This is a genomic window from Streptococcus infantis (assembly GCF_047463635.1).
GTDB lineage: Bacteria > Bacillota > Bacilli > Lactobacillales > Streptococcaceae > Streptococcus > Streptococcus infantis_W.
The window spans coordinates 1-57,671 of the sequence record NZ_JASHDL010000004.1 but is presented as its reverse complement, the minus strand read 5'-3'; the positions used below and the strand labels follow the sequence as shown (position 1 = coordinate 57,671).

At 39.8% G+C, this 57,671-nt stretch carries 48 protein-coding genes and 5 pseudogenes (1 of these 53 running past the window's edge); 10 read left to right on the top strand and 43 right to left on the bottom strand.

Translation table 11 applies throughout. From position 1 onward, the window contains the following. The 11 genes and pseudogenes from QM867_RS03795 to QM867_RS03745 all read right to left on the bottom strand — a co-directional run. Positions 1-28 carry the 5' portion of a hypothetical protein gene (locus QM867_RS03795; RefSeq protein WP_180364490.1) on the bottom strand. Its footprint begins 122 nt before the window's first position, so only the first 28 of its 150 coding nucleotides appear in the window; it begins with the start codon at positions 26-28; the stop codon falls past the left edge of the window. 14 nt (positions 29-42) lie between these two features. Beyond that, the gene (locus QM867_RS03790; protein ID WP_075228939.1) at positions 43-321 is read right to left on the bottom strand and encodes a hypothetical protein; all 279 of its coding nucleotides are present in this window, start codon (positions 319-321) and stop codon (positions 43-45) included. Position 322: 1 nt separating this feature from the next. After that, the gene (locus tag QM867_RS03785; protein ID WP_414315203.1) at positions 323-814 is read right to left on the bottom strand and encodes a MazG-like family protein; all 492 of its coding nucleotides are present in this window, start codon (positions 812-814) and stop codon (positions 323-325) included. 215 nt (positions 815-1,029) lie between these two features. Then, positions 1,030-1,804: pseudogene (locus QM867_RS03780) on the bottom strand (DNA methyltransferase). Positions 1,805-1,815: 11 nt separating this feature from the next. Then, positions 1,816-2,637 (bottom strand): ATP-binding protein, encoded by an 822-nt coding sequence (locus QM867_RS03775; protein WP_075228942.1) that lies wholly within the window; start codon positions 2,635-2,637, stop codon positions 1,816-1,818. Then, a complete protein-coding gene (locus QM867_RS03770; RefSeq protein WP_075228943.1) occupies positions 2,638-3,402 on the bottom strand; it encodes a conserved phage C-terminal domain-containing protein in 765 nt (254 codons plus the stop codon). It lies immediately after the preceding gene. Positions 3,403-3,404: 2 nt separating this feature from the next. Next, on the bottom strand, positions 3,405-4,739 hold the full coding sequence (gene dnaB / locus QM867_RS03765; protein WP_414315202.1) for a replicative DNA helicase: 1,335 nt from the start codon (positions 4,737-4,739) through the stop codon (positions 3,405-3,407). Further along, positions 4,736-5,074 (bottom strand): hypothetical protein, encoded by a 339-nt coding sequence (locus tag QM867_RS03760; RefSeq protein WP_075228945.1) that lies wholly within the window; start codon positions 5,072-5,074, stop codon positions 4,736-4,738. The genes dnaB and QM867_RS03760 overlap by 4 nt, the downstream gene beginning before the upstream one ends. Beyond that, positions 5,071-5,499, bottom strand: a complete 429-nt coding sequence (locus QM867_RS03755) for a hypothetical protein (RefSeq protein WP_414315201.1) — start codon at positions 5,497-5,499, stop codon at positions 5,071-5,073. The genes QM867_RS03760 and QM867_RS03755 overlap by 4 nt, the downstream gene beginning before the upstream one ends. 10 nt (positions 5,500-5,509) lie before the next feature. Then, entirely contained in the window at positions 5,510-5,800 is a 291-nt protein-coding gene (locus QM867_RS03750; RefSeq protein WP_023937079.1) for a hypothetical protein, read from the bottom strand. A 108-nt stretch (positions 5,801-5,908) separates the two neighbouring features. Further along, a complete protein-coding gene (locus tag QM867_RS03745) occupies positions 5,909-6,115 on the bottom strand; it encodes a helix-turn-helix transcriptional regulator (protein ID WP_045763047.1) in 207 nt (68 codons plus the stop codon). 72 nt (positions 6,116-6,187) lie between these two features. Between QM867_RS03745 and QM867_RS03740 the strand changes: the two genes are divergently transcribed. Beyond that, positions 6,188-6,718 carry a hypothetical protein gene (locus tag QM867_RS03740; protein ID WP_414315200.1) on the top strand — a complete coding sequence of 177 codons (531 nt, stop codon included), beginning with the start codon at positions 6,188-6,190 and terminating at the stop codon, positions 6,716-6,718. A 25-nt stretch (positions 6,719-6,743) separates the two neighbouring features. Here the strand turns inward: QM867_RS03740 and QM867_RS03735 are convergent, their stop codons facing one another. The 3 genes from QM867_RS03735 to QM867_RS03725 all read right to left on the bottom strand — a co-directional run bounded on the left by QM867_RS03735 (position 6,744) and on the right by QM867_RS03725 (position 7,572). Continuing rightward, positions 6,744-6,884, bottom strand: a complete 141-nt coding sequence (locus QM867_RS03735) for a hypothetical protein (protein WP_180364491.1) — start codon at positions 6,882-6,884, stop codon at positions 6,744-6,746. A gap of 75 nt (positions 6,885-6,959) precedes the next feature. After that, positions 6,960-7,235 (bottom strand): hypothetical protein, encoded by a 276-nt coding sequence (locus QM867_RS03730; protein ID WP_414315199.1) that lies wholly within the window; start codon positions 7,233-7,235, stop codon positions 6,960-6,962. A gap of 61 nt (positions 7,236-7,296) precedes the next feature. Continuing rightward, on the bottom strand, positions 7,297-7,572 hold the full coding sequence (locus tag QM867_RS03725) for a hypothetical protein (protein WP_414315198.1): 276 nt from the start codon (positions 7,570-7,572) through the stop codon (positions 7,297-7,299). A 169-nt stretch (positions 7,573-7,741) separates the two neighbouring features. On the opposite strand from QM867_RS03725, the pseudogene QM867_RS03720 reads away from it, so the two are divergent. The 4 genes and pseudogenes from QM867_RS03720 to QM867_RS03705 all read left to right on the top strand — a co-directional run. Further along, positions 7,742-7,927 (top strand): annotated as a pseudogene (locus QM867_RS03720) (helix-turn-helix domain-containing protein); the annotation flags it as partial. Positions 7,928-7,969: 42 nt separating this feature from the next. After that, entirely contained in the window at positions 7,970-8,719 is a 750-nt protein-coding gene (locus QM867_RS03715) for a S24 family peptidase (RefSeq protein WP_414315226.1), read from the top strand. A gap of 425 nt (positions 8,720-9,144) precedes the next feature. Continuing rightward, the gene (locus QM867_RS03710) at positions 9,145-10,290 is read left to right on the top strand and encodes a tyrosine-type recombinase/integrase (protein ID WP_414285408.1); all 1,146 of its coding nucleotides are present in this window, start codon (positions 9,145-9,147) and stop codon (positions 10,288-10,290) included. A 106-nt stretch (positions 10,291-10,396) separates the two neighbouring features. Continuing rightward, positions 10,397-11,254, top strand: coding sequence for a DUF975 family protein (locus QM867_RS03705; protein WP_371608299.1), 858 nt, complete (start codon positions 10,397-10,399; stop codon positions 11,252-11,254). Between the two features lie 47 nt (positions 11,255-11,301). Here QM867_RS03705 and QM867_RS03700 read toward each other — a convergent pair whose 3' ends face one another. From QM867_RS03700 to QM867_RS03670, 7 genes are all read right to left on the bottom strand, one after another. Further along, a complete protein-coding gene (locus tag QM867_RS03700; protein WP_371608300.1) occupies positions 11,302-11,664 on the bottom strand; it encodes a DUF1304 domain-containing protein in 363 nt (120 codons plus the stop codon). A 10-nt stretch (positions 11,665-11,674) separates the two neighbouring features. Then, positions 11,675-12,100, bottom strand: a complete 426-nt coding sequence (locus tag QM867_RS03695) for a MarR family winged helix-turn-helix transcriptional regulator (RefSeq protein WP_371608321.1) — start codon at positions 12,098-12,100, stop codon at positions 11,675-11,677. 224 nt (positions 12,101-12,324) lie between these two features. Next, on the bottom strand, positions 12,325-13,449 hold the full coding sequence (locus QM867_RS03690; RefSeq protein WP_371608301.1) for a LysM peptidoglycan-binding domain-containing protein: 1,125 nt from the start codon (positions 13,447-13,449) through the stop codon (positions 12,325-12,327). 176 nt (positions 13,450-13,625) lie between these two features. Continuing rightward, a complete protein-coding gene (locus QM867_RS03685) occupies positions 13,626-14,240 on the bottom strand; it encodes an HAD-IA family hydrolase (protein WP_371608302.1) in 615 nt (204 codons plus the stop codon). A 3-nt stretch (positions 14,241-14,243) separates the two neighbouring features. Then, the gene (locus tag QM867_RS03680; protein ID WP_414273727.1) at positions 14,244-15,524 is read right to left on the bottom strand and encodes an MATE family efflux transporter; all 1,281 of its coding nucleotides are present in this window, start codon (positions 15,522-15,524) and stop codon (positions 14,244-14,246) included. A 60-nt stretch (positions 15,525-15,584) separates the two neighbouring features. Beyond that, positions 15,585-17,069, bottom strand: coding sequence for a threonine synthase (gene thrC, locus QM867_RS03675; protein WP_414315197.1), 1,485 nt, complete (start codon positions 17,067-17,069; stop codon positions 15,585-15,587). Positions 17,070-17,143: 74 nt separating this feature from the next. Beyond that, positions 17,144-18,421, bottom strand: coding sequence for a gamma-glutamylcysteine synthetase (locus tag QM867_RS03670; RefSeq protein ID WP_414285414.1), 1,278 nt, complete (start codon positions 18,419-18,421; stop codon positions 17,144-17,146). A 372-nt stretch (positions 18,422-18,793) separates the two neighbouring features. Here QM867_RS03670 and adhP point away from each other — a divergent pair, with 372 nt between their 5' ends. The 4 genes from adhP (at position 18,794) to QM867_RS03650 (ending at position 22,922) form a co-directional block, all read left to right on the top strand. Further along, positions 18,794-19,813 carry an alcohol dehydrogenase AdhP gene (gene adhP, locus QM867_RS03665; RefSeq protein ID WP_414315196.1) on the top strand — a complete coding sequence of 340 codons (1,020 nt, stop codon included), beginning with the start codon at positions 18,794-18,796 and terminating at the stop codon, positions 19,811-19,813. Between the two features lie 351 nt (positions 19,814-20,164). Further along, entirely contained in the window at positions 20,165-21,154 is a 990-nt protein-coding gene (locus QM867_RS03660) for a PTS sugar transporter subunit IIB (protein WP_070458794.1), read from the top strand. Positions 21,155-21,183: 29 nt separating this feature from the next. Beyond that, on the top strand, positions 21,184-21,996 hold the full coding sequence (locus tag QM867_RS03655) for a PTS mannose/fructose/sorbose transporter subunit IIC (protein WP_153225636.1): 813 nt from the start codon (positions 21,184-21,186) through the stop codon (positions 21,994-21,996). A 14-nt stretch (positions 21,997-22,010) separates the two neighbouring features. Then, positions 22,011-22,922, top strand: a complete 912-nt coding sequence (locus QM867_RS03650; protein ID WP_414269875.1) for a PTS system mannose/fructose/sorbose family transporter subunit IID — start codon at positions 22,011-22,013, stop codon at positions 22,920-22,922. A 234-nt stretch (positions 22,923-23,156) separates the two neighbouring features. Here the strand turns inward: QM867_RS03650 and QM867_RS03645 are convergent, their stop codons facing one another. The 20 genes and pseudogenes from QM867_RS03645 to QM867_RS03550 form a co-directional block, all read right to left on the bottom strand. Further along, complete coding sequence (locus QM867_RS03645) at positions 23,157-23,552, bottom strand: leucine-rich repeat domain-containing protein (RefSeq protein WP_075230488.1); 396 nt, start codon at positions 23,550-23,552, stop codon at positions 23,157-23,159. 362 nt (positions 23,553-23,914) lie between these two features. Beyond that, complete coding sequence (locus tag QM867_RS03640) at positions 23,915-24,160, bottom strand: hypothetical protein (protein WP_004238875.1); 246 nt, start codon at positions 24,158-24,160, stop codon at positions 23,915-23,917. A 166-nt stretch (positions 24,161-24,326) separates the two neighbouring features. Further along, positions 24,327-24,905, bottom strand: a complete 579-nt coding sequence (locus QM867_RS03635) for a DUF4230 domain-containing protein (protein ID WP_000493216.1) — start codon at positions 24,903-24,905, stop codon at positions 24,327-24,329. A gap of 261 nt (positions 24,906-25,166) precedes the next feature. Further along, positions 25,167-26,483, bottom strand: coding sequence for an ISL3 family transposase (locus QM867_RS03630; protein WP_004247107.1), 1,317 nt, complete (start codon positions 26,481-26,483; stop codon positions 25,167-25,169). Between the two features lie 138 nt (positions 26,484-26,621). Continuing rightward, complete coding sequence (pepC, locus tag QM867_RS03625) at positions 26,622-27,956, bottom strand: aminopeptidase C (RefSeq protein ID WP_371608308.1); 1,335 nt, start codon at positions 27,954-27,956, stop codon at positions 26,622-26,624. A 111-nt stretch (positions 27,957-28,067) separates the two neighbouring features. Next, positions 28,068-28,790, bottom strand: coding sequence for a pseudouridine synthase (locus QM867_RS03620; protein ID WP_414315195.1), 723 nt, complete (start codon positions 28,788-28,790; stop codon positions 28,068-28,070). Positions 28,791-29,033: 243 nt separating this feature from the next. Beyond that, positions 29,034-29,258, bottom strand: coding sequence for an accessory Sec system protein Asp5 (asp5, locus tag QM867_RS03615; protein WP_414315194.1), 225 nt, complete (start codon positions 29,256-29,258; stop codon positions 29,034-29,036). A 4-nt stretch (positions 29,259-29,262) separates the two neighbouring features. Then, positions 29,263-29,442, bottom strand: coding sequence for an accessory Sec system protein Asp4 (asp4, locus tag QM867_RS03610; RefSeq protein ID WP_049503148.1), 180 nt, complete (start codon positions 29,440-29,442; stop codon positions 29,263-29,265). Further along, complete coding sequence (gtfB, locus tag QM867_RS03605; RefSeq protein WP_414315193.1) at positions 29,435-30,781, bottom strand: accessory Sec system glycosylation chaperone GtfB; 1,347 nt, start codon at positions 30,779-30,781, stop codon at positions 29,435-29,437. Before gtfB ends, asp4 begins: the two co-directional genes overlap by 8 nt. After that, the gene (gene gtfA, locus QM867_RS03600; RefSeq protein ID WP_414315192.1) at positions 30,765-32,285 is read right to left on the bottom strand and encodes an accessory Sec system glycosyltransferase GtfA; all 1,521 of its coding nucleotides are present in this window, start codon (positions 32,283-32,285) and stop codon (positions 30,765-30,767) included. Before gtfA ends, gtfB begins: the two co-directional genes overlap by 17 nt. Positions 32,286-32,297: 12 nt before the next feature. Next, on the bottom strand, positions 32,298-34,676 hold the full coding sequence (secA2, locus tag QM867_RS03595) for an accessory Sec system translocase SecA2 (RefSeq protein WP_414315191.1): 2,379 nt from the start codon (positions 34,674-34,676) through the stop codon (positions 32,298-32,300). Next, complete coding sequence (gene asp3, locus QM867_RS03590) at positions 34,660-35,145, bottom strand: accessory Sec system protein Asp3 (protein ID WP_248035018.1); 486 nt, start codon at positions 35,143-35,145, stop codon at positions 34,660-34,662. The genes secA2 and asp3 overlap by 17 nt, the downstream gene beginning before the upstream one ends. Continuing rightward, positions 35,145-36,677: an accessory Sec system protein Asp2 gene (gene asp2, locus QM867_RS03585; RefSeq protein WP_281335722.1), complete on the bottom strand. Its 1,533-nt coding sequence runs from the start codon at positions 36,675-36,677 to the stop codon at positions 35,145-35,147. The genes asp3 and asp2 overlap by 1 nt, the downstream gene beginning before the upstream one ends. Next, a complete protein-coding gene (gene asp1, locus QM867_RS03580; RefSeq protein ID WP_414294630.1) occupies positions 36,667-38,241 on the bottom strand; it encodes an accessory Sec system protein Asp1 in 1,575 nt (524 codons plus the stop codon). Before asp1 ends, asp2 begins: the two co-directional genes overlap by 11 nt. Positions 38,242-38,256: 15 nt before the next feature. Next, positions 38,257-39,486, bottom strand: coding sequence for an accessory Sec system protein translocase subunit SecY2 (secY2, locus tag QM867_RS03575; RefSeq protein WP_414294631.1), 1,230 nt, complete (start codon positions 39,484-39,486; stop codon positions 38,257-38,259). Between the two features lie 280 nt (positions 39,487-39,766). Next, entirely contained in the window at positions 39,767-40,774 is a 1,008-nt protein-coding gene (locus QM867_RS03570; protein ID WP_371608316.1) for a sugar transferase, read from the bottom strand. A 46-nt stretch (positions 40,775-40,820) separates the two neighbouring features. Further along, on the bottom strand, positions 40,821-41,999 hold the full coding sequence (locus tag QM867_RS03565) for a glycosyltransferase family 8 protein (RefSeq protein WP_248035009.1): 1,179 nt from the start codon (positions 41,997-41,999) through the stop codon (positions 40,821-40,823). 14 nt (positions 42,000-42,013) lie between these two features. Beyond that, positions 42,014-45,256, bottom strand: a complete 3,243-nt coding sequence (locus tag QM867_RS03560) for an SP_1767 family glycosyltransferase (RefSeq protein WP_414315190.1) — start codon at positions 45,254-45,256, stop codon at positions 42,014-42,016. 3 nt (positions 45,257-45,259) lie between these two features. Beyond that, on the bottom strand, positions 45,260-46,138 hold the full coding sequence (locus QM867_RS03555; protein WP_414315189.1) for a DapH/DapD/GlmU-related protein: 879 nt from the start codon (positions 46,136-46,138) through the stop codon (positions 45,260-45,262). Further along, positions 46,128-48,224 (bottom strand): annotated as a pseudogene (locus QM867_RS03550) (glycosyltransferase). Before QM867_RS03550 ends, QM867_RS03555 begins: the two are co-directional and overlap by 11 nt. A 748-nt stretch (positions 48,225-48,972) precedes the next feature. Here QM867_RS03550 and QM867_RS03545 point away from each other — a divergent pair. Next, positions 48,973-49,347 (top strand): annotated as a pseudogene (locus QM867_RS03545) (transposase); the annotation flags it as partial. A gap of 249 nt (positions 49,348-49,596) precedes the next feature. Here QM867_RS03545 and QM867_RS03540 read toward each other — a convergent pair. Then, the gene (locus tag QM867_RS03540; protein WP_414315225.1) at positions 49,597-56,841 is read right to left on the bottom strand and encodes an LPXTG cell wall anchor domain-containing protein; all 7,245 of its coding nucleotides are present in this window, start codon (positions 56,839-56,841) and stop codon (positions 49,597-49,599) included. Beyond that, positions 56,838-57,671 (bottom strand): annotated as a pseudogene (locus QM867_RS03535) (hypothetical protein); the annotation flags it as partial. The gene QM867_RS03540 and the pseudogene QM867_RS03535, both read right to left, overlap by 4 nt.

Below are 57,671 nucleotides of genomic sequence, written 5' to 3'. Positions count from 1 at the left end.
CGTAGTTTTTACCATTTATTTCAATCATCTGGCAGAACCTCCTTAGATGAACAAACTAGCTAACCATATCAAAAATGCACATGTAATAATTTTTGATATACTGCTTTTTACAGCATATGAATAATCCTCTTCAGATATTTTTTTGCTAGACGACACAGGAAAAATGAAAGATAGTAGCATATCCATACCGAACGCTTGCCAGACTGTAATTTTACCAACTGGAATGATTGTTGTGATAATTTCATTCCATCCATACTGAACCACGAACGGTGATGCAACGATTACAAATACAAACCCTAAAATAATTCCTAGTCTTTTCATTTTATAAATCCTCCTCTTTCACAAACACCCCATCAATCATCTTACCTTTGCGGTCCTTGATGACTTCATAAGCTTCTTCTAAGCAACTTTCAGCTGTAGTGCCATTGCAAAATGAAACCGTACTAACAACACTATCAAGAAACATCAAGTCTGACTTGATCAGTGGAGTCTGTGTCTCATTATGACAAACATGAGAGTATAGTTTCTGAGCAATGTTACCAAGACTGGAAACCATCAATAACAATTCAAGTTCCTGTTGGTTAGCGGAGATCTGAGCTCCATTCTTGATTTGTTGTTCAAGTCCAATCATTACTACCTGGATATCACCAAGTGCATCATAGATCAGTTCAGATTTGTCCTTTGCAATTCCTTCGAACAATTCTCCTGACTCTTCCATAAGCTTCAAGAACTGCTTGACAGGATTCGCTTCATGTAGATTTCTATCAACAAACCACTGTTGAACCTTTTCTTCCAAATTCATTTTTGTATTCATCTTATTTTTCCTCTCTTTTCTTCGTAATCAAGTAGTAGCAATCAGCTGCTCCGTAATCAATCCTGATATTTTCATCACTCATGCTTTTCCGAAATCGTGGATTACTGATTGCTGAGTAACTAGCTTGATGTTTCTTTAATTCATTAATTGCGCTATGTATATGGCTAAAACTCCCAATGAGTATCTTGCGGTGACCGTTATAAATGAAGTTGAGCTCAATCATCTTTGCAAAACTCCTTGTAGATTTTTTCGAAAATTTCTGACACCAATTTTTCAGGTATATTAGATCTCTCGTTGTATGATTTTGAGAAGTTCTTCCACTCTATGTCCTGCTTGATAATTTTATTCTTAAGATTAAGTTCAATATTGCTTCCAAAAATCGTCCGTTTTTGTAAAGGATAATCATAATTATTGTATCTAGCTAGGTTTTTGTATGGAATTCTGAATCCAATAATATCCTCAATGTAGGGCCACAGTCTGTCAGCTGCTGGATTCTCAATAACCCAAAACTGTGGTCTATATCTTTTTATGATTTCTATTGTGTTGAAAGCTGTTAGCTCGCCATTGACCCTTTTTAAAAATTGCCTGTCGTACTGATAATTTATATAGGCTGACTCGTAATCCTGATTTGCCCTGATCGTGAACGGTGAAGGTCTTACTTGTGGAGCAAACAAGCTATCAGACACATCATTGCGTTTCCAACACGCATTCCCATTTTCCATTGCAGAAGCATTTGACCATGATTCACATGGCGGACTAGCTATTATAAGGTCAGGTTTTGGTAATTTGTCTAACACGTCAAAGAGTGTGTTATCTCCAAATAAACGTTTGTAATCAGCAAGGTCTAGATTTATGAAATGATTGTTCTTGTTTTCTATATCCATTCCGATTGAATAGATTTCAATATTCGTCCCCCCCCGAACTATTCAGAGAGTTAGCGCCATTGAAGTAAGAACCATTTCCACTATCAAAAAGCGCCCAGACTACCATTTTTTTGATAATCAATACCTCCTATCCTTCATCCCAGACGGATACACAAAGCATCTGCCAGTTGCTCCCTCGAAGATACGACTTGATAAAGCACCATTCCCAAAATCATCCGAGTAAAGCTCTTTAATCTCTTCACTAGAAAGATTCGTGTTGATAATCGTATTCGTCCGATTATCCAGGATCTTGAACAATATCTGATGTGCCCATTCGTTTCGCTTTGTATCAGCTTTTCGACTCTCTTTCCCAAGGTCATCCAAGAAAAGGAAATCAACCTCAGACAATAGCTTGACCATCTTAGCTTCTGAATACCCATTGTCAAACTCAAAGCTTTCACGAATCTTATCAAATAAAGTCACGACTGACACAAAGAGCACGCTTTTAGGTTCATCATAAGACTTAAATTGCTCATTGAGAAACCGAGCTAATCCATAGGTCAGATGACTCTTACCAACACCAGAAGGTCCTGTGATGATGGCATTTCCAACCGTACCTTTGGCATACTCACGTTCCAATCGCTTCACAAAATTCATAGCCTTTTCATCAATATCAACCTGAATCTCATAGTCATGTAGTGACTTGCTGGCCAGTTTGCTTGAAACGATACTATCGCGAGCAAAGACCTCGTAAGTATCCGATAGCTTACTCTTTACCTCGGATTCCATATTCAACTGCTTTTCAAAGAGACGAATGTTCTCTTTCTCGCATTCAGGACATTGACTGATTTCCTCAACCTTGCCCTTGATAGGAATCTTAACAGACCAAAGATGGCATCCATGGATTTCACAGACATCATCAAGAACTGTTCTAGTTCTAAATTGTTTAAACTGTTTCATTTAAAATCCTAGCCTTTCGTCAACCGTACTGGTCAAGATTGTAGAACGTTTTGGCATAGGTTGATTCAGATAGTTGTCCATCTTGTTTCCGAAAAGCGTTTGTGGTTGAAGATACTGCTCATACTCTGTACCTTTCCACTTAACGACCATGATGTCCACAACCTTTTTAAAATCTTCAAGGACATAACCCTCTTTTAGCCTTGCCTTGATAAATTTTTGATGACTAGCAGTGTCAACTTTAAAATTTTTCTTAGCTTTCAAATTGAGATAAGAAATGACTTCTTTACAAATCAATAATTTATTATTGTTATTCTCAGTCTTAGTATTCTCAGTCTTGATTGTGTGCACTTTCTGCACTTCCTGAAATGCATTTTTTGCACTTCCAAGGTGCACTTTTTGCACTTCCTGAAATGCACTTTCTACACTTCCGTTAAGAGCATCAAGATAAATACGGTTTGGTAAATTCATCCCTTGTCTGACTTCCGTCATTAGACCAGCATCTTTCAACTCCTTTTTGATTTTGATAATCGTATTGTTGCTATTGCAATTTAAGTCAATCATCAACTGTTCGTTTGTGTAATACTGGAAAACATTCCCCTCTTTATCATGCCATCCATTTTTTAAAGATAGTTCTAACCTATCAAACAGAAGCATATAGAGCATTTTAGCGTTATTGCTCAATGTCTTATATTTCTCATCATAGATGAATGGCTTTGGAAATTTGAAAAACGATAAGAAACCAGTGACTTCACTTTTTTTAATCATTTCTACCCCTCCACACTTGAAAATTTTGTGTATTCTTTGTGAAAATACAACTTCACTGTCCCTAGACTACCATGCCGATTCTTTTCCAGGATCAGTTCTGTTACGTTATTTGCTTCCTGACTGTCAGCTTGCTCTTTCTGATAATAGGCATCACGATACAAGAAAGCTACAATGTCTGCATCTTGCTCAATCGAACCAGATTCTCGCAAATCTGATAGCATTGGGCGCTTGTCCTGTCTCTGCTCAACCAACCGACTCAACTGCGATAAGGCTATGACAGGAACCCTCAAATCCTTTGCTAGTATCTTCAATTCCCTTGAAATTTCAGAAACAATCTGCTGACGATTCTCCCTCTTTGAACCAGTAATCAACTGCAAGTAGTCAATGATGATAATGCCTAGACCGCCCATTTCTTGAGAAAGCTTTCGAGCCTTTGACCGTATTTCTGAAATCCGAATACCGGCAGTATCATCCACGAAAATAGGCGCATCATAGAGATTGCTTTGCGCATGTACAAGTCTTTTCCACTCATCTGTACTAAGATTACCAGTCTTCAAATGATAACCTGGAATCATCCCCTCAGATGCCACCATGCGCTCAATCAATTCCTCTGCTCCCATTTCAAGCGAGAAAATGACAGCAGGTTTTCTTTCCATCGTAGCCACATGCTTTGCAATGTTCAATGCTAGCGCCGTCTTACCCATAGCAGGACGAGCAGCAAGGATGATAAGATTCCCTTCATGAAGGCCTGTTGTAATCTTATCTAATCCGACAAAGCCAGTAGATAGACCAATCACGAATCCATCTGTCTGCGAGCGAGTCTCGACTATCTGCATATGTGTATCAAGAATATCGGCCACATTACGAAATCCATTTCCAACATTTTGATTACTGATATCAAGAATTGATTTTTCAGTTTTTTCGATGATTTCATTGATAGAAATATCTCCCTGATATGCATTAGAAAGTGATTCCGACAGTTCAGCAATTACTTTCCGAAGCGTAGCCTTTTCTTTAACCAGTTTGGCATAATGCTCCACATTTTTTGAAGTTGGTGTTGAATTTACCAACTCTACAACATATGTCATGCCCCCAATATTTGAGATGTCACCCTGATTAGTAAGCGCAGAAATCATGGTAGTAGCATCGATTGGCTCACCTTTTTCAAGCAGAGACAACATGGTTTTAAATACAATCTTGTTGGCAGGCTTATAGAAATCATCTGGAGTCAATTCGTCTGCCAGCGAAATGATTGTGTCAGGTGCAATAAATACCGCTCCCAGGACAGATTGTTCAGCCGCTAGATCATGAGGTGGTATTCTAAAATCTTCACTCATGCGCTATTCCCCCAATATTTTTCTAAATCCACATTCATCACTGCAGCAAGATTCTTTTGCTCAGTTAGGATTTGACGACGATAAGGCGCAAGCCCAGCTTGTCGCTCCTCCTCACTTCGTGGCAAGTAATATCCGTTCGGTTTCATCTTCTTAGCTACGATAGGATGACCAAAATTGACACGTAAGCTCTCGATGACTTCTTCTAACTTACGTTTTGAAAGTCCAGTTTCGATACGAATTTCACTCGCTTGAATGGGCAGGTCGAAAGTCGCGCAATTCATGATCATGTTTAACACACGGATTTCCATCTCACTCATTTCACGACTAACACTCATGTCTTTGCCCTCCATTTTCTTGGATTCTGACGGAAATCCAAAGTCATTTCCTGATAAAGCAAACGCCCATTTTCTTCTAAGAGGCCTGCATTTTGCTTTCTTAGAAAATCATTATTACCTGCTTCTTCCAGGTAGTCCTGAGCCAGTCTGTCATAATCTTCGATGCATGCTCTAAAAACTTGTGGTACATCCTCAAGCGATGAAGCCAGTCCTACAGGTGGTTGGGAATCATAAGTGAATCCTCTATCACAGTTTTTCAAGTTTCTTCGGGCAACTTCTCTAAAATCCTCAGTTTCTTCAATGATGATCACTGTTTTTTCTTCAGTCTTTTCTTCATCTTTGGATGTAAGTAGCATCAGGATGAAGACCACAATAAAGATAGTCACTAAGCCAAGCAATTGGCTTGATAAAGTTGGTTCTGTCATTTTGTTCTCCTTATGCTCTTAATTTTCGTACTTCTTTTTCTAATTCCAAAATCTCATAAACATCATTGACATCGTACATAATATCTTTCCCTTGCTTACGAAATCTTAATCCTTTACGTTCTAACTTCTTAATATAGGCATGAGTAAAGCCGAACTTCTTCATCAAAGCCTGTTGATTGATTGGCATGCGATCATTCTCTAACTGCTCCTTGACCTGCTTTTCAGCAAAGGCCAATAATTGATTCGTGAACAATTCAGCACTTTCACCGTCCAATCGTAATTGTAACGTTATCCCTTCCATTTTCTACATCCTCTCAACTATGCGGGCAAGCATTTTTGTGATATAATGGTTTTAGTTATTTAAGTATGCGCCTGATTTCCGTCAGGTGCTTTTTTTTTAGTTATACAGTTACCGTTTTGGTGACTTTCTTGGTAAAAAAATATCTTGCAAAGGTTTATCAAAAAAGCTACGCAAGAAAAACATTTCATCCTGAGTAAAAGCGCTCTGTCCCTTCTCTTTCTGACGATATGCCGTCTCAGAAATTCCAAGCTTTTGAGCTAATTCTTTCTGTGTAATGCCTTTTTCTTTTCTTAGTTGATACAAATAAATTTGCACGTTCCTACCTCCTTATTTTTCTATTTGTTCCTCGCAATTCTGCTATAATAAAGCTAGAAGGGAGGTGATCTAATGCCACAAATCACCAATGATAATGTCCAAATTTGGACACTCTATATCACAGTAATCATTGCAGTTGTCGGTTTTGTTTTTAATACCATTTCACTCTGGCAAACGAAGAAAGCTACAGAGGATATGGCAAAGCCTTATATTAATGTTTATGTAGATGCCTATGCAGTTAAAAATCAACAACGTACCTATGTTTTTAAAAACTTTGGCCAAACTCCAGCATATATAGATAATATTCAGATAGATGGAGAATTGGATTCATTGAATTCTGTACACCGCTTCGGCTCACTCATCGGAAATATGATTGCACCAGGACAAAAATTTACATCATCGATACAACCAGATTATAAAGGACGAATCACACTGACAATTACCTACTCAGATAACAAGAAGCACAAATATACAGATGAGTTTATACTTGATGCTACCTTGGCATCTGCAATGCTCTACACAGTAAACGAGAGCAACAATAGCGACTCTCCTGCAACAGCTATCAGACAATCGACCATGGCTCTATTACGCGATCTACGATAGCCTCATCTCCGAATGATTTTACAGTTCAAACATCACGTAAACATTCAATTTTTATCTCAACAGTTTCATCGTCAAGTGTATTGGCGATGATTTTATTTTTTGCATCGATAACTTCGTTCAGGTCTTTGCAAATTAGTGAATAAAATACTTTAACATTTGCATTCATTATCCCTCTCTCCTTTCTCTTTTTTTCGCTCCATGAGCAACAGCCTGCCAGGGAGTCGAACCCTGGTGCTACCGATCAGGCTACATTCATTTTGTCCTGCATTCCTGCGAATGATGCATCAAATCGAATGTCATCGATTTCGTCTTGAGTGAAGCCAGCATCAAGAAGGTAACGCTCTTGACGTCCGATCTCTTCTGTCAACTCTGTCCATCCAAAAGCGAATTGACGGCAGTTGTTCCAGAATGATTCAAGCTGACCATAGAGGAAGCGTTCCTCGTATGTGTTTTGAAGCAAGGTTTCTGCAACCACTGCTTTGAAGATGTTGATTGCTTTCTCGTTTAATGTGTTCATTGTGTTTCCCTCCGGTTTATTTTGCTCTTGGATCAACAACTAGGAGGGGAATCGCGCCCCTCTACGCTACCCTAGTTTCTTTCACTTCTTCAACCTTTTCAAGAACCAAGATTGTAAGAGCCATTTCTTGAAAGTCCTTGTCATCAAATCCGATGACGTCACCGTAAACTCTGATTGCTGTCAATAGTGTGTTATACAATTCGTACATATCATCTGATGATAGCTTTTCACGATCTAGGATTTCTCCAAGTTTCAATGAGCGTTCTCTGCGATTCTTAACTTGTAAGATTTCTTTTGCTAGTGCGATTTGTTCTTGTGTTGTAAGTCCTTTATTCATTGTGTTTCCCTCCGGTTTGTTTTTTGTTATTTCCTTAAGCTTGATTTAATTATATCACCATTTTGGTGACTTGTCAACAATATTTTAATTAAAAAGTAAAAAAAGTTGCGTTTTCGGTGACTTTTTTATATAATCTACTTATAGAATTACTGAAATTGAGGTACGGAACATGGATTTGAAAAAATACATTGGAAACCAAATTAAAACCTTTCGAAAATCAGCCGGTTTTACTCAAGATGAACTTGCAAAAAGATTGAATACTACAAAACAAACAATCAGTCGATACGAAAAAGGAGAAAGAAAAGCAAATCAAGATATGTTGTTTGAGTTATGCGATATCTTCGGTGTCTCGATAGATGATTTTTTTCCTTCTCAAAAAGATAAAGGGAACTCAATCATGAATAAAGAAGAAATTGGCATTGTAATAGGCGAAAATATAAAGCAATATAGGCTTCAAAATGGTTGGACTCAACAAGAATTAGGGACTAAGATAGGGATAAGTAAAAATGCTATCGGGAATTACGAGAAAGGTTTTAGATCTCCTAAAAAGGATACAATGTTTGACTTGGCGAATGCTTTTAACATTTCGATTGATGACCTTTTCCCTCCGATTCAAAAAGACTCTTCTTCTCCCACTTCCTCCATCCAAACCATCTACGATGAACTAAACCCTCCAAGACAAGTAAAAGTCCTGAATTATGCAAAGAGGCAACTGAACGAGCAGAAAAACGAAGAAGAAACGAAGATAAACGAAGTATCGGAGGAAATTATTCAGCTCTACAGTTACGACTACTACGACCACCCAGCTTCTGCAGGTACAGGACAGTATTTGAACGATGTGCGAGTGGAACGGATTGAGTTGCCAGTAGATATCGATGCCGACTTCGTCATTCCAATCAAAGGGGACTCCATGGAGCCTGACTATCACGACGGCGACCTGGTATTCATTCAGACCAGCGTGGACTTAAATAACGGTGTTATCGGAGTATTCAACTACAACGGCGATGCTTATATCAAGCAGCTTGTCATTGATGAAGACCAAGCCTACCTACATAGCCTAAACCCAGCCTACAAAGATATGCCAATCACACCAGAGACCGACTTCCGAATTATCGGTGAAGTCGTGGATTTGTATAGAGAGAAGTAAGAATATTATTTTTTAAAATATTAAAGATTTTATTTAAAAAATAAAAAACAGTTGACTTTTTTTAAAAAAACATTTAGAATGAATTTATTAGAGAAAAAGCGTCGGGATCTCTACGGGGACCGATACGGGAAAACTCCTTCATTCTAAATAGAATGGGGGAGTTTTTTTGAAGCCATTTAAAACAATCGAGGAACAAATCGCAACACTAAAAACAAGAGTATAAATTAAAACCAGCTATTTCCAAAATGGAAATAGTTCAAATAAAAAAATCCCCACACTCTCCGAACGCCATCTTTGAGTGTGAGGTTTCAACCTTCCATGTGACAAGCAATCGAAAGGATGATAAAAAAATACAACTATAGTTTATCATAAGTTCTACACCTTTTCAACTATGCGGGCAAGCAATCGAAAAGAAAGGACATTTTATGATAAAAAAATACATTACAAAAAAAGGAGAGACTAGATACCTCTTTCAAACTTACCTGGGCATTGACCCAGCAACTGGAAAAGAAAAACGCACAACACGCCGTGGTTTTAAGACCATCAAAGAGGCCAAGGCAGCCGAACGTGATCTTCTCTTAGATGTTGAAGAAAATGGTTTTTCAAACAATGAGGATTTCCAGAACCCTACATTCGCTGAAGTTGCTGAGCTATGGCTTGAAAGCTACAAGAGCACTGTAAAACCAACAACATATCAGAACGTTAAGAAAAAACTTAATGTTATGATTGACTCATATTTTACAGATATGAAGATTCAGCAAATCAGTGTAGCTTATTGTCAAAAGGTTGCTATCAAGTTAAGTAATCGCTATATCCTATATGCTAATTACTACTCTGTCATCAGCCGTATTTTCAAGTATGCCACTTCTATTGATATCATTAAGTCAAATCCCTTAGACAAGATTATCAAGCCTAAAAATAAACCCTTAAAGGGCAAAGAAAACTACTATACAAAACAGGAACTAACGGATTTTCTTAAAGTTTCCAAAGCAAATTTTAAGCCTGTAGACTATACCTTTTTTCACTTACTCGCTTTTTCTGGCTTGAGAACTGGAGAAGCAATCGGCCTCATGTGGTCAGATGTTGACTTTGAAAATAAACGGTTAAGCATTTCTCGCACGGCTGTCGTGATTGGCAAAAAACAAACTGTCCAGGATCCTAAAACTAAAAGGAGTAAGAGGGTTATCACCTTAGATGATGAAACTCTGAATGTTTTGAAACTCTGGAAACGACAGCAAATAAAAGAATATTTCCAAGTTGGTAAAGCATACCAACATGATTCGAATTATATCTTTACGAATAATAGCGGTGGATGGCTTTTAGCTGCAACTATGAAAGTGAAGCTTAGCAGATTCTTTCGTAAACACAATAAACTTAAAAAAATTTCGCCTCACGGATTTAGGCACACACATGCTTCTCTCCTTTTTGAAGCTGGTGTTGCAGCAAAAATTATTTCAGATAGACTCGGTCACAATAATGTTCAAATCACTCTTGATATGTATACCCACATCAATGATAATCAACGTGTTGAAGTAGTTGATCAGCTCATGGATTTCATCCGCTCCAGCTAAAAGTAAAGTCGTATTCAATATCGTATTCACTTTTGGTTAACACGCTAGAAGTCCACTGTTTTCAAAGGATTAGCAAGCTATGTACTATTTATGGTATAATGAAAGAATGAAATACCCAAAAATTAATTTAAAAGAAGTTCGTCAACAAGCTAAACAGTTTCAAGCTGAACATCCACGTCTATTGCTTGTCTTTCTATTACCAAGCATTTTCCTGATTCTATCCAGCTTTATAAGTCCATTATCCCTACTTGATGAGGGGATTCTTGAGCAATCCTTCTTTACTTTTTTGATGAGCTTGATCCAGTCTTCACTCTTTCCTCTAGCAGTCGGATTTACAAGTTCTATTATCCTAGCTGGTGCTCTGTTTACAACCATTAATCTTTATAGAATTTCCGAGATAGAGCTTTCCTTTAAAGATAGCCTGTCCTTACTTGACAACCGCTTCTTCACCCAGACCTTTCTGACTCTCTTGCTCAAGCGTTTCTATCTCTTTTTGTGGAGCATCCCTAATATTTTTGGAGTCTACTTGCTCTTCTATAGCAGTGCCATGGCTCGTAAATTTGTAGAACTTCATCCCGAATTTCCAGCCGTAGACGTCACCAATTCAGATATCGAACATTTTCTGCTCACTTTTGCACTCTACTTCTTTGGTAGCGTCTTTCTGATGATTTTGGGAACCATTGCCTATCTGCCACAATACTACGCTTATTCCCAAGTAGAGCTGCTCCTATGTGATACCCTTGCAATTGGAATTGCCAAGCCAAGCCGCGTACTCAAAACCAGTCGCTTCCTTATGAAAGGCTATAAGTTCCAACGCTTCGTTCTTGATTTACAGCTACTTCCTTGGTATCTCCTTATCTGGATCAGCTTCGGAATTGCGAGCATCCCTACTTTCCCTTATATCTATAGTAGTCAATTCTTCTTTTATCAAAGATTACTCGAAATCAAGCGGAGAAAAGTTTAATGTGAATGATTAAAACCAGCACCTTCAATAGAAAGTGCTGGTTGTTTTTATTTCAAGAAAAGGATGCTCAAGAGGGCTAAAATAGCTGGCCCACCTTGCTTTAGAATGATTTTTTTATCTGCTGTTAAGGCACCATAAGCCGCTGCTCCTATGACAAATAAAACAAAGATTGTCACGATTTCAAGGCTCTGCGAGAAATAGATTCCATAAAGAAGAAATAGACCTATCAAGGCATTGTAAATTCCCTGATTCTTGAAAAGAGAGGTTACTGATGGCCTTCCTAATTCTTCCTTATCCATGTTAAAGACACGACTGGTTGTGTCCGATTGGGTTGCGATACTCTCCAAATAAAAGATATAAAAATGTTCGAGGGCAACAAGGGTTGCTAAAATAGTAGTAATGATTGACATCGTTTTCTCCTTAAAATTCTATTTTTTCTAATCCTGATACTAGTTTTGTCAACAAAGCTATCAGGTCTTGCTGCTCAGTAGAGGATAAGATGTTCTCCATCTGTTCCTTCACTCGCAAGTGATGTTTAGGCGGATTGACCAAGAGTTGATTCTTGGCTTCTTGGGTTAATTCAACTAAGACTTCTCGCTGATTGATTGGATTCCGATTGCGACTGACATAGCCCTCTGACTCCAGTATCTTAAAATGACGGGTCAAGGCTGCCTGGTCAATTTGTAACTTCTCCTGAACGGCAATCTGGTTACAGGGTGACTGTTGCAGTAAAGATTGCAGGATTTGATAGCGGGTCAAACTAATTCCCAATTGTTTCTCAAAAAGTTGAGTGATGGTCTGATCTGTTAAATGAAGCTGGTAAAGTAAATCATGCATTTTTAGTATTTTCTCCTTTCTTTGATATTTGATTTATCAATCATTGACTTATCAAGTATATTACAAATAAATTGACTTTGCAAGTCTTTTGCTTACTCCGTTAAATTAGTCTCCTAGTCACAATCCCTCAAGGCTATGTTTTTCTATTTTATGCCTGGAGTTTATTTACGCTATCTAAGAGTTTGAAAATAAAAAAAGAAGCGGAAACTCAAGTTCCCAACTTCTTAATATTCTTAGTTCATCGATACGTGAACGTGATCATAGTGGTTTTCTGTAACACTACCACGGTCTGGCATTGGATTCCAAGTGTAGGCTGGTCCGTATTTACTATCAAATGGTGCATAGAAACGTTGTTTCCAGATGATGTAGCTTATGCCACGGCTAGCCATATTTTGGATAGCATAATCTGCAATTTGGTCTCCAAGAGCAGAGCTTACTGGAACCATAAAGTCAATGGCAAGTCCTTTTCCGTGGTCTCCACTATCTCCTGGACGGTAACCACTAAATGATGTGATTCCGAACAAGTTAGCTACTTCCTCTTTAAAGGCAGCCGTTTGTGGCTGAAGACCTGCATTTTCTGATTTTGAAGCTGCAATACTTGCATAATCAGGTGCTGCTGGTGCTGCATAAGTCGCTGATGAACCTTGGCTTGCTTCAGCTTGATAAGTTGATGGTGTTGATTGAGTCTCTGCTACAGTTTCTGTAACTAGTGCTTCTGTTGTAGTCGTTTCTTTCACTACAAGTGTTTCTGCTACCGGCTCTTCTACTGGTGCTGAAACTTCTGCAACAGCTCCTGTTGTTGTTTCTGCTGCAGATTCTTCTGCTGGTGTTGCAACTTCAGTAGTGGTTTCTACTACTGACTCTTCTACCGGTGCTACAACTTCTGTAACAGCTGCTTCTGCGACTGGCTCAGCTACAGTTGTTTCTGCGACTGGTTGAGTTAAATCTTCAACCTGTACAGTTTGGTCATCTACAGTGACTTGGTTGGTTGTCAAATCTGCTGTTGCAGTTGTGCCTTCGCCTCCTTGAACTGCATCAGGGGTTTGAATTTCAACCTCTGTCACTTCTTCTTTTTCATTGACAGTTGTTGTAAGGACTGTCTCAGGGAAGATCAAATCAATATTGCTGATCTTGTTCAGGTTAGCAAGAACGGTCACATCCACTCCCAAAGCTTCGGCAATGGTACTTAAGGTATCACCATACTGAATCGTATAGCTTGTTTTATTCTCATTCTTAGTAACATCGTTTTGAATTTGCTCAACACTACGCGCTGTCCACACTAATTCTTCTGCTTGGGTTGCCAATACAGGGGCAAGGGATAAGGCTACTGTTGATGCTAAAATAATTCTTTTCTTCATACTATCAAACTCCTTTTCAAATGTAGTACCTGTCTATCATAACACAAAGAAAATAGAAAAAAAGCCCTTTTGGGGCTATTTAACAGAACTGTACATTCGTTGTAACAAATCACATTACTTGAAATAGTTTGTTAGTTTCTTGTCATCAGGCTGACACATTCTTCTTGCAGAAAATTCTAGAAGGAAAGCGAGCTAATGTCTTCTAAATGCTCTATCTGTTGATTACAAGTTGCAGGAGAGGCAAGAAAATTGATACTCTGGATGCCACTGTTTTGAGCAAATTCGATATCCAAAGTCCGATCGCCGATATAATAAGTCTGCTGAGGATCTAGTTCATACTTATCTAGAAGATAAATCGCAGCTTCTGGACTAGGCTTCCGAGAAAAGCCACTTTGATTGGTTAAAATTTCTGTGAAATAGTGGGCCAAACCCAAATTCTCCAAAATTGTAAAAGCATTGTCCCCTTTATGGGTATAAACAAACTGCTCAATTCCTTGCTGGTCTGCCCAAGCTAAGATTTCACGCGCCCCCGGCATCAGAACAACTTGAGCATTCTTCTCAGCCAAACTCTGAGCACGAACCTGATTGAGCATATCAGCATCCAAGCTTCTTTCTTCTCCCACCTTTTCCAACAGATCTTGAACGGAAGTTTTTAGAATAAAGGCACGAACCTCAGCCTTATCATAAGGAATGTCAAACTGGGCAAAAGTCTCTTCGATTCCTGCTAAGATAGCCTCATAAGAGTCTAACAAGGTCCCATCTAAATCCCAGATAAATCCAATTTTTTTCATATGTCATCCTTTCAAAGAGATATATTGCTTATAACGATAGCGCAGGAAGAACCAGCGAAAACCATTATCCAAAAGCGTTCCTGCCCAAATACCAGGCAAGCCCCAACCAAGAACAATTCCCATCAGATACCCTGTTCCGATACGGATACACCACATTCCGATACTTGTCGCATAAAAGGGGAGGCGTGCATTTCCCAACCCCTGCCAGACAGCTGTATAAATGACTGTTCCCGTCGTCATAGGAGTTCCTAGTAGTGAGAACAGCGTCACCAAAACACTGGCTTTAATGGCCGCAGGATCACTAGTGTAGAGGTGACTTAGGGGCGTTCCAAGAGCATAGATACTAAGTGTTAAGGGCAACATGAGAAAGAGCGATAGCCAAAAAGTTTGCTTACTTAAGTTGTCTACCCTTGCCCAATCATCTTCTCCAACTGCTCGAGCCACCTGCATGACTGTTGCTGTAGCGACACCAAAGGCTGGCATATAATTAAACTGAGTCAAGACTTCACCGATTGCATTTCCTGCGACTGCCTCCGTCCCAAAGGAAACAACCAAGGCAATAATGACCACATCACCAGCTCGCATCATGAGACGCTCTCCCGCTGCAGGTAAAGCCAAAGTCAGCAAGTCTTTATCCAGTCCAAACCTTGGTTTCGTATATGGAAGTTTTAATTGTGAGCACAAAATGATAACTCCGACCAAACGAGACAAAATAGTTCCCCAAGCTACACCAGCTATGCCCATATCAAGAACAAAAATAGCTAGACTTGAAAAGAGAATATTCAAGGCATTGGATAAAAGACTCACATAAAGGGGAAGACGCGGATTATGGGTGGCGCGAATCAAGGCTCCTAGACTAGTCATCAAGCCCAAGAGGACGATTGTTCCACCGACCAAAGCTAGGTATAGTCCTCCACTCTCAGCCACAGCCGCTTCTGTCCCCAAAAGACCAATCATCTCTTGACCGGCAAAGATGGACAAGAACCCTAAAATCAAGCTCAAAAGCAAGGTTATCTTGAGCGCTTCTGTCACGTGGTAGGCTAGTCTAGACTGGTCCTTCTGCCCCAAACTTTTGGAAATAACACTGGAAATCGCAGCTCCTAGAGCAATAAAAATCGCTTGGTAAATGGTGATAATGTTACCCGCTACAGACACACCCGAAATGGCGATTAAGCCTAGATGTGCTACCAGATAACTATCCACCATTCCCATAAGCATCTGTAAAAAATTTTCACCCATGGCTGGCAGAGCTATGTTGAGAATGTCTTTATATTTCTTAAACAATCCTTCCTCCTGATGAAAAGAAACTCAGTTAGTTTCCCAACCGAGTTTACTTCCTCTGTTTTAAAGTCCTAGATAAGATTCTACTGCAGTCTGCATCTCTGATGCTGCAACAGTTGTCTTGTGACGAACTGGAGCTGTTTCAAGGCCATCCACTGCTGGTGGCACTGCTACTCCTGAGATTTCATGTAATTGAGCCAAGGCTTCAAAGTCGCTAAGACCTGATTGTCCAGTTACAGCTTCTACTGCAACGACTGGGAATTTGTAAGGACTAGCTGTTGAAGCAATCACCGTCTTAGTCACATCGCCTGTTGCTGCTTGGTATTTTTTAAATACGGCTGAAGCAACTGCTGTATGAGGATCCTCGATATAAGAATCTGACTCGTAAACACGCTTGATTTCTGCTGCGGTTTCCGCTTCTGTCGCATACTCTGCCGCAAAAAGATCAAGAATCTCTACATCAAAATCTTTCAATTCATACTGACCTTGAGTGTTCAAGGCATCCATGAGTTCAGCTGTCTTAACCGCATCATTACCCAAAAGATGGAAAATCAAGCGCTCCAAGTTTGAAGATACCAAGATATCCATAGACGGACTAGTGGTCACCTTAAACTCGCGCTTCTTGTCATAGACACGAGTTTTAAAGAAGTCTGTCAAGACATTGTTGTCATTTGAAGCACAGATTAGTTTCCCAACTGGCAGACCGATTTGTTTAGCGTAAAAGGCAGCCAAGATGTTCCCAAAGTTTCCTGTCGGAACGGTGAAGTTGACCTTGTCACCAGCCTTAATCTCGCCAGTTTTAACAAGCTGAGCGTAAGCATACACATAATAGACAATCTGTGGTACCAAACGGCCAATGTTCATAGAGTTGGCTGATGAAAATTGCAACTTGTTAGCTGCTAATTTTTCACGAAGGGCCACATCATTGAACATATGCTTCACATTAGTCTGAGCATCGTCAAAGTTTCCATCAATAGCGATAACATGAGTGTTGTCACCAGTTTGAGTGGTCATTTGCAACTCTTGTACCTTGCTGACACCATCTTTTGGATAAAAGACGATAATTTCAGTTCCAGGAACATCCGCAAATCCTGCCATAGCAGCTTTCCCAGTGTCCCCAGATGTCGCTGTCAAAATGACAATCTTGTTTTCCAAGCCATGTTTCTTAGCTGCCGTTGTCATAAAGTATGGCAAGATAGACAAGGCCATGTCTTTAAAAGCAATGGTTGAACCATGGAAGAGTTCCAAGTTGTATTGACCATCAAGTTTGACAAGAGGAGCAATGGCTGGAGTATCAAACTTGCTATCGTAGGCGTTGGTAATACAGTAGTCCAACTCCTCTGCTGTAAAGTCATCCAAGAAGGCTGACAAAACAAGCTTGGCTACTTCTTGGTAAGAAGCGTCCTTTAATGTGTCAAAATCCAAATCTACCTTTGGATAACTAACCGGAGTAAACAAACCTCCATCTGTTGCCAAACCTTGCAAAATCGCTTGGCTGGCTGTTACGGTATTTTTTGCGTCTCGCGTTGATTGATAAACTAATGTCATAAATCTCTATCCTTTATCTATAGTCTCATCCATTATAACATGATTTTTCAGAAAATTCTTCCTTTATAAGAAAATTATAGAGTCATTTTTTCTTTCAAAGGCTCTAAATAGGTCATTTCTTGCTGACCTCTCATTTCAAGACCTTGCTCTGCTATAGCTAGTAAGTCTTTTGAGAATTGAACAATTCCAGCTGTTTCCTCATCTGAAAGCTGTTTCTTAGAAAACTGGCGTCTCAAAGATTTGTAGTCACGACCAAATCTCTCAAAGAAAGGTGCTGTTTCTAGGTATGTTTCAAGCTTGTCTAGATTCACCAGCAAACCTAGATGAAAGGCAGCCGACGCAAAAGTGCGGTCTAGTGGTTGCGTACAAACACTACGAAATTCGACCGTCCCTCGAGTTGTTAAGTCTTGATATTGGTAACTACGGTGCGTTTGAAAATCCTTCTCTTGAGGAACAAGCAGAGTTTCTTTTCCATTTAGAGTATAGGCCGAAACTTCCTCAGTAGCTAGGTAATCTCTAGCCCGAATCGGAGAAAAATAGTAGGTTTCCCCATCTCGTTCTGCTGTAAAAATCGCAGAGCGGTCGAGATAATCAAAGAAATCATCCTCATCTTTGAAGAGTCTGGCATTGACACCAACATTCTCTGGATAAATCCCATGCATGGAGTCTTCCCAAAAGATATCTCGTGAAATCTGAGTATCCCAGTCTGCTCCTGAAAACTCAGAATTGGCAAATAAGAAAGCTTTGGCTGCCTCAAGCTGAGTGAAAGCATTGATGACACGTAGGTAGTTAGCAGTCGATACGTCCAACTGAACTTGACTCCCACAGATAAAGGCTCCATATTGGGGAAAGTCATACAAATCAGCACTCTCTTGGCGACTTCCCATCTGCAGATAAGCCATCAGCATCTGGTAGCGTGGATAAGCCACAGGGCGATTGTCATTCTGATCCCAGCTTGGATGAATCCCCCAGCCCTGGATAGCATGATCCTTTTCGCCTAGTTTTTCCTGAATAACCTTCATATAAGCTTGAAATCGTCCTTGGACCTCTTGGATTTTCTGGGCTCTGCCAAAGGCAAACTCCAAGGTCGTGTAGGAAACCTCAAACAGAATCCGATCCTGACTCTTTGGTTCTACAAGTTGAATTGGATTGCCATCCTGGTCTTCCTTTTCAACTTCCAGACCGAGAACACCAACCAAAAAGTGCATCAATTCTTTGCTGACTTCAATATCGGTAGCTTGCCCATTTACTTGAACGATAGGAAACTCCAACTCAATCCCAATATAGAGGTCTGGATTTTCTTTGATATTTTTTAAATAACGGCTTTTCAATATCTGAATAGAAGGGGACATAGATACCTCTCACTCTAAATTCTCTTACTAGAAAGATCAATTGCTTTCTATATTATACCAAAATCCCCTCGAGAAAGAACTCAGAAAAATTGCTGAAAACCTTCAAGAGGCGATATAAAGTCAACTTTTCTAGCGTTTATAGGTATTTACTCGCCAATGCATCAATCTTACTTGTTCAATTTTCACAGTCTTATCAACCGGTTAAGCGATTACATGGTTTTTTACCTCAAAACCATTGTACTATAGTAAATATTGTGATACACTTCACATATAAGTAAATAAGAGGGCGGTTCAAATTCGACTTCACTTGAAAACCTCTCAAGCCAAGCCCCTTTTCCTCTGCACCTCAACGACTAATCAAGGAGGATAGCTATGAAAGCTGTTGTTGTAAATCCAGAAGGCACTGGTGTTGCTATTGAAGAAAAAGTTCTCCGTCCACTCGAAAATGGGGAAGCTCTTGTAGAAGTTGAGTACTGTGGTGTCTGCCACACTGACCTCCACGTTGCCCATGGTGACTTTGGTAAAATTCCAGGACGCGTTCTTGGTCACGAAGGTATCGGTATCGTCAAAGAAGTTGCTCCTGATGTAAAAAGCCTCAAAGTTGGCGACCGTGTCAGCGTAGCTTGGTTCTTTGAAGGCTGTGGTATGTGTGAATACTGTACAACCGGACGCGAAACTCTTTGCCGTTCCGTAAAAAATGCAGGCTACTCAGTTGACGGCGGTATGGCGGAACAATGTATCGTAACTGCAGATTATGCTGTTAAGGTACCAGAAGGGCTCGATCCAGCCCAAGCTTCTTCTATCACTTGTGCCGGTGTTACTACATACAAGGCTATCAAAGAAGCAAAAGTTGAACCAGGCCAATGGGTTGTCCTCTATGGTGCTGGAGGTCTTGGTAACTTGGCTGTCCAATACGCTAAAAAAGTATTCAACGCTCACGTTATCGCAGTTGACATCAACAATGATAAACTTGCCCTAGCTAAAGAAGTTGGTGCTGATATCGTGATTAACGGTCTTGAAGTCGAAGACGTTCCAGGCCTTATCAAAGAAAAAACAAACGGTGGTGCTCACTCAGCTGTCGTAACAGCTGTATCAAAAGTTGCCTTCAACCAAGCAGTTGACTCTGTTCGTGCAGGTGGTCGTGTAGTAGCTGTTGGACTCCCATCTGAAATGATGGATCTAAGTATCGTCAAAACAGTTCTTGACGGTATTCAGGTCATCGGTTCCCTTGTTGGAACACGTAAAGATTTGGAAGAAGCCTTCCAATTTGGTGCAGAAGGTCTCGTTGTTCCAGTCGTTCAAAAACGCCCTGTCGAAGATGCCATTGCTGTCTTTGATGAAATGGCTGCTGGAACCATCCAAGGTCGTATGGTTCTAGACTTTACTCACTAAGATAAATAATAAATGCCAAAACGAGGTCGGGACAGAAAATCCCACCTCGTTTTTTTGTAATAAAATTTTGACACGACAACTAATTGGACTTGGGGCATTTTTTAGACGCCCAAGAGCACTACTGACGTAAACTTCCTAGTCCCTCTGCTTTTTTATATTAAATTTTTTTACCATTTTATAGATGATTTTATAAAAATTTGATATATCAATATTTGTAAAAATGGAAATTTGAGATTTTTTTCACTCTTTATTATAATTAGTTGCTTTTTTTCTGAAATCGATTTATACTTAAGGAGTCTTAAAGTTTTCTTAAACTACAAGTCAAACATTTTATAAGGAGGAATGACAATAATGAGTATCGGAATCATTATTGCGAGCCACGGTGAATTTGCCGCGGGTATTCATCAGTCAGGATCAATGATCTTTGGTGAACAAGAAAAGGTTCAAGTTGTAACCTTTATGCCAAACGAAGGTCCAGATGATTTATACGCCAAATTCAACAATGCTGTGGCTGCATTTGACGCAGAAGATGAGGTTCTAGTCTTGGCTGACCTTTGGAGTGGATCTCCATTTAACCAAGCTAGCCGCGTAATGGGAGAAAATCCTGAGCGTAAATTTGCCATCATCACAGGACTTAACTTGCCGATGTTGATTCAAGCCTACACAGAGCGCCTTATGGATGCTAATGCTGGAGTGGATAAAGTCGCTGCGAACATCATTAAAGAAGCCAAAGATGGCATCAAGGCTCTTCCAGAAGAGCTAAACCCAGCTGAGGAAGTTACAACTGCTGCAGCTGCTCCTGTAGCCCAAGCTGCTATTCCAGAAGGAACAGTTATCGGAGACGGTAAATTGAAAATCAATCTTGCTCGTCTTGACACACGTCTTCTTCATGGACAAGTCGCAACTGCTTGGACACCAGATTCAAAAGCTAACCGTATCATCGTTGCTTCAGATAACGTTGCAAACGACGATCTTCGTAAAGAGTTGATCAAACAAGCTGCTCCTAACGGAGTAAAAGCTAACGTTGTACCAATCAAAAAATTGATTGAGGTTGCAAAAGATCCTCGTTTTGGTGAAACACACGCCCTTATCTTGTTTGAAACACCTCAAGATGCCCTTCGTGCTATCGAAGGCGGTGTGCCAATCAAGACTCTTAACGTTGGTTCAATGGCTCACTCAACTGGTAAAACAATGGTCAATAACGTATTGTCAATGGACAAAGACGACGTTGCTACATTTGAAAAAATGCGCGACCTTGGCGTTGAATTTGATGTACGTAAAGTACCAAACGACACTAAAAAAGATTTGTTTGACTTGATTAGCAAAGCTAACGTTCAATAATTAACATTAAATAGAAAAGGAATAAAACCATGTCAGATATTTCATTCATTTCTGCTATCTTGGTTGTAGTTGTTGCCTTCTTCGCAGGTCTTGAAGGTATCCTCGACCAATTCCAATTCCATCAACCAATCGTAGCATGTACCCTTATCGGTCTTGTAACTGGTAACCTCGAAGCAGGGGTTATGCTTGGTGGATCACTTCAAATGATCGCCCTTGGTTGGGCTAACATCGGAGCTGCCGTAGCTCCTGACGCTGCCCTTGCCTCTGTTGCTGCTGCAATCATCATGATCAAAGGTGGTAACTTTACTACTGAAGGTATCGCAGTCGCAACTGCAACTGCAATCCCTCTTGCAGTAGCTGGACTTTTCTTGACTATGATCGTTCGTACAATCTCAGTTGGTTTGGTTCACACTGCTGACGCTGCTGCTAAAGAAGGAAACATTACAGCTGTTGAACGCGCTCACTACTTTGCCCTTGCTCTTCAAGGTCTACGTATTGCTATCCCAGCTGCACTCTTGCTTGCAATGCCAACTGAAGCCGTTCAAGGCGTATTGGAACTTATGCCAGAATGGCTTAAAGGTGGTATGGCTGTCGGTGGTGCTATGGTCGTTGCCGTTGGTTACGCTTTGGTTATCAACATGATGGCTACTCGTGAAGTATGGCCATTCTTCGCTATCGGTTTTGCTCTTGCAGCAATCTCTCAATTGACTTTGATTGCCCTTGGTGTCATCGGTGTTGCCCTTGCCTTCATCTACCTCAACCTTTCTAAACAAGGTGGAAACGGTGGCGGAGGAGCTGCAACTTCTAACGATCCAATCGGTGATATCCTAGAAGACTACTAGAAAGGGGAACAATCATGGCTGAAAAAATTCAATTATCAAAATCAGATCGCCAAAAAGTTTGGTGGCGTTCACAATTCCTTCAAGGTTCTTGGAACTACGAACGTATGCAAAACTTGGGTTGGGCTTACTCTTTGATCCCAGCTATCAAGAAACTTTACACTACTAAAGAAGACCAAGCTGCTGCTCTTGAGCGTCACCTTGAGTTCTTCAACACTCACCCATACGTAGCTGCTCCAATCATGGGGGTTACTCTTGCACTTGAAGAAGAACGCGCTAACGGTACTGAAATCGATGACGCTGCTATCCAAGGTGTTAAGATCGGTATGATGGGACCTCTTGCTGGTATCGGTGACCCAGTCTTCTGGTTTACAGTACGTCCTATCCTCGGTGCCCTTGGTGCATCACTTGCTGCGACTGGTAATATCGTCGGACCACTTCTCTTCTTCTTTGGATGGAATGCAATCCGTATGTCTTTCCTTTGGTATACACAAGAGTTTGGTTACAAGGCTGGATCTGAAATTACTAAAGACATGTCAGGTGGTATCTTGAAAGACATCACTAAAGGAGCTTCAATCCTTGGTATGTTCATCCTTGCCGTTCTTGTACAACGTTGGGTATCTATCAACTTCACTATCAACCTTCCAGGTAAACAATTGTCAGAAGGTGCCTACATCAACTTCCCAGAAGGTGCTGTTACAGGTGGAGAATTGAAGGGTATTCTTGGACAAGCACTTAGTGGTTTGAGCTTGGATAGTGTTCAACCACAAACCCTTCAAGGTCAGTTGGACTCATTGATCCCAGGACTGATGGGACTTCTCCTTACTTTCCTTTGCATGTGGTTGCTTAAGAAAAAAGTATCTCCAATCACAATCATTCTTGCCCTCTTTGTAGTTGGTATCGCAGCTCGTTTCTTCGGTATCATGTAATCTCGGTGAGAATTTACAAACAAAAAAAGAATCAGGTTTATCACCTGATTCTTTTGGCTCTTTGTCAAATAGTGTTGATGAAGAACCTAATGAAAAAAGAATCCAACAAAAATTGGACTACCTGTCTCCGGTTGGATACCGAAGACGGTAGCCCTAGGGTGTTTTTATTAAATTCTCACTTTTTGGGGTCAGTCCCTAAGCCTGATAGTAATTTTTTGTTCATACTATTCCCCTTTAGTCATTTACTACTTTAAGTTGCATTGCTTTAGCTACTTCTTCTGCCTTTGATCCCTTAGGTGTATGGATTTCTACATCTGGGTTACAGTTATCCACAAAATAGAAGTATTCTGTAATTTCTGTTACACTTGCTGGAATTGTAATAGATTTAATTGATGATGTCCCCCAGAATACTAATGTTCCAATACTCTTTGTTCCTTCTGGGAATACAACTGATTCTAATGAACTGTCAGAGTTGAAAACATCATCTTCTACTGTTTCTATTGACTTACCAAAGTGGACATACTTTAACTTATTGTCAATCGTAAACGCACCTTTTCCAATATATCGTACTGTATCTGGTAAAACGATTGCCTCACAATGTTTCAAGTTCGCAAGACCACGTTCTCCAATTGCGATAACAGGTTTACCTTTAATTTCCTTTGGTACACGAACAACCTTATCGTCAGAAGTACAACTATAGATGACATAACCTTCTTCCTATAAATATACGCATGTTAATATATTAATATATTTAAAGATTTATAACTATAGTTCCTTAATTTTCCCAGTAAAAAAACGAAAGGCACCACAAGTTATTTATGTGTTTTCTTTAAACGATTCATGTACTTCTGTCGCAACTTCTCACCCGCCTTTAATTGCGGTTGCGATAGATTGAGGACCTAAATATGCATCCCCTGTTATTAGTTCATTTCTATTGTATTCTGATGTTGACCGAAAGTCAAATTTTTACCTTTCATCTAGAACACTAAAGTCTACTTTTGTTCAATTGCTGCAACGACAAGGTCACATGGAATAATATGTTCACTACCTGCCACTTCATGCGTTGATCTTCTTCCACTTTCATCTGATTCACCAAGTTCCATTGTAATAACCTTTACACCAGTTACTTTCCCACTCTCATCACGCAATACTTCTTTAATATTCTCTAAGAAATGGAATGTAACACCTTCATTGTGTGCATCTTTGATTTGTAGTGTAGCTTCTAGTATATTGTTCATATGGTCATCATTCTTTTGTTTTAGGTTTCAGCGCTTTTAATATAATGGATGTTGGCCTTTTTGTATACACTAAAATAGGGTTGGTGGAAAATTTCCATCAACCCTAAAAATTATAGAACCACACAAAACCCTGACCAGAGATGGCCAGGGTTTTGTATTTCAAAAATTATTCTGTAAATTCTATAGTTACTTTTACTTCAGAATCCATTGAAGAAAATATTGTTTTATAATAATTGATTGCAGATTCTTTAATTTCACTCTTAAATTTATCTAAATACTCTGCTTGTTTATCACTAGAAAGTTGGTTAGCGACCAATTTCCCAGTATCAATATCTTCTGTAGTTCCACTTAATAACTCTCCATGACTATCATATAAATCATAAGGATTATCTTTTGAAAGTTCAACACCAATTACTTCCAATTTTGGAACAATAACCTTATATTCTTTTTCGCTTATTTGTTCAACCTTTACACTACTTTTAATTCCAAATTTAGCTTTATAATTTAAAATTACTAATGCTGCTTTTTTAGAGAACGGCACATCAAACCCAAAAACTTGAGTTGTTTTTGTTTCAGAAATAATTTCATTAATTCCCGCATTCAAAAATACAACTTCATTCACTTTTTCAATACTTTCGATATTAATTGACGATTTGACTTCTGATTTATGTTCCTTAGGTAAGAAAAATAGCACTCCAATAGCTATAATAGCTATTAATACCACATTCAATAGTACACTAAACATATTAACTTTCTTCTTTAATATAGACAAGATAAAAAAACCTCACTTTAAATAATCTATCTAAATTTTACACATTCTAAAGAAAATAGTCAATATTTTTTCGTACTATCTTCTAAAATTAATTGTGCCTATTAAAAATGAAATTAGTTTGTTGCATTTGATTATATTTTTTGAACACCAAATCCATTTAAAATTGAGTGCTATTTTGAGCACTAAAAAAGGGCTCTTTGTCAAATAGTGTTGATGAAGAAATTTAGGAAGGGATTAAGCAACTAATTGTTGCTTAATTCCTTTTTGTTTTGGGTCAAACATTTTTGTTATTAAAATAATCCTATTTCTAAAATGGTAATAGTTTCTAAAGCCGTAGGCATTTCTTTTAAGCACTTTTATTTTATTGTTTATTCCTTCAATAGGGCCATTTGTTCTAGTTGGATACTCACAAGTATTTTGAATATATGGCAAGTAAGTCATAAGAGTCTTTAATACTCTTTTTAAACCAGGAGATAGGTCTAATTGCGTAGCTGCTTCAATCGTTTCTTTGAATTCTATATAATCTCTATCCTGTATACATTCACGAAGTGAATGTACAACCTCATAATCATTTTTAAGAGATGGATTTTTTTCTAAGATATAATCTACGATTCCTTTACTTGTTATGAAGCTTTCAAAAAGCTTATAACGATTATATTTATAGTTCTGAAGTTCATTAGAGTTCTTTAAAATTAACTTCCAATAATGTTTTAACTTTCGATATAATTTAGAGTCTTTATAGCGATGCTTATTCATGACACGTACCCGAGTTCGATTTAATTCTCTATTTAAGGCTTGTACGATATGAAAAGGATCAATGATAATTTTAGCGTTAGGAAACATTTCTTTTATTAATTGAATGTACGGTAAGTACATGTCGATGGAGATAGTTTTTACCTTTAATCTAGTCTTAGGCTCAAAACGATGAAAATACTTTTTCAAGCTGTAAGATTTTCTATCTCGTACAACATCGACCAGCTTGTGTGTAGTGCTATCACAAATAATGAAGCTCATATTACTATCGGAAGATTTGACGGATTTAAATTCATCAAAACACAAATGCTCAGGTAAATCGTGTAATGGTTTAATCTTTAGTAAACGTGTTGTATCATCTATGATACGTCTTACCGTATGAACTGAAACATTTGTTTCTTTTGCGATATAGGTTTCAGATACTGTTTCACTTATTTTTGATTTAATTTCGTTTTTTAAGCGTTTAGAGATATGACAGTGTTTTTCTACGATTCGACTAGTGTCTGCGGTAAATGAAGAGCCGCATTCTCTACAGAGAAATCTCTGCTTGCGTAGATTTAAGTAGGCCGCTAGGCCTGAAACAGAACAGAGAGTGATACGAGATGTTTTCGTGCCGTTTTTAACGATATTATTATTTCGGCTAACACACCCACAAACGGTACAAAATTCTGGTTTATGCGTATAAGTAGCTGCATAAAATAAAGATTTTCTCTTTTTAAATATCTTCTCTTGAACTTTATTATCCCAAATAATGTTTTTATCTTTGATTTGTAGTGTAGCTTCTAGTATATTGTTCATATGGTCATCATCCTTTTGTTTTAGGTTTCAGCGCTTTTAATATAATGGATGTTGGCCTTTTTGTATACACTAAAATAGGGTTGGTGGAAAATTTCCATCAACCCTAAAAATTATAGAACCGTTCTTTTTATATCTCATTTATTCAGCCAAGGCACCCATTGGATCCCATGGTGCAAGGACGATTGGTTCTGCTTCATAGGCAGCTTGTTCTTCTGCTGTTAGTAATTCCTTACGAACAACAATTTGGTAAGTGTACTCGTCCATCCAAGCATCTGAAGCAACAAAGTAACCATCTGTACCGACCTTGTCTCCCCATGAGTTTTCAACTTTCCACTTGATTGATTTGCCATTTTCATCCAAATCAACACCTGTCAAGACCATGGCGTGGGTCATCAAGCTTTCGCTGTAGTCCAAACGTCCAGCCTTGTCTTGAGTGAGTTGAATGTCCATGCTTGATTCAAAGTCATAAACATCTGTCGCAAGGATTCCCGCTTTACGGTTGCTGATCTGGCCGACATCAGAACCAAACCAAACAGTCTCTCCTGCTTGCATTTGAGCAATCGCTAATTCTTTCAAGCGCTCCATTGGAACGTTGATGTAACGAACCGCACGGCTACCAACGACATTCCCCAACATCTCAACTGTGTAAGATTTGCCGTAAGGCTTATCAGCAGTTGGGGCATTGATAACAGAAACGTAGTCTTCTAGAGGAAGATTGACATATTTCTTGTAAAACTCCTGTGGCGTGATACCCTTTTCGCTTTGGTAGTTGTTATCTTTATCGCGATAAGCAAAGTCAAATTTACGTGGTGGAAGCCCTAATGACATGGCAAGGAAGTTAAAAATTTCTTGCAAGAGGTCTTCTTTCTTAGCTTGAACAGTCTCTTGGTCTGCACCAGAAGCGAGCAAGTCTCGCAAAATTTGAGCATCCTGGCGAAGCAATTTGTTGAGAATGGCATTTAGCTCGCGGCTATTGCTAGATGAGATAGACTCAGGGTAAACCGACTTGGGCACGACACCATATTTCTCGAAGAGGGACACTACCATATCCCACTGACCGCCATCTTGTTGTGGAGTTTGGAGTAGGAAGCTAACCTTGCGGCTTGTCAATTCTTGGTCAGCAGTCGCAATGACTTGCTCCAAGAACCAGTTAGATTTTTCATACTTGTCCCAGAAGAAGGTGTGGGCTTGTGACAATTCAAAGTTTTCAAGTTTGTATTGAGAGATGAGTTTGTGGCGGAAAGTATTGAGGGCTGCAAACATCCAGCAACGACCAGAAGCCTTCTGGTTAGTGACCTTGTCCTTAGTCAAATCAAGTGAGAAAACAGGTGTGTTATCTACATGGCTTTGGCGACGCTCAAGGGCTGCAAAGATTCCATTGTGGCTAGCAGCATTTTCGATAGCTTGGTATTTGACATTTGCTTCATAGTTGGCAAATAATTTATCTGTAAATGATTCTTGAATCGCGTTCATAAAATCCTCCTTTTTATTCTACAGTCTATTATAACGCTTTTCACAAAGGAAGCAACCAAAAACTGAAAAAGGCAAGGATATTTTCCTCACCTTTTTCAAAGATTACACAGTTTACCCAACACTTTCGAGTAAGCCTTCTAATTCCTCTTTAGTTAAGCGACGCCATTCCCCACGCTTTAGATTTTCATCCAAGGTCAAAGTTCCCATGGTCAGACGTTGCAAGTCCACCACTTCCTTGCCACAGTAGGCTACCATCCGTTTGACCTGGTGGAATTTCCCTTCTGCAATGGTCACTCGAACCAGGCTTTCTTCCTTTTCCCTATCAATAGACACAAGCTCCAGTTTGGCAGGCTGACAGGTAAAGTCCTTGAGCGGAATCCCCTGAGCAAATTTCTCTACATCCTCTTGGGTCATAATTCCCTTGACCTGCGCTAGATAAGTCTTATCCACATGGCGTTTAGGAGAAAGAAGAGCATGAGCCAGTTGGCCATCATTGGTCAAGAGCAAGAGTCCATGCGTATCGATATCCAAACGCCCTACTGGGAAAACTTCCTTTGAACGAGCTAAATCATCTAACAAATCCAACACAGTCTTATGTTTAGGATCTTCAGTCGCTGAGATAACCCCCTGGGGCTTGTTCATCATATAGTAAACAAACTCCTCGTACTCTAGCTTTTGCCCGTCAAAACAAATCTCGTCTGTCTCTTCATTGATTTGTAGCTTGGCAGATTTTTCCTTTTTACCATTGACCGTCACGCGCCCAGCCTTTAGAAAGTTTTTAACCTCTGTCCGACTTCCTACGGCGCAGGCAACCAAATATTTATCTAATCTCATAGCACTATTATACCATGAACAAGCTTAATCTTAGGACAAAAAAATAAGCCGCCTGATTGGGCGACTTTATTTTATAGGGAGATTATTATGAAAAATTTTTAGGAGTTAAAGTTAAGGTCTTCTTAACTTATGCTTATAGTATAAGCTAGTTTCCTAAAAGTTTTCTTAAAATATTCTCCTAAAACTTAAATTTCTTTAAATGATTACTTTTAAAGTCAATCATTATCTCCATAAAACTATAGCTTATGCAAACGATAAGACCATAAAGAGGATAAGCAACACAAATAAGGCTAAGCTAACAAACAGAGTTAGGACTTTAACAAGCGTATTACTTTGCCAATAGCTGGGCTTTCCGATATTACTAGTAGCATCCGTAGAAAAGATTTGAGTTTGTCTTGGTTGAATGGTCACAAGGATAATTAAGGAAATAGCTAAAATAATGGTTAAAATTATCAATAGTTCAGTCATTTAACTACCTCAAAAGCCCTATTAAAGTAAACAGTAAACCAATCAAAATCATTATTCCTAGCAAGATTGAAAAAATTTTATTTATTTTTTCACCTCGAGTCGATTTTTCCTTTTTAATCGGTTGCTGTTTCATCTCTTCCATGCGACCTTCAACATCTTGATAAAATAGATCTTTTTTAGCCATGGCTTTCTCCTAAAATGGTTTCCATCCGTTCCTGATACATGATTGGATCCACATAATTGGCATGGTAACCTTGTTCTCCAAGAGCTCGTCCCATCTCCTTAACGTTAGAAAGAGCTAATTCAATAGTTTTAATCATGCCATCAACTGCCTCCTTAGCGAAAATATGATTTGGAGCTGTATAGCGACGGTTATGGGCAGTTTCTTCAAAAGCTAGGACCAGTTGGTTGTGTTCAAAGGCCTGGCGAACAGCCTGAAGAAGTTCATTCCCATAGTTGATATCCAAATAGATATCTGATAACTGATAAAGCTCCTGAATCTTCTGGGGACTGGCATTTTGATAGAGTACAACATTCGGATAGCGGAGCATATCCATCAACTTAGCTGACATTTCTGTCACTGCTGCGATTCGGAAAGTGACCCTTGGTAAACTCTCCACTAATTTTTCGACTTGCTCTAGTTGATCCGAATTGGTCACTATCAGGGCATCAGGTCGAACAAAATTATCACGCTTAAAGTGATAATGATAGCCTAAGTGATTAAACTTATGATGGAATTTTGCATCCGTCAATTGCAGAGCGCGTTCATAAGTCGCATAATCTGGAATGATAATGGTCTTAGCTCGAAGCTGGTCATTCTCCAAGATCAGTTGCATATTTCCAGGAATATGGTCCTGCAATGGTTCTTGCCAAACTAGGATATCCTGACCTGATTTTTCTGGAAAATGGAAGGAAGTCAAAAACGATGTAGATAGGGTATTAAAGAGAAGGTGGTCTAGATTCACTTTCAAACCTTGTAAGAAGTCTATGATAAAGGCCACTCGACCAGAAAAATGGCGCAAGCCTTGCCCTTCCAAGGTTAACAGAATATCACCTGTGACATGGTTTTCCAAAATAACTTCTTTTTGATCTACGTTCCGATAAGAAGTCATGATAGCTTGACCAGAAGCATCAAAGGTAGTCTTAGCAAAGCAAGCTCCAAAACGATTGTAGTGATCTACTTGAAAGATCCGACCTGCTGGTGTTTTCCATTCGACTTTTTTCACCAAACGAGCCTGTAAACCATCTGCAAAATGAATCACTGCTCGTTCTTGATTGAGGTCATTGATGGTCCCAAATTGATTATTCCCAGCAATCTCCCAAAAGTCTGGTACAGGAACTTGGTTAAAATACAAGGGTTTACCGCTATCATAACCCAAATAATAGGTGAAAGGTGAGACAACTCCATCTGGCAAAAATCCATCGGGTTCAATAACCACAGCCAAATCAGACAGTCCTGCTTCAGTCAGACTATAGTGCAAATCTTGGCTTTCTTGATTATATACATCAAATAACTGAATCATCCACTACCTCCTTGATTGTATTTTCCCATTTGTTCAAAATCTCTTGAGTCAAGAACTTCTCGGCTATCTGGTAGGATTTTTCTCTCATACTATCCAAACGATTTTCCAAATACAGTTGGCAGATTTTTTCTGCATAAGCTTTCTTGATTTCATCTTCGACATGGTCAGATGAACTTGGAACCAAGTAACCATTTTCACCATCTTCGATGAAGGTTTGATTTCCATAAGGAACATCAAAACCAATCAATGGCAGACCTGATCCAATTGCTTCCATGAGTGTCAACCCAAAGCCTTCACTGGTAGAAGCGGTTAGATAAACTTCATACTGTGAATAGATTTGGGAAAGTTCTGCATGGCCCTTGAGTTTAATATACTCTTCTGCATGACCTGCAGCGATAATCTCATGAAGACGTCTTTCTTCGCCACCACTACCGTAGATATCAAAGGTTAATTCTGGCAATTCCTTATGAGCCTCAATCACAGCCTTCACGAGCCAATCAATGTGTTTTTCCTTGGCTAGACGCGAAGCTGTAATAAGAGAAAATGGCTTACGGCTCTCTTGTGGTTTTGTTAATTGGTCAACACTTCCAACTGGAATGGTCACAATCTTAGGTGCATGCGAGGTATAGTGAGCAAACTGTTGCTCTAGAACTTCCTTTTGACGATCCGTTGAAACGATAAAGAGATCGACCTTATCTGCATTGGTAAACTGGTAGTCATAATAGTTGTTCCAAAGGATATAATCATCATTGGTCGCATTTTCACTGTAATGCTCCGCATGAACAACTACCGCTAGATGCGCCGCTTGCGCTTCCTCAAAAACAACCTGACCAATCCCTGTCTCACGATCTAAAATTACTAGATCTGATTTACTTAACCCAAGTGTCTGCATGAAATAACGGAGCAAGGCGGGTTTCCCGTATAAGATTCGATCCTTGAAACGGTAGACTTCCTCGGTCCCTTGATTCATGAACATCTCATAAGCTGGAGTCCCATCTTCATTGTAGAAGGTTCTTTGGTAGAGTGTCGCTACATTATCTTTAGGAGCAAAATACTCTGTGCAGTAGCGTGTGTAAGAGAAGTAATCCTTGCGGATTAACTTACCAGCATACACATACTCCACATGTTGGACAAAATCTTTTTCCTCATCTACTAAATAACAAGTGATAAACTTGTCCTCATCTGAGAAGAAGATTCGTTCAATTTTCCCATTTCGTTCACGACGGCTTTCTACACCTTCAAAGTAAGCCAAAACATCATCTACCGTCACACTGGTCGGTGCAATCTTGATGTCTGTGAAGTGAGTGTAAAGCCAGATGACCTGATCATCATCAAAACCGATATTTGCGGTTAAATGCTGGATATTATCACCCAAAATCATGTCTGTAAAGATAAACTTTGACGGCAGATTTAGGCTGCGAAAAATACCCGCACGGTAAGCTTGAGCATATTCAACACCACTGCTGGCCCAGCCGATTCCTAAATTTATATTGTAAATTGTCATATTGTCCCCTTTTTATGGAAAATAAGCCATAATTTCCCCATCAGGTGAAATGTCTACTCGACTCAATAGAAGATTTCGAACCATATCCTTCTTGACCTGCCTTTTCATCTCTTCAAATCCATGATAGGCTTCTTGATAATACTCGACAATAGGATTCTTTTGAGCAGCTGATTGCCCACCGATTGCTAGACTCAATTGTTGCAGGTAGTCTACCTGCTCTACCCAGTTATCATCTATTGCTTTTAGCAATGCTAAACGCTGAAAATCTGAAAAGAAGTCATGAGTTTCCAGAATCGTTCGTTTCTCTTGTAGACTCTTTTGAACGGTTGTCTCCAGAACTAGCTTGATTGCATCCTTATCCGTCAGATCTAACTCTTGCGGAACTGCATGGTAAAGAAAACTGATATTTTTAACGATAAAATGATAGAGTTCCTCTCTACTTTCAAATGCTTCTTCTGACAAGCTTTTTTTTATGAATTCATCTAGTACATCCACAACAAAACCATCTAGATCCTCGGTACCATCAATCAAACGATTTCTTTGACTATAGACCATCTCTCTTTGGATATTCATACTCTCAGCATACTCTAAGGTTTGCCTTCTTGATGATCTAGCAGCGCTATCGCTTGCCTTCTGCGCTTTTTCTACTAATTTCCGATAGCGTCTTCCTTCTAAAAGTTCTGGGCTTATCTGTTTATTTACTGTATAGTCCTTATACATCTTATGGACCCAAGAAGGTCCATACTTCTTGATCACATCATCTTCCAGTGAGACAAAAAATTTCGACAAGCCAGGATCTCCCTGTCGACCAGAACGTCCTCTAATCTGTAAGTCAATACGTTTACTATCCATCCGTTCTGTACCAATGACAACTAGACCACCCAGTTCAGCAACTCCTGGACCAAGCTTAATATCAGTCCCACGGCCAGCCATAGAAGTCGCAACTGTCACGGCTCCCATACGACCTGACTCTGCAATCATCTGAGCTTCACGCGCTGCATTATGGGCATTTAAAACGTTATGAGCAATTCCTTCACGTAATAATAGAGAGGAGTAGAGTTCCGACATTTCTACCGATCCAACAAAAATCAATAAAGGATTACCCTTTTCATGATAATATTTAATCTCAGCAAGCGATGCATACACTTTCTCAGGTAGGGTAACATAGAGATTGTCTGGATAATCAATTCGCTGATTCGGACGATTTGTAGGGATTCGAATGACTGACATGCCATAAGTTTCTAAAAACTCTTTCTCTGCAACCTTTCCTGTCCCAGTCATCCCAGAGATTTTTTTAAACTTCTTAAATAAGCTTTGGTAGGTAATGGAAGCCATCGCCCGTGTTTCTTCAGACAAGGGAACATGCTCTTTTGCCTCAATGGCTTGGTGTAAACCACCCTGTAATTTGGTCATTTCTAATAAACGACCTGTACTTTGATCTACCAATACGAGTTCTTCCTCTTTCTCACCCTTACGGATGATATAGTCTTTATCCCTTTTAAATAAGGTATGAGCTCGTAAAGCAAAGGTCAGGTGTCTTGCTAGTACGCCATGTTCTTCAGAATAGAGGTTATCAATACCTAAAAAGCTCTCCGCAGTTTGAGCGCCCTTAGTAGTGAGCCAGACTTCTTTTTTCTCTTCTTTAAAGATATAGTCTTGACCCTCAACTAGAGTTGTCATCAAGGTGTCAATAATTCCATAAAAATTGGATTGAACCCTAGGAGAACCTGAAATGACCAAGGGAGTTTGAGCACTATCCAGCAAGACTGAATCTACCTCATCTACGATAACAAAGTTAAATTCTGGCATGTACTTTTTATCTTCACTAGAGGCTAGATTATCAATCAAGTAGTCAAAACCAAGACCACTGTTTGTCGTATAAACAATATCCGCACTATAAATTTCCCGCTTATCTTCAGGCGTTAACTCTTCATCCTCGTCTTCAGAAAAGGGAATGCGAATGGTCAAACCTAAGAACTCATAGACTTGTCCCATCTCCTCTGCATCACGCTTGGCAAGATAGTCGTTAGTCGTCACCAGCATAACACCTTTTCCCGATAAGGCATTGAGATAGACTGGCATCGTAGCGGTCAAGGTTTTACCTTCACCTGTATTCATCTCCGCAACATTCCCTTGGTGGATGACAATCCCACCCATGACCTGTACATCATAGGGAAACATTCCTAGGATCCGCTTATCGGCTTCACGTACAACTGCAAAAGCTTCCACTAAAAGATCGTCTAAGCTTTCTCCAGCAGCAATTCTATCTTTAAATTCTTGAGTTTTACCTGCTAATTCATCATCTGTTAGCGAGGCCATCTCTTCTTTTTTTAGATTGATTTGATGCAAGATTTTTTTCACCTTGCTCAATTGTCTATTCTTGTTCCACATCTTGCTCAGAATCGTCCTCTTCTATTGAAAATGAATGAAAGTCAACTGCTTGAAATCCTGCACTCAACAGCTGTACTCTGTAATGATAGGCTTCTTCTGGATAGGTAAAGGTGAAATCCAAGTCTTTTTCAATCACTTGACCAACCTGCTTATCATAACGATCCATAAAGATGAGCCTAAAGTATAAACCATTTTGAGGTTGCACAGTCATACGACTAGACAAACGGTAACGATATCCCCTTTTTAAAAGAGGTAAGGTTGGGGTTAAGCGATTTCCTTGAAAGTTAAAACTTGAGGTCCACTCATGAATCATAGTACCAGAATTCACCATATCATTTTCCAGATAAACATGGTCTCTTGAATAATAGAGGACAATAGAACCAAACAAAAATGTATTTTGCCTCGTATCACCTAAACTAGCTCCCTTAAATTCTCCCCAATATATTTCTTTATTCCGTTTGATCATCATTAAAACTTTCTCCCAAAATCCTGCTCTAAAATCATCTTATAAAAATTCTTGAACCAAGCAGCACTAGTAGTACTATCGTCATTGTGGCGGCCTGAGGTCCCCTTGACCATAATACGAGCCCCCGTATGATAAAGGGCTGCTACTAAATCATCATAGGCATGCGGATCGTAGTCTTCCTCTTTCATATAAGAGAGCCCAAAGATTGTTTGACTAAAATCTGCTTCTTTAAAAGGAGTCCAAAAACGGTCATCTAAGGCTCTCATAGCATCTAAGCTAGCCTCTCCCTTAGAATGATGACGTAAGATATCAAAAGCAGTTGGGAAAATCCCAGGTGCCTCAAGTCGGCCTCTCTCTGCTATCAAGCCCAGATTGGTCAAGGGTTTTGAAACAATCACAGCTTTAGGTTCAAAGAAAGAGCTGTAATACATAGCACCATAGGTCCCCATAGACATGCCCGAAAGGATTAGTTCCTTATTTGAGAATCCTAACAAATCCAAATGTTCTTGAATGACATTTCGAACACCATTTTCAAGACAGTCATCACCCAGATAGAAAGCCCCTCCATCGATTCGAGGATCTTGAAAGAGAAGGAAAGGTGCTCCAAAGGATCTCATCATTCCAAACCCCTCAAATCCTTCTGCTCGTCGATAACCAGAAAAGTAGATATTCAAAGGAGGCTTAAAGTCTCCTGGATAGAAAAAGTAATTGATCTCCTCACGCTTGTCATTATGGATGATACCTCCACCAAGAACATATTTACCAAACTGGTAGCGCGTTAAACGCTGGTGAAGGGCTCCTATTTTCAGATGTCCTGCTCCTCTAGCTTCTAAAGAAACACTGATAAATGAAGAAAAATCATCATCCAGTACCAAGGCAGACTGCATATCTTCAACAGTGAAAACTCGCTCTTTGACAAAATTAGCAGTAGATCCATCTTGAATATTTCGAACGATCAGGCGAATATCACAAGTCCAATCTTTCTCATATTCGAGCCAGAGTTCAACTGGGTTAAATTCGCTAGCTCGGATATTATACTTCCAACTAATTAAAGGGCGAAAGTCTTGACCATACTTTCCTAGGAGTTCTAGATTTTCATAACCGTTATATCGAACCTTTCCCTTAAAAGCAGGATTGACAATCATATCAATTGGAACTAACTTATCCCCATACTGCCCTCTAAACAGGGCTTTAGATAGGAGTCTCAAAAGTTCTACTGGGTTTGAAAAATCTGTTGCTTGAGCACAAGTTTTTTTCAAGAAGTCTTGAAGATCTTTTGATTGAGGCTCAGCTGTATCAGGGTAGAAAATCGTATAAGGAGTAATCTTTCTCATCAACGGAATCAAATCCGATAAGTGCTCAGGATTTTCAACCAAAACAGCTGAAAAAGTTCTTAAGCCTTCCATTTTCATGACCTTCTTTATGGCAGTCATTGATCTCGGCCAAAAGAAGTGCCACTCCATATTTTCAGGAAGCTCATAGTCATGGCTCCAGTTTCTGCTACCGATCTGCAAAATCTGTAATTTATTGCTCACTTTTTGCCTCCTCTAACCATTTTTCCCACTTATCTACAAATTGATCACCTGTATTTTGTCGAATCTTATCAATTGAGTAAATTAAGGCTTGATTCCAATGTTTCAGGGTATCTAGAAAGTAGTGTCCTGCCTTACTAAACTCTGATAAATCTGATAGAATATAACCATTTTGTAAGTGAGTCACATATTCTGACTCTTGTAAGTTGATTTGAGGAATTCCTGCACTAATCCCTGCAATCTGTGTGTAAATATTAGCGACTGGATTCAAATCAACAATTAAACGAGTATATTCTAACTCACGAATTAAGCCCATCTCATCATTTAGATTGATAATCTTAAAGCGATAATCATCTCTGGTATTTTCCTCTAATGTATTTTCCGCATCAGATACCACAGTATCCTTTAACAGATCCCTTGGGTTAAGACGTTCTATAATCAGCGAATCGAGTTGTTTCTGCAAAGCTTCTATTTGATAACCTTCTGCATTAAATACTGAAAAAACAACCTCGGTCAAGGGATTTTCCGAAACAAAATGCAAAATTTCATACAAGACTTCTGGATCTTGTTGCACCTGTATATCTAATTGGACATAAATTTTTGATTCCTTTAATCGTTGACTAAGACCTAACTTCAAGCGCGTATCAAAAGATGGTAAATGGTGCATTTTAGAAGCAAATTGGGGATAAGCCTCTTGTAATCGCTCAAGAAAATCTTTCCGATCACTAATCAACAATCTAGACTGTTCTACTAGCTGACGATGAGCTTGTAAATCATCTGCTTGATTTCTTTCAATAAAGAAACTTATAATTTTTGGAGCTTCTTCTGGCAATCTTTCTAATAATTGATTTTGAAACTTAGTATGAGCAGCCAATACAAATGAATCTCCAACTTGATAGTCTTGATTTAAAAACTTTGTTAAGAATTCCCAAACAACTTCATCTATACTCTCATAAGCTAATTTTTCAAAACGGTAGCTTACTGCTGGATTTATCTTTACAATTGGCTCTTTTCCCTGCAAATTTTCCCTCAGTTGCCACTGTCCTTTTGCGTTGTAATAATAACGAGTAACTGGTTTTTGTTCCTCATAGTCTAAAAGGCTAGATAAGAAGCCACGATCATCAAAATAGCAAATGAAATCAACTTGGTTATCCTTAAAGTAAGTGATATAGCTGATAAAACCTTCTGAACCATATTCAATATGAGCATAGAGTTCCCCTTGTTGCTTAACTACAACTACAAAAGGAGTATAGATAAAGTCACAGTCTTCATCCCATGTCAAGTCTTTTAATTGTAAAGGATGCATCTCCTCATTTTCAATGTTTTGAATAGCATCAAAAACGGAGAAAACATCCGACTCCAACAAATCTTGTCTGTGTAACAAGTAGCGTAGATGAGGATGATAAGTCAACCATAGCATCTTAGATTCTAATTCTTGGCGTTTGAAAATCCGAATTTGGTGTAAGATATCATCAAATTCTAGGCGATAAGGAGTCCTATACCAAGGCACAATATTAGCTTGCCATGATGGATTGTTGCGCTCCAAAAAAGGAATGAAATAATACATAGCTTCTCCTCACAATTATGAATCGATTTCTAAGAGTGGTCGATAATTTTCGTTTAATGTCAAGGCATCAATTTCTTCCTTGATATTAAACAACATTCCATTAAAAATCAAAAATAAGCCTGAAAGCATACTCAGTTGCATATAGCGCGGATCATATAAGACAATCAACATTGGAAATCCTGCCATAAATACGATATAGATAGACCCAATGATTGCAAAACGAAATATCAATTTTCCGAGATAACGACTAGTATCTTCTCCAGGATAGATATTATAAATATATTCTCCAGATTTTTTCATTCTCTCAGCAATTTCTTCACTATTCATATTTACAAATGCAAACGCAATTCCTAATATAAATAAAACAACAATATAAGTGAAGACCCAAATTGGCTGACCAATTGCAAAGCGGCTAATCCACTCTCCAATCCACGATTCTTTCGGCAAAACCATTTGAAGAAGCAACAAGCTATATTGTGGGATGGATACCAAGGACATGGCATACATAAAGGGCATTCCTCCAGCTGGATTCAGCAAAATATCCAAATAAGAATAACGTTTAAAGCGATTGTGGATCATAATCTTATTTACCAGAATTCGATAACGAGCTCTCTGAACTCTAACTGCAATCGCTAAAAATACCATTGAGAGCAGCAAAAGAGCCACAATCAATAAGGGGCCAACTTGTAACTCCTTGATGCTTTTTAAGATGTTTTGTGGCATACTTGACACCATACTTGACATCAAGATAACTAGAGACCCTCCGACACCAAACAAAGAATTCAAATCCGATAACCAGACTAAGAAAAAGGTGCCCGCAATCAAGAGTAGAACATTCATGGTCAAGACTAGCCCATAATTCACCCCTGACTGAATAGGGAGATTTAGAGTAATGGCTAATGCTTGGATTAAAGCAATGACAAACGTTAATATCATTTTTCGTCGATCTTGAACTTCAAGTGGTAAACTACCCAGACCAAGTTTTTTAGACATGCTAAACATTTGCCATAAAATCATCGCCGACATCCATGGAGACAGTCCAACTGAAAATAGGGAAAGACTCCGAAGATTTCCACCTGTTATAGACGTAGAAAAGGCTAAGAAAGCTGCAGTTCCACCCAAAAAACTCGTGTCATTAACGTTTACAAAGGGAAGGGTCAATCTACTTCCTAGAACGTAAATGAATAAGAAAGAAATCGTCCACATAACCCGTTTCACGACAACTGATGTTAATTTTTTCTTCAAATTTTTCTCCTACCTTATTCGAGTGATGAGATATTCTGATGAACATAGCTAATACTCAATGAAAATCAAAAAGCAAACTAGGAAGCTAGCCGCAGGTTGCTCAAAGCACTGCTTTGAGGTTGCAGATAGAACTGACGACGTCAGTAACATATATACGGTAAGGCGACGCTGACGTGGTTTGAATTTGATTTTCGAAGAGTATAAATTTATAAATTAATCTTTTGCCAATAATGGCATTCCCTCATCCTAATGGATGAGGGCAATCCATAACTATTCTATTCTAAACATCCAAAACCTGCATCACTGCATCAATCAATAGTTTTTTTGTAAAGTAGCCTTGTTTCAAGGCATAACTCACTTTATATACATTTTCAACCATTTGTTGATAAGCTTCTACTGTCGTTCCCTCTACAAGGCGACTGGCTTCTTCCAAACTATCTACTACATAACCTAAGCCTTTTTCCTTTATGAAACTGGCATTTGAGAGATAGGATGGTACTACTACTGGAATTCCTGCTGCAAGATAAGTGCTAACTTTATGAGAGATATTCAAGCGATAGTAATCTGCCTCTTCAGCTGGATTTTCACTTGTTCCCCACACTAAGCCAAAGCCCCCCTCTGACAAAGCAAAAAGCAACTCTGGATCTGTTTTCCACCCTTTAAAGGAAACACTTGGATTATGCTTCTCCTGATTAGACTCGGAAAAAATATCGAGTGGGGTTGAGTAAGCCCAGTTGGATAAGTGTTCAAAACGTTCTACACTACCCGCAAAAGATAGTTTTTTCTGAAAAGCAGGCTGTCTCAAAGGATAGTCATGAACATGATCCCACATGCCTTGGATAATAATCTTTTGAACTGTCAATCCTTCCTGAATCAGCCGTTCTTTCATGTTTTCCGAAGGAACAACTACTAGATCTGATTGGTTGTACATCTCAATGTACTCAGGCATTAAGTAATAATTGGATGGAAACATAAGGGGTGGCACGTCATGGATAAAGGTAATGATTTTCGTGTTTAAAATCTTACATTTCCTGATAAAGGCCTGGTCATACTCCCTACCATTCCATGTAGGAGATTGATAAACAACGATATCCCCATAACCCAGCTTAGCTAAAACGCCATCTAAACGGCTATTCAACTCGCCTTGACTATCACTATAGATATTGTAAAAGTAAAAGCTAAGCTCGTGAAAGTCTAACTTTTTTGCAATTTTAACGGTTTCATTCTGGGCGATCAAGGCTGTACTCTGACCAGACATACCGTAAATATTTGTAATATTAATTTTCATTTTGAATCTCTAATTTAGTATTTTTTAAAACAAACCACTCACAGACTTAAAGTTCCTTCAAAAAATCGACCATAGCCTGAGGATTATCATGAGGAAATACTTGATCTACATGATAAGGATTGGCCACATTATCAAACGCTAAAATTGTTTTCTTAGCTTCTTGCACCCATTCTAAAACATCAGGAAATTTAAACTCATGATTGATATCCAGATAAACATCACATTCTTCAATCATTTTCCTGCACATCCACCTCATAACAGTTGGATGCAACTTAATATTCTCATAACTGGCTAGACTTCTGAGAATTTCTCCCATATCCGTAAAAGTTAAAATATGAATATCATACTCAGGTAAATGTTTAATCAGATAATCAATTTGTTCTAATTGCTGACTGCCTGTAATGATCAATGCTTGATATTTAGCTTTTTTCACGACAAGTTCTTCTTGACTATTTATTTGAGACCACTCTAGTTGATTATATTTCCACCAAACTTCACGTAGGCGACCTACCGAATAAGTATTCCAAGGTTTATCGGCAGACAAATAATGAACAATCGCTGGTAATGGAGTCAAAGGCAATTCAAAAATAAAATATTGCCCCCGACTATCAGCCAACTGATCATATCCAATCTGAAAATTATAGGTATCATCTAATAATACATAATTTTCTCCCATCACTAGATTGAGAACTGTTTGATCAGCTTCAAGTAAGTGTTCATGTTCTCTTTCAGTAATGTTAATGAGTTCCTGCTGGATTCCCTTATCCTTCCAATACGCATTATTGATCAGTAACACTCCTGCATTAAATCTGTCTTCTAAACCATATATGATTTTTGCAGCAGCTAGAGGTTTATTGGTTAAATCAATAGAAAATAGATCTGTCAAATCACGTGTAACTACTAAGTCACAATCTAAATATAAAACAATATCTTCTGACACAAAACTCGGTATAAAATAACGAGCAAAGGTCATAAAGTTTATGTGCTGTCCAACAGGTGGTAGACTCCAATTTCGCATATTACCTCCAAACAGCTTGATATCAACTATCTCACTATTTCGGTATGCCATTTTTTCCCTGACGGAGACAAACCACTCTTGGGGAATATCCTGATTAAAAATATAAATCTTGACATCACTATTGTGATAGCAAATAGATTTTAAGGTAGTTTCGATTTGACGAATATAACCGTAATCTCCTGCTAACACAAATACTTTTTTATTCATTCACTACTCCTTGACTATAGCTTCACGATGATAGATGCATCATAAGCCGCATCGGCAACTAGCTGAATTTCTTGATCAAAATTATGCTCTGCGGTATGCTTGTGTGAGAATTTCACTTTTGAAGCTGCTCCCATCTTAAACCACTCATATTCGGAATCAATATGACCTAAATCAATCGCTTGTATGCCTTTTTTGCTTAAGTGATACGCTAAAACCTTGGCTGTAGGTCCAAGCATCAAGAATACTAATTTACCAGCCGCATGCTTTTCAATCGCTTCTTGAATAGCCTCAACTTTACTGTAGGCATTTCTAGAAGGGCAGATGATCCGCTCAACTGACTGAGCATTGTCAAAAAGATCGTTGCCAACTCCTGAACGTGAGTTTTCACCTTCGACGATCAAGATATCTCGTTTATCCCAAAGTTTCTTTAATTTTTCAAAGTGGGCTACCGAAGCAGACTTATCTTTGAGGTCCATATAAGGACGAGATATAAAAGTAGAACCATAGAAACTTGCTGTACAAAATCTATGATAGGCTTCTTTATAATGCTCTAAATGCTTTCGCCAAAAGTTGACAGCTTCAGGATTATAGCGTTCTAAGCCTTCAAAAACATCTGAGAGACAGACCAGTAATTCTGGAGAGCTTTCTAGTTGGATCATACTTCTAAGCTGTTCTGCCAATGTCTCATCGTAGTCTTGATAAGGAATCCCATGTCCCATCATAATATCCATTTCTCCATCTCCATAACGAATAACGGAAGAATGGTGTTCCAGTATATAGTCAAGACTCTGCTGGATATCCAGTACCTTTGGGTAGGCTTGCAGCTTTTTTACAGGTAGTTCTCCATTTTGGCAATAGTTTTCAATAGCTAGAACCATCTCCTCAGGATGTGCTTGGTCATAAAGAAACTGACCTTGTTCACCATGGGCTACACTTTCAAAAGCAAATACTGGTTTTCCAGCTTGTCGGAAACGCCCAATGATCCCATCAACTTCGGATTCAGCATTGATATCCAGTAAAAAGTCACAGCCTTCAACCAAGCTATCAATCAAAGCTGGTTGCCCAGCAATATCTGACAAGACAGAGACATTTGGGTAGGCTAGTAGAGCTGTAATACTATCAGCCACCATAACGGGAGCTGCCACATAAAATTTGACATCTGGTAGATGTTCAATCAAGTAACCCATATTTCTCAAGTCACTTGAGAAGGTATAGACTAGGGCTGAATGTTGAACCCCTGTGTACTGACTCACCTGATCTTTTGTCAGACAAGGCGTTACCTGACTCATGTCTGACCAATCTTGAGCATTATAATACCACCAAACATCTCGATAGATGGAGCGTTCATACAATCCCCATGGTTTTCTCTCTGTCAAATAATGAATAATCGGTGGATAAGTCCCAGGTTCTGGTCGATAATCTGAAAAATGAGTGTGCAAGGTAATGCAGTTATATTTAAAGTCCAAAGCTAACCAACGGTCTTTAAATAAGATATTCAAAATACTTTGGTCATCTTGGGCAACCTTGTCATGCAACTCATTAGTCATTTCAATCAGTTGTTTACGAACTTCTTCTTGTTTCCAAAGGCGATTATTGATGAGCAAGACACCTGCGTTAAATCCATGCTCATTAAAATATACTTGAGCCCCCAGATCCTTGACTGCTGCCAAAGGATGGTCTCCCAAGTCGACGTCAAATAGAGGACTTAAGTCTCTTGTGACAACCAAGTCACAATCTAGATATAAGACCTTATCTTCCTCAACAAAATCTGAGATAAAGTAACGTAAAAATGTTGCATAGTGAATATTGGTCTTATATTGGCTAATGTGAGAACTATTCACACGGGCATTGACGATTTCACAGTCTAGCTTGTTCAACTTACGATTGAGGTTGTAAAACCATTCTGTCGGAAAATCGCTGTTAATCAGATAAAAACGAAGTCCTCGATTATGACAGCAGATGGATTTGATTGTCGTTAGCACCTTATCTGCATATTGGTAGTTGGCTCCGAGTACAATTGCCTTCATGTTCATTGTATCTTTCTTTAACTCTTTAATTGCTTCTATCATTGGCTGGGGTGACTGAGAGGAAACAACTATTTGTTCCAATTGATTTTTGTTGGTCATATCAAAAGTCAATACTGGTCTACCTGCACTGGTATAGCGATTGACGATAAAGTCCATCGAACTTCCCTTATGGATATCCAGATAGGCGTCTGACTTCTCAATCATTTCATCAATCACTGCTCCAACCATGCTGGGATACAAGTAAACATTTGGATATTTATCCAAAGCCATTAGAATCGGACCCATATCTGTATAGGCTCCGATATGGAACCCAACATCAGGCAGAGCTTGGGCTAGTTCATCAATATACAGAAAATCCTGCGAATCTGTGAATGTAAATAGATTGACATTATGAAGGTCATAAACTCTCTTGATGGTAAAACGTCCTGCATAATGGTCAGCAATCTGTTCATAACTAACATCCCGAAATGCCCACCATAAGTCTCGATAACGATAGCCCATCAGAGTAGACCATGGTTTCCGATAGGTCGTATAATGGATGATCAAGGGTTCTTTATCCAATTCAAAATGTGAATCCCAATGGCTATAGAATGCAACGACATCATGGCCAACTTGAAGATTAAAATGCTTATCTAACTCTAGCCAATGATTTTCAAACATCAAATTTAATATAGTCTGATCACCATTAAATCTATCATTGGTTGAAAAATCAGGTGAAGATACGTAATCAATTGTCTTATTTATTAATTTAGTAGTGATATCATATTGTCTCCATTTAGAATTATCAATCAATAACATTCCTGCGTTGAAACCAACACCATCTATATCTCGAACAGCAGCAAGATACTTATCACCCAAATCAATATTAAAGAGTAAATCAAGACTACCATTAATAATCAAATCACTATCCAGATAGAGTACTCTCTCCTCTTCAATATAATGAGGAATGAAATAGCGAGCATACATAATCGCTGAAATATGTTCCTGGGTTTTCCACTCAGAATCAATCTCTTCATCTATACGAATGGCTTCTACAACACTTCCCAACTTCTCCACTTGTACCTTGAGATCATCGAACCAGTCACTAGGAATATTTTGATGGAGAATATAAATTTTAACATTTTGATTGTAATATAGAATAGATTTTATTGTTGTAAGTATCGGGATAAGGTAATTCTTATCTCCCGCAAGAACAACTGCCCTTCTTTCTTCCAAAATATCAAACCCCATTATCTAATCTCCATTTTCATCATTCGCTAGTTGATGACGAATGCTATTAATCATACTCTCTTTATCCTCTAAACTAAAAACTCGAACGTTTTCATCTCTTCTATGGACAACTGTTTCAAAAGAAAATACCGGTTTTCCTATCTCTAAAGCACGACCTACAATATTATCAACCTCTCCCCAATGATTGATATCTAAGTAAATATCTGCTCTATTTAATAAATCTTCGAGAATATCATCATGATGCACATTAGTATAAATATTCACGTTCTCGTAATGATTAAAGCTTTCTAGATAGTCTGAGACATTTGTTTTAGCAGCTATATGAAATGCAACTTCAGGAATTTCTTGTACAAGATAGTCTAAATGTTCTAAAGTATCTGATGCTGTTAAAGTAAAGGCGTGAAACTGATGCTGTTGTCTAGGAGTGATTTTTAAATCCTCTTGAGCAGTGACAACAGAATTAGCTGGGATATCTTTATAAATTAAAGCATTTGCCCCAATGATAACATTATCTCCAATGGTAACACCTTTTAAAATAACAACGTTAGTTCCAATCCAACAATTTTTCCCTATAGTTATCTTATCAGCTTTAAACTGAATTTTTTCAATATGGTAATTAGAATATTTATGGTTGTGATCAAAAATTCTCACACCATCACCAAACATAGTATCCTTACCAATTTCAATCTCTTTACCACAACGAATCGTACAATGATCGTTAAAGAAAACTCTATTTCCTAGTGTCAGCTTAGCATTATTAGATACTTCTAGACTTACAAATGAGCGAAATGTAACATCTGTTCCTAGTTCAATGCTACTAGTAGGAGAAATCTCTATATGATGAAAATCTCCTAATAACTTTACAGAATCTTTAAAATCCATGTTTATCTTCCACTTCTCTTATTTTATTAATCATTTCTTGAACTTGTTCTACTTTATAGATTATCTGTCCAACTTCAGAATATTTTGTATTTTCAAAGGCAAGAATAGGCTTCCCTAATTTTGCAAACTGCTCCATTATTTCTTCATTTTTTTCACCATGATTAATATCTAAAAGAACTTGACTTATCTCAATCAATTCTTGCTCAAGCTCTGATAAATCATTAAATTCAGACAAAATAGTCACATTGGGATTGACAATCCTTTTTGTCAATTGATCACTAACTTTGACTCTAGCAACAATTATAAATTGAATTTCCGGTAAAGCTTGAACTAGAGACTCTAATTGCTCAATACGATCCGAAAAAGTATAAATTAAACAAGTAACAGGTAGTTTTTGAGGATAGATATGAGCCTTTTTAAGCGTATGTAAATGGTAGTTTTGGCCTAATTCTGTCTATTCAAGATTATGATAATACCACCAAACATTGCGATAAGCTTGAATCCCCAAATTATCCCACGGTTTTCTATTCGAAGGATATTGAATAATTCCAGGATAGTCTTGAGATTTTGGTAGTTTATAATCTGTAAACTGCCTATGACTCACAATATAATGATTATCAAAATCTATCTCTAGCCACTTATTTTCAAAAAGCTTATTCAGCATAAGTTGATCAACCATGTCCACCTTGTCATGCAGTTTATCAGTTAAATCCATTAATCGTTGGGTCATATTTTCTTGCTTCCAAACACGATTGTTGATTAGCAATACACCTGTGTTAAACATTTCTTGATCATAGTACACTTTTCCGCCATAATCACGCACCGCAGCTAATGGATAATCTTGTAGATCTATTTCAAATAAGTCATCTAGATTTTTCGTAACAAGTACATCATAATCCAAATAAAGTGCCTTATCTTCTTCTACAAAATCAGATATACAATAGAGCAGAGAGGCTGTATAACTAATATCTGTTTTATGACGTGATAGTTGATTAGATGTTACTCGACAATTGATAATTTCCGAATTAAAGTCCCTTAATCGACTATTCAATTGTATGAACCACTCTTTTGGAAAATCCCTATTGATAATATAAAAACGAACTGAACGATTATGGTAGCAAATAGATTTTATGGTTGTCACAACCTGATCGAGACTCGAAAAATCAGCTGCCAGTACGACGGCTTTTTTGTCTTCTTTACTCTGAGGAAGAAGTCTATCCAATAACATCTTTTTCTCTTTTATGTAGTTTAATTCGTGAGAATTAGCTAAACCTCTATTGTAACCTTCAGAACTGATATAATCCAAACTCATTTTGTATGCTCGCCTATGCTCCGAAAGTGGATATCCTAACGTTGCCAATAAAGATAATCTCTCTTCAATTATATAAATGGCATCTCTAATCCATTCATCTGTCCAAGTATTAGACAAACTTCCCTCACGCACTCTATTTATATAAGCTGATTTATTAACATAAACAACTTTTTCAGAATCTAATAAGGCTTTCAAATTAAATAATGCATCTTCTCCAATTCTATTAATTGGAAAACGCAAATTCGCTATTATTTCTTTTTTATAAATTTTCCCCCAGGGTACAATCAAAGCAGACTTTAACAATTCTTTAGCGTCGTATAAACAAGGTATTACAGACTTATTATCATATACTTTTTCATAATAGTCAGTAGAGATGTGGAAATAAAAAACTGAATTAGACTCATTAAAACTAGTATAATTTCCAACTACAATATCTGCTTGATATTCTATCACTTTCTCATATAAAAATTTAACATAGTTTGGTTCCAACCAATCATCCGAATCAACAAAGGTTACATACGTTCCCGTCATTCGATCCATACCAGCATTTCTCGTGTCAGATACACCACTGTTTTGTTTTTCTATATAGATGATGCGGTCATCCTGTTTTTCATATTCCTGACAGATTTGTCCCGAGTTGTCTGTAGAACCATCATTTATAATGATAATTTCCAAATTTTGATATGTTTGTTCCAAAATACTATCTAAACATTTCTGTAAGTATTTTTCAGCATTATAAACTGGAACAATGACACTAATTAATTCCTTTCCCATACAATCCCACTCCTAAATTTTTTCATATCTCTCATACTTTTTTATGATAAAGACAATGAAAAAGACAACTTCTGCCACCCGATTTATATTGGATATTATAGAAGTTACTTTATACATAGATAGTTATTACAAACATTTAATTTTCAACCGCAATATAAACTGAAACTAACTGCCATCGTTTTTCATATCGTGGAAACAACACATATCGACTTAAAGAAGTAGTTATAGAACTTCCTTATGACGATAATCTCTAAGTAATTGAAACAGATTTCTATCATAAATCCTTTATTTCTCGATTATCACTTTATATCATCTTTAAACCAAAATCATTATTTCTATGGTTTTATTTCAACTAATATTTAATAATCTAATTCTCCTGAGATTTTTCTTATATCATAAAAATCAATAAATGTTCTAAACAATACAAAGATTTTAAAATGAAAAACTCTACTATATATTATACCATTTTTGTGTACTTTCATAAAGTGAGATAACTCTAAGAACCTTATTTTTTCTAGCTCTGGCAAAAAATATTGAATTTCAATTGCTTTACGAATAGACAAAAGTTCAATTAGTGGCTCTATAATTTCTGTAGTGGGTAAATCCCCTATGGATCTTATGGAGCCTATTTTTGTGTAGAAAAAAAGTCCCATAAGATCTATAATGAAAAGCAACAAAACAACTCATTAGAAAGATCCATATGGAACAATTACATTTTATCACAAAACTCCTTGATATTAAAGACCCAAACATCAAGATTCTAGACAAGCTTTTGAGCTATTCAGAAGACTTGAAACACCACTACAATGTCTATCAGCTCTTACTTTTTCACTTTCAGAATAAGGAACCAGACAAATTTTTCGGACTTATTGAGGACAATCTAAAGCAGGATCATCCTATTTTTCAGACTGTCTTTAAGACATTTCTCAAGGACAAAGAGAAAATAGTCAACGCCCTTCAATTACCCTATTCCAATGCAAAATTGGAAGCGACCAATAATCTCATCAAACTTATCAAACGAAATGCCTTTGGTTTTAGGAACTTTGACAACTTTAAGAAACGAATTTTCATCGCTCTGAATATAAAAATGGAGAGGACAACGATTGTCCTCTCCAGATGTTAGCTTTTTATTCAACCCACTACAGTTGACAAACATACTAAGATTAGTAGTGAGAAAATCTCCGACGGGAGAGAGTACTCACTACTTTTTCTTTATGTTAAAGTAGAGGTGTCTTGTAAAGTCGTAGGGCTCTTGGGCGTTAAACGTCGCTTGACAAACTGGCAAGAGCCTATTTTAAAACTAAAAAACCTGAAAGTTATATCTTTCAGGTTTTTTGATCGAATTAATCAACTAATAGAATCGTTAGAAGATTTATTCTTCATCATCACGTTTACGACGTTTAGCTACTAAACCTAATCCTGTTAGACCTGCTACAACTCCAAGGAGAGCATTTGTAGCTGAAGCCGTTGTTCCAGTATTTGGAAGTTGCTTACGAGTCTTAGTTGTATTAGTTTGAGCAGATTGACTAGTTGAAGTCGAATGAATCATGGATGCACTTGTTGACGCTGATTCAGACGCTGATGTTGACGCGCTTGTGCTTGCTGACTCAGATGCTGAGGTCGATGCACTTGTTGACGCTGATTCAGATGCTGAGGTCGATGCACTTGTTGATGCTGATTCAGATGCTGATGTTGATGCGCTTGTGCTTGCTGATTCAGATGCTGAGGTCGATGCACTTGTGCTTGCTGACTCTGACGCTGATGTTGATGCGCTTGTGCTTGCTGATTCAGATGCTGAGGTCGATGCACTTGTTGACGCTGATTCAGACGCTGAGGTCGATGCACTTGTTGACGCTGATTCAGACGCTGAGGTCGATGCACTTGTGCTTGCTGACTCAGATGCTGAGGTCGATGCACTTGTTGATGCTGACTCAGATGCTGATGTTGATGCACTTGTGCTTGCTGATTCAGACGCTGAGGTCGATGCGCTTGTTGACGCTGATTCAGATGCTGAGGTCGATGCACTTGTTGACGCTGACTCAGATGCTGATGTTGATGCGCTTGTGCTTGCACTTGTTGATGCTGATTCAGACGCTGAGGTCGATGCACTTGTACTTGCTGATTCAGATGCTGATGTTGATGCGCTTGTGCTTGCTGACTCAGATGCTGATGTCGATGCACTTGTTGACGCTGACTCAGATGCTGATGTTGATGCGCTTGTGCTTGCTGATTCAGATGCTGATGTCGATGCACTTGTTGATGCTGATTCAGACGCTGAGGTCGATGCACTTATTGATGCTGATTCAGATGCTGATGTGCTTGCACTTGTACTTGCTGATTCAGATGCTGATGTTGATGCGCTTGTGCTTGCTGACTCAGATGCTGAGGTCGATGCACTTGTTGACGCTGACTCAGATGCTGATGTCGATGCACTTGTTGACGCTGACTCAGATGCTGATGTTGATGCGCTTGTGCTTGCTGATTCAGATGCTGATGTCGATGCACTTGTTGATGCTGATTCAGACGCTGAGGTCGATGCACTTATTGATGCTGATTCAGATGCTGATGTGCTTGCACTTGTACTTGCTGATTCAGATGCTGATGTTGATGCGCTTGTGCTTGCTGACTCAGATACTGAGGTCGATGCACTTGTTGACGCTGACTCAGATGCTGATGTCGATGCACTTGTTGATGCTGACTCAGATGCTGATGTTGACGCGCTTGTGCTTGCTGACTCAGATGCTGATGTCGATGCACTTGTTGACGCTGACTCAGATGCTGATGTTGATGCGCTTGTGCTTGCTGATTCAGATGCTGATGTCGATGCACTTGTTGATGCTGATTCAGACGCTGAGGTCGATGCACTTGTTGATGCTGATTCAGATGCTGATGTGCTTGCACTTGTACTTGCTGATTCAGATGCTGATGTTGATGCGCTTGTGCTTGCTGACTCAGATGCTGATGTCGATGCACTTGTTGATGCTGACTCAGATGCTGATGTTGATGCGCTTGTGCTTGCTGACTCAGATGCTGATGTCGATGCACTTGTTGATGCTGACTCAGATGCTGATGTTGATGCGCTTGTGCTTGCTGATTCAGAGGCTGATGTCGATGCACTTGTTGACGCTGATTCAGATGCTGATGTCGATGCACTTGTTGACGCTGATTCAGACGCTGATGTCGATGCACTTGTTGATGCTGATTCAGATGCTGATGTGCTTGCACTTGTTGATGCTGACTCAGATGCTGATGTTGATGCGCTTGTGCTTGCTGACTCAGATGCTGATGTCGATGCACTTGTTGATGCTGACTCAGATGCTGATGTTGATGCACTTGTGCTTGCTGATTCAGACGCTGAGGTCGATGCACTTGTTGACGCTGATTCAGATGCTGATGTTGATGCGCTTGTGCTTGCTGACTCAGATGCTGATGTCGATGCACTTGTTGACGCTGACTCAGATGCTGATGTCGATGCACTTGTTGACGCTGATTCAGATGCTGATGTTGATGCGCTTGTGCTTGCACTTGTTGACGCTGACTCAGATGCTGATGTTGATGCGCTTGTGCTTGCTGATTCAGATGCTGAGGTCGATGCACTTGTTGATGCTGATTCAGACGCTGAGGTCGATGCACTTGTTGACGCTGATTCAGATGCTGATGTGCTTGCACTTGTACTTGCTGATTCAGATGCTGATGTTGATGCGCTTGTGCTTGCTGACTCAGATGCTGAGGTCGATGCACTTGTTGACGCTGACTCAGATGCTGATGTGCTTGCACTTGTTGACGCTGACTCAGATGCTGATGTTGATGCGCTTGTGCTTGCTGATTCAGATACTGATGTGCTTGCACTTGTTGATGCTGATTCAGATGCTGATGTGCTTGCACTTGTTGATGCTGACTCAGATGCTGATGTTGATGCGCTTGTGCTTGCTGATTCAGATGCTGATGTTGACGCGCTTGTTGACGCTGACTCTGACGCTGATGTTGATGCGCTTGTGCTTGCTGATTCAGACGCTGATGTTGACGCACTTGTGCTTGCTGATTCAGACGCTGAGGTCGATGCACTTGTTGATGCTGATTCAGACGCTGATGTCGATGCACTTGTTGACGCTGATTCAGACGCTGATGTTGACGCACTTGTGCTTGCTGATTCAGATGCTGATGTCGATGCACTTGTTGACGCTGATTCAGACGCTGATGTCGATGCACTTGTTGATGCTGATTCAGATGCTGATGTGCTTGCACTTGTTGATGCTGACTCAGACGCTGAGGTCGATGCACTTGTTGACGCTGATTCAGACGCTGATGTTGACGCACTTGTGCTTGCTGACTCAGATGCTGATGTCGATGCACTTGTTGATGCTGACTCAGATGCTGATGTTGACGCTGATGTTGACGCACTTGTGCTTGCTGATTCAGACGCTGATGTTGACGCACTTGTGCTTGCTGACTCAGATGCTGATGTCGATGCACTTGTTGATGCTGACTCAGATGCTGATGTCGATGCACTTGTTGATGCTGACTCAGATGCTGATGTCGATGCACTTGTTGATGCTGACTCAGATGCTGATGTCGATGCACTTGTTGACGCTGATTCAGACGCTGATGTCGATGCACTTGTTGATGCTGATTCAGACGCTGAGGTCGATGCACTTGTTGATGCTGATTCAGATGCTGATGTGCTTGCACTTGTTGACGCTGATTCAGATGCTGATGTTGATGCGCTTGTGCTTGCTGATTCAGATGCTGATGTCGATGCACTTGTGCTTGCTGATTCAGACGCTGAGGTCGATGCACTTATTGATGCTGATTCAGATGCTGATGTGCTTGCACTTGTACTTGCTGATTCAGATGCTGAGGTCGATGCACTTGTTGATGCTGACTCTGACGCTGATGTTGATGCGCTTGTGCTTGCTGATTCAGATGCTGAGGTCGATGCACTTGTTGATGCTGATTCAGATGCTGAGGTCGATGCACTTGTTGATGCTGACTCAGATGCTGATGTGCTTGCACTTGTACTTGCTGACTCAGATGCTGATGTACTTGCACTTGTTGACGCTGATTCAGACGCTGAGGTCGATGCACTTGTTGAGGCTGATTCAGACGCTGAGGTCGATGCACTTGTTGACGCTGATTCAGACGCTGAGGTCGATGCACTTGTTGATGCTGATTCAGACGCTGATGTCGATGCACTTGTTGACGCTGATTCAGACGCTGATGTTGACGCACTTGTGCTTGCTGATTCAGATGCTGATGTCGATGCACTTGTTGACGCTGATTCAGACGCTGATGTCGATGCACTTGTTGATGCTGATTCAGATGCTGATGTGCTTGCACTTGTTGATGCTGACTCAGAGGCTGATGTTGATGCGCTTGTGCTTGCTGACTCAGAGGCTGATGTTGACGCACTTGTTGATGCTGATGTCGATGCACTTGTTGACGCTGACTCAGAGGCTGATGTTGATGCACTTGTTGACGCTGACTCAGATGCTGATGTTGACGCGCTTGTGCTTGCTGACTCAGATGCTGAGGTCGATGCACTTGTTGATGCTGACTCAGACGCTGATGTCGATGCACTTGTTGATGCTGATTCAGATGCTGATGTGCTTGCACTTGTTGATGCTGACTCAGATGCTGATGTTGATGCGCTTGTGCTTGCTGATTCAGATGCTGATGTGCTTGCTGACTCTGACGCTGAGGTCGATGCACTTGTTGATGCTGATTCAGATGCTGATGTGCTTGCACTTGTTGACGCTGACTCAGATGCTGATGTGCTTGCACTTGTGCTTGCTGACTCAGATGCTGATGTGCTTGCACTTGTGCTTGCTGACTCTGATGCTGATGTTGACGCACTTGTGCTTGCTGACTCAGATGCTGAGGTTGATGCGCTTGTGCTTGCTGATTCTGACGCTGAGGTCGATGCACTTGTGCTTGCTGACTCAGATGCTGATGTGCTTGCACTTGTTGACGCTGACTCAGATGCTGATGTTGACGCACTTGTGCTTGCTGACTCAGATGCTGATGTCGATGCACTTGTGCTTGCTGACTCTGATGCTGATGTTGACGCGCTTGTGCTTGCTGATTCAGATGCTGATGTTGATGCGCTTGTGCTTGCTGATTCAGATGCTGATGTTGACGCGCTTGTGCTTGCTGATTCAGATGCTGATGTGCTTGCACTTGTACTTGCTGACTCAGATGCTGATGTCGATGCACTCGTTGATGCTGATTCAGATGCTGATGTGCTTGCACTTGTTGACGCGCTTGTGCTTGCTGATTCAGATGCTGATGTCGATGCACTTGTTGACGCGCTTGTGCTTGCTGACTCAGATGCTGATGTCGATGCACTTGTTGATGCTGATTCAGACGCTGATGTGCTTGCACTTGTTGACGCGCTTGTGCTTGCTGATTCAGATGCTGATGTCGATGCACTTGTTGATGCTGACTCAGACGCTGATGTGCTTGCACTTGTTGATGCTGACTCAGATGCTGAGGTTGACGCGCTTGTTGATGCTGACTCAGATGCTGAGGTGCTTGCACTTGTTGATGCTGATTCAGACGCTGAGGTCGATGCACTTGTTGATGCTGATTCAGACGCTGATGTCGATGCGCTTGTGCTTGCTGATTCAGATGCTGATGTGCTTGCACTTGTTGATGCTGATTCAGATGCTGATGTGCTTGCACTTGTTGATGCTGACTCAGATGCTGATGTTGATGCACTTGTGCTTGCTGACTCAGATGCTGATGTGCTTGCACTTGTTGATGCTGACTCAGACGCTGATGTGCTTGCACTTGTGCTTGCTGATTCAGATGCTGATGTCGATGCACTTGTTGACGCTGACTCAGATGCTGATGTGCTTGCACTTGTTGATGCTGATTCAGACGCTGATGTTGATGCGCTTGTGCTTGCTGATTCAGATGCTGATGTACTTGCACTTGTTGATGCTGATTCAGATGCTGATGTGCTTGCACTTGTTGATGCTGATTCAGACGCTGATGTCGATGCGCTTGTTGACGCTGATTCAGACGCTGATGTCGATGCACTTGTTGATGCTGATTCAGATGCTGATGTCGATGCACTTGTTGATGCTGATTCAGATGCTGATGTGCTTGCACTTGTTGATGCTGATTCAGATGCTGATGTGCTTGCACTTGTTGATGCTGACTCAGATGCTGAGGTCGATGCACTTGTTGATGCTGATTCAGATGCTGATGTGCTTGCACTTGTTGATGCTGACTCAGATGCTGATGTGCTTGCACTTGTTGATGCTGATTCAGACGCTGATGTCGATGCGCTTGTTGACGCTGATTCAGACGCTGATGTCGATGCACTTGTTGATGCTGATTCAGATGCTGATGTCGATGCGCTTGTTGACGCTGATTCAGACGCTGATGTCGATGCACTTGTTGATGCTGATTCAGATGCTGATGTGCTTGCACTTGTTGATGCTGATTCAGACGCTGATGTCGATGCGCTTGTTGACGCTGATGTCGATGCACTTGTTGATGCTGACTCAGATGCTGATGTGCTTGCACTTGTTGATGCTGATTCAGATGCTGATGTCGACGCGCTTGTGCTTGCTGATTCAGATGCTGAGGTGCTTGCACTTGTTGATGCTGATTCAGATGCTGATGTCGATGCACTTGTTGATGCTGATTCAGACGCTGATGTCGATGCACTTGTTGATGCTGACTCAGACGCTGATGTGCTTGCACTTGTTGATGCTGATTCAGATGCTGATGTTGATGCGCTTGTGCTTGCTGATTCAGATGCTGATGTTGACGCGCTTGTGCTTGCTGATTCAGATGCTGATGTGCTTGCACTTGTACTTGCTGACTCAGATGCTGATGTCGATGCACTCGTTGATGCTGATTCAGATGCTGATGTGCTTGCACTTGTTGACGCGCTTGTGCTTGCTGATTCAGATGCTGATGTGCTTGCACTTGTTGATGCTGATTCAGACGCTGAGGTCGATGCACTTGTTGACGCTGACTCAGATGCTGATGTCGATGCACTTGTTGATGCTGATTCAGACGCTGATGTCGATGCGCTTGTGCTTGCTGATTCAGACGCTGAGGTCGATGCACTTGTTGATGCTGATTCAGATGCTGAGGTTGACGCGCTTGTTGACGCTGACTCAGATGCTGATGTGCTTGCACTTGTTGATGCTGATTCAGACGCTGAGGTTGACGCGCTTGTGCTTGCTGATTCAGATGCTGATGTGCTTGCACTTGTTGATGCTGACTCAGATGCTGAGGTTGACGCGCTTGTTGATGCTGACTCAGACGCTGATGTGCTTGCACTTGTTGATGCTGATTCAGACGCTGAGGTCGATGCACTTGTTGATGCTGATTCAGATGCTGATGTTGACGCGCTTGTGCTTGCTGACTCAGATGCTGATGTTGATGCACTTGTGCTTGCTGACTCAGATGCTGATGTGCTTGCTGACTCAGATGCTGATGTTGACGCGCTTGTGCTTGCTGATTCAGATGCACTTGTTGATGCACTTGTTGACGCTGACTCAGATGCTGATGTGCTTGCACTTGTGCTTGCTGACTCAGATGCTGATGTGCTTGCACTTGTTGACGCTGACTCAGATGCTGATGTCGATGCACTTATTGATGCTGATTCAGACGCTGATGTTGATGCGCTTGTGCTTGCTGATTCAGATGCTGATGTTGATGCGCTTGTGCTTGCTGATTCAGATGCTGATGTCGATGCACTTGTGCTTGCTGACTCAGATGCTGAGGTCGATGCACTTGTTGATGCTGACTCTGATGCTGATGTGCTTGCACTTGTTGATGCTGATTCAGATGCTGAGGTCGATGCACTTGTTGACGCTGACTCAGATGCTGATGTCGATGCACTTGTTGACGCTGACTCAGATGCCGATGTCGATGCACTTGTTGACGCTGATTCAGATGCTGATGTTGACGCGCTTGTGCTTGCTGATTCAGATGCTGAGGTCGATGCACTTGTTGATGCTGACTGGCTAGCTGATGTACTTGCTGATTGACTGGCGCTTGTTGAAGCACTTTGGCTTGCTGACGTGCTTGCTGATTGGCTCGCACTGGTCGATGCTGACTGGCTAGCTGATGTACTTGCTGATTGACTTGCGCTGGTTGACGCTGACTGGCTAGCTGATGTACTTGCTGATTGACTGGCGCTTGTCGATGCTGACTGGCTAGCCGATGTACTTGCTGATTGGCTCGCACTGGTTGACGCCGATTCAGAGGCTGATGTGCTTGCTGATTGACTTGCACTGGTTGACGCTGACTGGCTAGCTGATGTGCTTGCTGATTGGCTCGCACTGGTCGATGCGGACTGGCTAGCTGATGTGCTTGCTGATTGACTTGCACTGGTTGATGCTGACTGGCTAGCTGATGTACTTGCTGATTGACTTGCGCTTGTTGAAGCACTTTGGCTTGCTGACGTGCTTGCTGATTGGC

Excerpts from the sequence above, each read along its gene's own strand:
- QM867_RS03790 (WP_075228939.1), bottom strand. The coding sequence starts at position 321 with ATGAAAAGACTAGGAATTATTTTAGGGTTTGTATTTGTAATCGTTGCA.
- QM867_RS03785 (WP_414315203.1), bottom strand. The coding sequence starts at position 814 with ATGAATACAAAAATGAATTTGGAAGAAAAGGTTCAACAGTGGTTTGTT.
- QM867_RS03775 (WP_075228942.1), bottom strand. The coding sequence starts at position 2,637 with ATGAAACAGTTTAAACAATTTAGAACTAGAACAGTTCTTGATGATGTC.
- QM867_RS03770 (WP_075228943.1), bottom strand. The coding sequence starts at position 3,402 with ATGATTAAAAAAAGTGAAGTCACTGGTTTCTTATCGTTTTTCAAATTT.
- dnaB (WP_414315202.1), bottom strand. The coding sequence starts at position 4,739 with ATGAGTGAAGATTTTAGAATACCACCTCATGATCTAGCGGCTGAACAA.
- QM867_RS03760 (WP_075228945.1), bottom strand. The coding sequence starts at position 5,074 with ATGAGTGTTAGTCGTGAAATGAGTGAGATGGAAATCCGTGTGTTAAAC.
- QM867_RS03755 (WP_414315201.1), bottom strand. The coding sequence starts at position 5,499 with ATGACAGAACCAACTTTATCAAGCCAATTGCTTGGCTTAGTGACTATC.
- QM867_RS03750 (WP_023937079.1), bottom strand. The coding sequence starts at position 5,800 with ATGGAAGGGATAACGTTACAATTACGATTGGACGGTGAAAGTGCTGAA.
- QM867_RS03740 (WP_414315200.1), top strand. The coding sequence starts at position 6,188 with ATGCCACAAATCACCAATGATAATGTCCAAATTTGGACACTCTATATC.
- QM867_RS03735 (WP_180364491.1), bottom strand. The coding sequence starts at position 6,884 with ATGAATGCAAATGTTAAAGTATTTTATTCACTAATTTGCAAAGACCTG.
- QM867_RS03730 (WP_414315199.1), bottom strand. The coding sequence starts at position 7,235 with ATGAACACATTAAACGAGAAAGCAATCAACATCTTCAAAGCAGTGGTT.
- QM867_RS03725 (WP_414315198.1), bottom strand. The coding sequence starts at position 7,572 with ATGAATAAAGGACTTACAACACAAGAACAAATCGCACTAGCAAAAGAA.
- QM867_RS03715 (WP_414315226.1), top strand. The coding sequence starts at position 7,970 with ATGAATAAAGAAGAAATTGGCATTGTAATAGGCGAAAATATAAAGCAA.
- QM867_RS03710 (WP_414285408.1), top strand. The coding sequence starts at position 9,145 with ATGATAAAAAAATACATTACAAAAAAAGGAGAGACTAGATACCTCTTT.
- QM867_RS03705 (WP_371608299.1), top strand. The coding sequence starts at position 10,397 with ATGAAATACCCAAAAATTAATTTAAAAGAAGTTCGTCAACAAGCTAAA.
- QM867_RS03700 (WP_371608300.1), bottom strand. The coding sequence starts at position 11,664 with ATGTCAATCATTACTACTATTTTAGCAACCCTTGTTGCCCTCGAACAT.
- QM867_RS03690 (WP_371608301.1), bottom strand. The coding sequence starts at position 13,449 with ATGAAGAAAAGAATTATTTTAGCATCAACAGTAGCCTTATCCCTTGCC.
- QM867_RS03685 (WP_371608302.1), bottom strand. The coding sequence starts at position 14,240 with ATGAAAAAAATTGGATTTATCTGGGATTTAGATGGGACCTTGTTAGAC.
- thrC (WP_414315197.1), bottom strand. The coding sequence starts at position 17,069 with ATGACATTAGTTTATCAATCAACGCGAGACGCAAAAAATACCGTAACA.
- QM867_RS03670 (WP_414285414.1), bottom strand. The coding sequence starts at position 18,421 with ATGTCCCCTTCTATTCAGATATTGAAAAGCCGTTATTTAAAAAATATC.
- adhP (WP_414315196.1), top strand. The coding sequence starts at position 18,794 with ATGAAAGCTGTTGTTGTAAATCCAGAAGGCACTGGTGTTGCTATTGAA.
- QM867_RS03660 (WP_070458794.1), top strand. The coding sequence starts at position 20,165 with ATGAGTATCGGAATCATTATTGCGAGCCACGGTGAATTTGCCGCGGGT.
- QM867_RS03655 (WP_153225636.1), top strand. The coding sequence starts at position 21,184 with ATGTCAGATATTTCATTCATTTCTGCTATCTTGGTTGTAGTTGTTGCC.
- QM867_RS03650 (WP_414269875.1), top strand. The coding sequence starts at position 22,011 with ATGGCTGAAAAAATTCAATTATCAAAATCAGATCGCCAAAAAGTTTGG.
- QM867_RS03640 (WP_004238875.1), bottom strand. The coding sequence starts at position 24,160 with ATGAACAATATACTAGAAGCTACACTACAAATCAAAGATGCACACAAT.
- QM867_RS03635 (WP_000493216.1), bottom strand. The coding sequence starts at position 24,905 with ATGTTTAGTGTACTATTGAATGTGGTATTAATAGCTATTATAGCTATT.
- QM867_RS03630 (WP_004247107.1), bottom strand. The coding sequence starts at position 26,483 with ATGAACAATATACTAGAAGCTACACTACAAATCAAAGATAAAAACATT.
- pepC (WP_371608308.1), bottom strand. The coding sequence starts at position 27,956 with ATGAACGCGATTCAAGAATCATTTACAGATAAATTATTTGCCAACTAT.
- QM867_RS03620 (WP_414315195.1), bottom strand. The coding sequence starts at position 28,790 with ATGAGATTAGATAAATATTTGGTTGCCTGCGCCGTAGGAAGTCGGACA.
- asp5 (WP_414315194.1), bottom strand. The coding sequence starts at position 29,258 with ATGACTGAACTATTGATAATTTTAACCATTATTTTAGCTATTTCCTTA.
- asp4 (WP_049503148.1), bottom strand. The coding sequence starts at position 29,442 with ATGGCTAAAAAAGATCTATTTTATCAAGATGTTGAAGGTCGCATGGAA.
- gtfB (WP_414315193.1), bottom strand. The coding sequence starts at position 30,781 with ATGATTCAGTTATTTGATGTATATAATCAAGAAAGCCAAGATTTGCAC.
- gtfA (WP_414315192.1), bottom strand. The coding sequence starts at position 32,285 with ATGACAATTTACAATATAAATTTAGGAATCGGCTGGGCCAGCAGTGGT.
- secA2 (WP_414315191.1), bottom strand. The coding sequence starts at position 34,676 with ATGTGGAACAAGAATAGACAATTGAGCAAGGTGAAAAAAATCTTGCAT.
- asp3 (WP_248035018.1), bottom strand. The coding sequence starts at position 35,145 with ATGATGATCAAACGGAATAAAGAAATATATTGGGGAGAATTTAAGGGA.
- asp1 (WP_414294630.1), bottom strand. The coding sequence starts at position 38,241 with ATGTATTATTTCATTCCTTTTTTGGAGCGCAACAATCCATCATGGCAA.
- QM867_RS03570 (WP_371608316.1), bottom strand. The coding sequence starts at position 40,774 with ATGAAAATTAATATTACAAATATTTACGGTATGTCTGGTCAGAGTACA.
- QM867_RS03565 (WP_248035009.1), bottom strand. The coding sequence starts at position 41,999 with ATGAATAAAAAAGTATTTGTGTTAGCAGGAGATTACGGTTATATTCGT.
- QM867_RS03560 (WP_414315190.1), bottom strand. The coding sequence starts at position 45,256 with ATGGGGTTTGATATTTTGGAAGAAAGAAGGGCAGTTGTTCTTGCGGGA.
- QM867_RS03555 (WP_414315189.1), bottom strand. The coding sequence starts at position 46,138 with ATGGATTTTAAAGATTCTGTAAAGTTATTAGGAGATTTTCATCATATA.